51 protein-coding genes (2 of these 51 running past the window's edge) are annotated in these 57,303 nt (G+C 61.9%); 25 read left to right on the forward strand and 26 right to left on the reverse strand.

Translation table 11 applies throughout. The features are described 5' to 3' along the window. Window positions 1-291 carry the beginning of an efflux RND transporter permease subunit gene (locus P0D70_RS02045; protein ID WP_408182039.1) on the reverse strand. Its footprint begins 2,949 nt before the window's first position, so only the first 291 of its 3,240 coding nucleotides appear in the window; it begins with the start codon at window positions 289-291; its stop codon lies off the left edge, out of view. Between the two features lie 375 nt (window positions 292-666). Further along, the gene (locus P0D70_RS02050; protein WP_091802538.1) at window positions 667-1,101 is read right to left on the reverse strand and encodes a VOC family protein; all 435 of its coding nucleotides are present in this window, start codon (window positions 1,099-1,101) and stop codon (window positions 667-669) included. Window positions 1,102-1,244: 143 nt separating this feature from the next. Here P0D70_RS02050 and P0D70_RS02055 point away from each other — a divergent pair, with 143 nt between their 5' ends. The 3 genes from P0D70_RS02055 to P0D70_RS02065 all read left to right on the forward strand — a co-directional run bounded on the left by P0D70_RS02055 (window position 1,245) and on the right by P0D70_RS02065 (window position 3,350). After that, window positions 1,245-2,129 (forward strand): LysR family transcriptional regulator, encoded by an 885-nt coding sequence (locus P0D70_RS02055; protein WP_408182042.1) that lies wholly within the window; start codon window positions 1,245-1,247, stop codon window positions 2,127-2,129. A 155-nt stretch (window positions 2,130-2,284) separates the two neighbouring features. Continuing rightward, entirely contained in the window at window positions 2,285-2,923 is a 639-nt protein-coding gene (locus tag P0D70_RS02060; protein ID WP_408182044.1) for a LysE family translocator, read from the forward strand. Window positions 2,924-2,990: 67 nt separating this feature from the next. Further along, window positions 2,991-3,350 carry a hypothetical protein gene (locus P0D70_RS02065; protein WP_408182046.1) on the forward strand — a complete coding sequence of 120 codons (360 nt, stop codon included), beginning with the start codon at window positions 2,991-2,993 and terminating at the stop codon, window positions 3,348-3,350. 43 nt (window positions 3,351-3,393) lie between these two features. Here P0D70_RS02065 and P0D70_RS02070 read toward each other — a convergent pair whose 3' ends face one another. Further along, window positions 3,394-5,091 (reverse strand): SulP family inorganic anion transporter, encoded by a 1,698-nt coding sequence (locus P0D70_RS02070; protein ID WP_408182048.1) that lies wholly within the window; start codon window positions 5,089-5,091, stop codon window positions 3,394-3,396. Window positions 5,092-5,809: 718 nt separating this feature from the next. Here P0D70_RS02070 and P0D70_RS02075 point away from each other — a divergent pair. Then, the gene (locus P0D70_RS02075; RefSeq protein WP_408182050.1) at window positions 5,810-6,667 is read left to right on the forward strand and encodes a PA4780 family RIO1-like protein kinase; all 858 of its coding nucleotides are present in this window, start codon (window positions 5,810-5,812) and stop codon (window positions 6,665-6,667) included. An 85-nt stretch (window positions 6,668-6,752) separates the two neighbouring features. Here P0D70_RS02075 and P0D70_RS02080 read toward each other — a convergent pair whose 3' ends face one another. From P0D70_RS02080 to rpoD, 12 genes are all read right to left on the reverse strand, one after another. After that, the gene (locus tag P0D70_RS02080) at window positions 6,753-7,808 is read right to left on the reverse strand and encodes a LacI family DNA-binding transcriptional regulator (RefSeq protein ID WP_408182052.1); all 1,056 of its coding nucleotides are present in this window, start codon (window positions 7,806-7,808) and stop codon (window positions 6,753-6,755) included. 50 nt (window positions 7,809-7,858) lie between these two features. After that, on the reverse strand, window positions 7,859-9,046 hold the full coding sequence (locus P0D70_RS02085) for an ABC transporter ATP-binding protein (protein ID WP_408182055.1): 1,188 nt from the start codon (window positions 9,044-9,046) through the stop codon (window positions 7,859-7,861). Window positions 9,047-9,049: 3 nt separating this feature from the next. After that, a complete protein-coding gene (locus tag P0D70_RS02090; RefSeq protein WP_408182057.1) occupies window positions 9,050-9,970 on the reverse strand; it encodes a carbohydrate ABC transporter permease in 921 nt (306 codons plus the stop codon). Then, window positions 9,970-10,911: a carbohydrate ABC transporter permease gene (locus P0D70_RS02095; protein WP_408182059.1), complete on the reverse strand. Its 942-nt coding sequence runs from the start codon at window positions 10,909-10,911 to the stop codon at window positions 9,970-9,972. The genes P0D70_RS02090 and P0D70_RS02095 overlap by 1 nt, the downstream gene beginning before the upstream one ends. A 9-nt stretch (window positions 10,912-10,920) precedes the next feature. Next, window positions 10,921-12,159 carry an ABC transporter substrate-binding protein gene (locus P0D70_RS02100; RefSeq protein ID WP_408182061.1) on the reverse strand — a complete coding sequence of 413 codons (1,239 nt, stop codon included), beginning with the start codon at window positions 12,157-12,159 and terminating at the stop codon, window positions 10,921-10,923. A 52-nt stretch (window positions 12,160-12,211) separates the two neighbouring features. Beyond that, window positions 12,212-13,624 (reverse strand): GH1 family beta-glucosidase, encoded by a 1,413-nt coding sequence (locus P0D70_RS02105; protein WP_408182063.1) that lies wholly within the window; start codon window positions 13,622-13,624, stop codon window positions 12,212-12,214. A 278-nt stretch (window positions 13,625-13,902) separates the two neighbouring features. Beyond that, the gene (locus P0D70_RS02110; protein ID WP_408182068.1) at window positions 13,903-15,117 is read right to left on the reverse strand and encodes a DUF2252 domain-containing protein; all 1,215 of its coding nucleotides are present in this window, start codon (window positions 15,115-15,117) and stop codon (window positions 13,903-13,905) included. 43 nt (window positions 15,118-15,160) lie between these two features. Further along, window positions 15,161-15,928, reverse strand: coding sequence for a bestrophin-like domain (locus P0D70_RS02115; protein ID WP_408182070.1), 768 nt, complete (start codon window positions 15,926-15,928; stop codon window positions 15,161-15,163). A gap of 197 nt (window positions 15,929-16,125) precedes the next feature. Next, on the reverse strand, window positions 16,126-17,091 hold the full coding sequence (ftrA, locus tag P0D70_RS02120; protein ID WP_091802580.1) for a transcriptional regulator FtrA: 966 nt from the start codon (window positions 17,089-17,091) through the stop codon (window positions 16,126-16,128). 218 nt (window positions 17,092-17,309) lie between these two features. After that, window positions 17,310-18,347 carry an isocitrate/isopropylmalate dehydrogenase family protein gene (locus P0D70_RS02125; protein WP_408182077.1) on the reverse strand — a complete coding sequence of 346 codons (1,038 nt, stop codon included), beginning with the start codon at window positions 18,345-18,347 and terminating at the stop codon, window positions 17,310-17,312. A 139-nt stretch (window positions 18,348-18,486) separates the two neighbouring features. After that, window positions 18,487-18,942: a 3-hydroxyacyl-ACP dehydratase FabZ gene (gene fabZ, locus P0D70_RS02130; RefSeq protein WP_091802585.1), complete on the reverse strand. Its 456-nt coding sequence runs from the start codon at window positions 18,940-18,942 to the stop codon at window positions 18,487-18,489. A 79-nt stretch (window positions 18,943-19,021) separates the two neighbouring features. After that, complete coding sequence (gene rpoD / locus P0D70_RS02135; RefSeq protein WP_408182083.1) at window positions 19,022-20,899, reverse strand: RNA polymerase sigma factor RpoD; 1,878 nt, start codon at window positions 20,897-20,899, stop codon at window positions 19,022-19,024. A 550-nt stretch (window positions 20,900-21,449) separates the two neighbouring features. On the opposite strand from rpoD, the gene P0D70_RS02140 reads away from it, so the two are divergent. Next, window positions 21,450-22,274: a spermine/spermidine synthase domain-containing protein gene (locus P0D70_RS02140; RefSeq protein WP_091802591.1), complete on the forward strand. Its 825-nt coding sequence runs from the start codon at window positions 21,450-21,452 to the stop codon at window positions 22,272-22,274. An 87-nt stretch (window positions 22,275-22,361) separates the two neighbouring features. On the opposite strand, the gene P0D70_RS02145 is transcribed toward P0D70_RS02140, so the two are convergent. From P0D70_RS02145 to P0D70_RS02165, 5 genes are all read right to left on the reverse strand, one after another. Beyond that, complete coding sequence (locus P0D70_RS02145) at window positions 22,362-22,559, reverse strand: ribbon-helix-helix protein (protein WP_091802594.1); 198 nt, start codon at window positions 22,557-22,559, stop codon at window positions 22,362-22,364. A gap of 174 nt (window positions 22,560-22,733) precedes the next feature. Continuing rightward, entirely contained in the window at window positions 22,734-23,507 is a 774-nt protein-coding gene (locus tag P0D70_RS02150; protein ID WP_091802597.1) for a spermine/spermidine synthase domain-containing protein, read from the reverse strand. Between the two features lie 70 nt (window positions 23,508-23,577). Continuing rightward, on the reverse strand, window positions 23,578-23,841 hold the full coding sequence (locus tag P0D70_RS02155) for an HPr family phosphocarrier protein (protein WP_095422938.1): 264 nt from the start codon (window positions 23,839-23,841) through the stop codon (window positions 23,578-23,580). Between the two features lie 65 nt (window positions 23,842-23,906). Next, window positions 23,907-24,353: a hypothetical protein gene (locus tag P0D70_RS02160; RefSeq protein ID WP_408182093.1), complete on the reverse strand. Its 447-nt coding sequence runs from the start codon at window positions 24,351-24,353 to the stop codon at window positions 23,907-23,909. A 225-nt stretch (window positions 24,354-24,578) separates the two neighbouring features. Then, window positions 24,579-24,704, reverse strand: a complete 126-nt coding sequence (locus P0D70_RS02165; protein WP_286162082.1) for a hypothetical protein — start codon at window positions 24,702-24,704, stop codon at window positions 24,579-24,581. Window positions 24,705-24,972: 268 nt separating this feature from the next. On the opposite strand from P0D70_RS02165, the gene P0D70_RS02170 reads away from it, so the two are divergent. From P0D70_RS02170 to P0D70_RS02200, 7 genes are read left to right on the forward strand one after another with little or no spacing between them, the layout of a single operon-like run. Further along, window positions 24,973-25,806 (forward strand): fused MFS/spermidine synthase, encoded by an 834-nt coding sequence (locus P0D70_RS02170; protein ID WP_408182097.1) that lies wholly within the window; start codon window positions 24,973-24,975, stop codon window positions 25,804-25,806. 20 nt (window positions 25,807-25,826) lie between these two features. Next, complete coding sequence (gene hyfB / locus P0D70_RS02175; protein ID WP_408182100.1) at window positions 25,827-27,836, forward strand: hydrogenase 4 subunit B; 2,010 nt, start codon at window positions 25,827-25,829, stop codon at window positions 27,834-27,836. Beyond that, window positions 27,833-28,783, forward strand: coding sequence for a respiratory chain complex I subunit 1 family protein (locus P0D70_RS02180; protein ID WP_408182102.1), 951 nt, complete (start codon window positions 27,833-27,835; stop codon window positions 28,781-28,783). The genes hyfB and P0D70_RS02180 overlap by 4 nt, the downstream gene beginning before the upstream one ends. Continuing rightward, window positions 28,784-29,443 carry a formate hydrogenlyase gene (locus tag P0D70_RS02185; protein WP_091802611.1) on the forward strand — a complete coding sequence of 220 codons (660 nt, stop codon included), beginning with the start codon at window positions 28,784-28,786 and terminating at the stop codon, window positions 29,441-29,443. It abuts the gene before it with no gap. Further along, complete coding sequence (locus P0D70_RS02190; protein WP_408182105.1) at window positions 29,436-30,896, forward strand: hydrogenase 4 subunit F; 1,461 nt, start codon at window positions 29,436-29,438, stop codon at window positions 30,894-30,896. The genes P0D70_RS02185 and P0D70_RS02190 overlap by 8 nt, the downstream gene beginning before the upstream one ends. A 3-nt stretch (window positions 30,897-30,899) precedes the next feature. Continuing rightward, window positions 30,900-32,462, forward strand: a complete 1,563-nt coding sequence (locus P0D70_RS02195) for a hydrogenase large subunit (RefSeq protein WP_408182108.1) — start codon at window positions 30,900-30,902, stop codon at window positions 32,460-32,462. After that, complete coding sequence (locus P0D70_RS02200; RefSeq protein WP_408182111.1) at window positions 32,462-32,989, forward strand: NADH-quinone oxidoreductase subunit B family protein; 528 nt, start codon at window positions 32,462-32,464, stop codon at window positions 32,987-32,989. The genes P0D70_RS02195 and P0D70_RS02200 overlap by 1 nt, the downstream gene beginning before the upstream one ends. Window positions 32,990-33,446: 457 nt before the next feature. Here P0D70_RS02200 and P0D70_RS02205 read toward each other — a convergent pair whose 3' ends face one another. Continuing rightward, window positions 33,447-33,941: a universal stress protein gene (locus P0D70_RS02205; protein WP_408182371.1), complete on the reverse strand. Its 495-nt coding sequence runs from the start codon at window positions 33,939-33,941 to the stop codon at window positions 33,447-33,449. A gap of 347 nt (window positions 33,942-34,288) precedes the next feature. Here P0D70_RS02205 and P0D70_RS02210 point away from each other — a divergent pair, with 347 nt between their 5' ends. Then, window positions 34,289-34,621 (forward strand): hypothetical protein, encoded by a 333-nt coding sequence (locus P0D70_RS02210; RefSeq protein WP_091808781.1) that lies wholly within the window; start codon window positions 34,289-34,291, stop codon window positions 34,619-34,621. 148 nt (window positions 34,622-34,769) lie between these two features. Here P0D70_RS02210 and P0D70_RS02215 read toward each other — a convergent pair whose 3' ends face one another. Together P0D70_RS02215 and P0D70_RS02220 are read right to left on the reverse strand one after the other, a co-directional pair. Beyond that, a complete protein-coding gene (locus P0D70_RS02215; RefSeq protein ID WP_408182115.1) occupies window positions 34,770-36,131 on the reverse strand; it encodes an ATP-binding protein in 1,362 nt (453 codons plus the stop codon). Window positions 36,132-36,133: 2 nt separating this feature from the next. Then, window positions 36,134-36,793, reverse strand: coding sequence for a response regulator (locus P0D70_RS02220; protein WP_091802624.1), 660 nt, complete (start codon window positions 36,791-36,793; stop codon window positions 36,134-36,136). A gap of 142 nt (window positions 36,794-36,935) precedes the next feature. Here P0D70_RS02220 and P0D70_RS02225 point away from each other — a divergent pair, with 142 nt between their 5' ends. The 4 genes from P0D70_RS02225 (at window position 36,936) to P0D70_RS02240 (ending at window position 41,186) form a co-directional block, all read left to right on the forward strand. Beyond that, the gene (locus P0D70_RS02225) at window positions 36,936-37,403 is read left to right on the forward strand and encodes a PepSY domain-containing protein (protein WP_091802627.1); all 468 of its coding nucleotides are present in this window, start codon (window positions 36,936-36,938) and stop codon (window positions 37,401-37,403) included. A gap of 108 nt (window positions 37,404-37,511) precedes the next feature. Then, window positions 37,512-37,982 (forward strand): DUF2271 domain-containing protein, encoded by a 471-nt coding sequence (locus P0D70_RS02230; RefSeq protein ID WP_087670468.1) that lies wholly within the window; start codon window positions 37,512-37,514, stop codon window positions 37,980-37,982. An 8-nt stretch (window positions 37,983-37,990) separates the two neighbouring features. Next, window positions 37,991-40,207 (forward strand): PepSY domain-containing protein, encoded by a 2,217-nt coding sequence (locus P0D70_RS02235; protein WP_408182120.1) that lies wholly within the window; start codon window positions 37,991-37,993, stop codon window positions 40,205-40,207. Then, window positions 40,188-41,186 (forward strand): FAD:protein FMN transferase, encoded by a 999-nt coding sequence (locus tag P0D70_RS02240; protein ID WP_408182122.1) that lies wholly within the window; start codon window positions 40,188-40,190, stop codon window positions 41,184-41,186. Before P0D70_RS02235 ends, P0D70_RS02240 begins: the two co-directional genes overlap by 20 nt. Here P0D70_RS02240 and P0D70_RS02245 read toward each other — a convergent pair. Then, a complete protein-coding gene (locus tag P0D70_RS02245) occupies window positions 41,158-43,818 on the reverse strand; it encodes a cation-translocating P-type ATPase (protein ID WP_408182125.1) in 2,661 nt (886 codons plus the stop codon). The genes P0D70_RS02240 and P0D70_RS02245 overlap by 29 nt on opposite strands. A gap of 244 nt (window positions 43,819-44,062) precedes the next feature. Here P0D70_RS02245 and P0D70_RS02250 point away from each other — a divergent pair, with 244 nt between their 5' ends. After that, window positions 44,063-45,121, forward strand: coding sequence for an AI-2E family transporter (locus P0D70_RS02250; RefSeq protein ID WP_408182128.1), 1,059 nt, complete (start codon window positions 44,063-44,065; stop codon window positions 45,119-45,121). A gap of 89 nt (window positions 45,122-45,210) precedes the next feature. Here P0D70_RS02250 and P0D70_RS02255 read toward each other — a convergent pair whose 3' ends face one another. Next, on the reverse strand, window positions 45,211-46,161 hold the full coding sequence (locus tag P0D70_RS02255; RefSeq protein ID WP_091802637.1) for a universal stress protein: 951 nt from the start codon (window positions 46,159-46,161) through the stop codon (window positions 45,211-45,213). Window positions 46,162-46,733: 572 nt separating this feature from the next. Between P0D70_RS02255 and P0D70_RS02260 the strand changes: the two genes are divergently transcribed. Next, window positions 46,734-48,392 (forward strand): AMP-binding protein, encoded by a 1,659-nt coding sequence (locus tag P0D70_RS02260; RefSeq protein WP_408182132.1) that lies wholly within the window; start codon window positions 46,734-46,736, stop codon window positions 48,390-48,392. A 135-nt stretch (window positions 48,393-48,527) separates the two neighbouring features. Further along, window positions 48,528-51,371: an AMP-binding protein gene (locus P0D70_RS02265; protein WP_408182135.1), complete on the forward strand. Its 2,844-nt coding sequence runs from the start codon at window positions 48,528-48,530 to the stop codon at window positions 51,369-51,371. A 220-nt stretch (window positions 51,372-51,591) separates the two neighbouring features. On the opposite strand, the gene P0D70_RS02270 is transcribed toward P0D70_RS02265, so the two are convergent. Further along, window positions 51,592-52,629 carry a LysR substrate-binding domain-containing protein gene (locus P0D70_RS02270; RefSeq protein ID WP_408182137.1) on the reverse strand — a complete coding sequence of 346 codons (1,038 nt, stop codon included), beginning with the start codon at window positions 52,627-52,629 and terminating at the stop codon, window positions 51,592-51,594. 101 nt (window positions 52,630-52,730) lie between these two features. On the opposite strand from P0D70_RS02270, the gene P0D70_RS02275 reads away from it, so the two are divergent. The 5 genes from P0D70_RS02275 to P0D70_RS02295 form a co-directional block, all read left to right on the forward strand. Then, the gene (locus P0D70_RS02275; protein WP_408182139.1) at window positions 52,731-53,807 is read left to right on the forward strand and encodes an ABC transporter ATP-binding protein; all 1,077 of its coding nucleotides are present in this window, start codon (window positions 52,731-52,733) and stop codon (window positions 53,805-53,807) included. Window positions 53,808-53,883: 76 nt separating this feature from the next. Next, complete coding sequence (locus tag P0D70_RS02280) at window positions 53,884-54,597, forward strand: HAD-IA family hydrolase (RefSeq protein ID WP_408182142.1); 714 nt, start codon at window positions 53,884-53,886, stop codon at window positions 54,595-54,597. A gap of 4 nt (window positions 54,598-54,601) precedes the next feature. After that, window positions 54,602-55,939, forward strand: a complete 1,338-nt coding sequence (locus P0D70_RS02285; RefSeq protein ID WP_091802652.1) for an NAD(P)/FAD-dependent oxidoreductase — start codon at window positions 54,602-54,604, stop codon at window positions 55,937-55,939. Continuing rightward, a complete protein-coding gene (locus tag P0D70_RS02290) occupies window positions 55,936-56,844 on the forward strand; it encodes an ABC transporter permease (protein ID WP_408182145.1) in 909 nt (302 codons plus the stop codon). The genes P0D70_RS02285 and P0D70_RS02290 overlap by 4 nt, the downstream gene beginning before the upstream one ends. Next, on the forward strand, window positions 56,841-57,303 hold the 5' portion of the coding sequence (locus tag P0D70_RS02295) for an ABC transporter permease (protein ID WP_408182148.1). 332 nt of this gene lie beyond the right edge of the window; 463 of the gene's 795 nt are visible here — the first part of the coding sequence; its start codon is at window positions 56,841-56,843; its stop codon lies beyond the right edge, outside the window. The genes P0D70_RS02290 and P0D70_RS02295 overlap by 4 nt, the downstream gene beginning before the upstream one ends.

Raw genomic sequence — 57,303 nt, forward strand, 5'->3', positions numbered from 1 at the left:
CTGCAGGAAAACTTTCAGAATCGTAATGCCCGCGAGCGATTGCGATTCGATGTGTTCGATGTCGTTGACCGTGGTAGTCAGACTGCGCTCGTTCACCGACGTAATGCGGTTGGCCATGTCTTCGGCCGACAAGCCCGTGTAGGTCCAGATGATACTGACCACCGGAATATTGATTTCCGGCAGCACGTCGACCGGCGTGGTGAACAGCACGAATGGCGTCGCCAGCAAGATCAGAATGGCCATCACGATGAACGTGTATGGCCGTTTAAGCGCAACGTTGACGATCCACATTGAAACGTGCCCGAGAGAATGCAGGTAAGGGATGGGTGAATCTGCGCCTATGCTAGATCGATAGCACCAACGCCTGCATGGCGCGAAAATGGCGGAATTGTCAGGAAGGCTAATGTAAGAAAATGGGGCGCTTGAGACGGGACGCAGTTTGCTGACAAGCAAACGTTTGATACCCAAAGATAGGCGAGATTGATGCGCGCCTTGACGCGATGCTCCGCGCCGGCATCGCGGAACATCGCACAGATTGATTTGCGTAAAGCAAATACTTCACGCTTGTTGAAAGCTTAGTCGATCACTGTCCACTTGCCATTTCGCCGGCACTTTCAGCAGTGCCGGTTCTGGCGTTCAGTTCGGCTTCAGCGTGAATGGCCTGCATTACTTGGCGAACAACGACGACATATCCGCGAACGCCTTGAACTCCAGCGCATTGCCCGACGGATCGAGGAAGAACATGGTGGCCTGCTCGCCTACTTCGCCCTTGAAACGCACGTGCGGCTCGATGATGAAGTCGATGCCCGCTTTCTGCAGTTTGTCCGCCGCAGCCTGCCACTGCGCCATCGAGAGCACCGCGCCGAAGTGACGGACCGGCACGGCGTCGCCATCAACCTTGCTGGTCTGACGGTGGCCGACTTCTTCAGGCGCGAGATGAGCGACGATCTGATGGCCGTAGAAATTGAAATCGACCCATGCGTCCGAGCTGCGCCCTTCCGGACAGCCCAACAGGTCGCCGTAAAACTCGCGCGCGGCGGCAAGGCTATGAACAGGGAACGCCAGATGGAACGGCGGCAAGGCGGTGTCGGCAACGCTCATGATGGGGAAACTCGCTGATTGGAATTGGGTTGAACGTGCCGGCGCTCCACGCCACACGCGTAAGGCCAAGTTTAACCATGACTAAAAATGGTTAAAAACGATATATATTTGACCTGACCCACACCAAAATCGATTAATCGATCATGCTGAGCGAACTCAAGACCTTTATCGCCGTGAGCCAGTACGGCACGTTTTCCGGCGCCGGCGCGCGGATCGGCCTGACGCAATCCGCCGTGAGCGCGCAGATGCAGCGGCTCGAACAGGAACTCGGCTTTGCGCTATTCGACCGTACCGGCCGCTCCGCCACGCTCAACGACGCCGGCCGCGAAACGCTCGCGCTCGCCGAGGAAATGATGACGCTATACGCCCGGCTCTCCGAACGCGGCGCGGGCGCGGCGGAAAGCGGCATGCTACGGGTGGGCGCCATTGCTTCCGCGCAAGTGTCGTTTCTCGCCGATGCGCTAACGCGTTTTCGCGAAGACCGGCCCGGTTGGCGAATTCGCGTCGTGCCGGGCGTGTCGCTGGGCTTGCTGGGCCAAGTGGATTCCGGCGAACTGGATCTGGCCGTCATTATCAAACCGCCCTTCGCGCTGCCGTCCGAACTCGAATGGCGCACGCTCGTCACCGAACCGTTCGTGCTGCTCGTGCCCAAGGCGCTCGTGCGCGGCAAGGGCCACGCCCGGTCGTGGCGCGAGTTGTTGCGCAGCGAGCCGTTTATCCGCTACGACCGCACGTCGTTCGGCGGCAGACTCGTCGACCGGTTTCTGCGGCGCTCGCGGCTGAACGTGCACGATGTGATCGAACTGGATGAATTACAGGGGATCGTGCAACTGGTCGCGCGTGGCATCGGCGTGGCGCTGATTCCGGATAGCGCGGGACTCGGCAAGTGGCCCGCCAACGTCGCCGCGCTCGAACTCGGCGAGGCGACGTTTCACCGTGAGATCGGACTCGTGCAGCGTCCACGGCATAGCCGGCAGGCGGTGGCAGGCGCGCTCGCCGATTGCATCGGCATGGCGGCAAAAGCGTGAAGCGCTGCGCGTACGCATGATTGTGCCGTTGCGGGAGCGGTCAACTGTATCTGTGAGACTCGTGCGGCCGCATGCAGAATCCTCATTCGCGTGACGCTTCCCGCTTTCCGCCCGTGTGCGCGCCGCACGGTTTGCCCGCCACCGAGGTTCAGCCCATGACCGCCAGCCCCTTCCTCACCGCCGATGTCCTGATTGCCTACAGTGCGTACTTCGTCGGCACGGCAAGTCCCGGGCCGAGCAATCTCGCCATCATGTCGCTCGCCATGAGCGCGGGCCGCCGATCCGCCTTGACCTTCGCGCTCGGCGTGGTGTCGGGGTCGTTCTTCTGGGCGCTGCTGGCGTCACTGGGTTTGTCCGCGGTGCTCGCCACGTACTCGGAGTGCCTGGTGGCGATTAAGGTCGCTGGCGGACTGTATCTGCTGTGGCTCGGTTTCAAATCCGCACGCTCGGCCTTGCGCGCCGAGGCGTTGCCCAGCGCCACGGCGCGGCAGGACGCAACGCTCAAGCGCCTGTATCTGCGCGGGCTGCTGCTCCATCTCACCAATCCGAAAGCGATTCTCGTCTGGCTGTCGATCGTTTCGCTGGCCATGTCGCCCGCGAGCGGTACGTCGCACACCGCGCCGGTCGTGCTCGGTTGCATGTGCATCGGCGTATCGGTGTTCAGCAGTTATGCGGTGCTGTTTTCGACCGCTTCCGCGCGGCGCATCTATGTGGCGATCCGGCGCTGGCTCGACGGCTCGCTCGCGATCATGTTCGGAATCGCCGGCATCAAGATGCTGACTTCAAAAAGCTGAGCGCTTCGAGACGTCCACCGCTCTGCGATACTGTCGCCGTGACGACTGAAGCGGATAAGCGAACACGATGAGCGGCGGTAATGAAGTGAACCCGGCAGCGCAGCGCTCGCCGCGGCAGAAGCGGTTCTATCTCGCGGGCATGGTCGCGCTAGTGGCCGGCGTGATCGCGGCGGCGATCATCTATGCGACAGCACCAGCGCCGGACAGCGCCGTCTCCATGTACAGCATGGCCGATCCACGCTATCAGATCGAATTGCAGCGCATCGGCGGCAATGCGGCGGTGCTGATGGCGCAATTTCATCAATGGTTCGACGGGCTTTGGCACGGCACGGCGCTCGCTTATACGGTGGCCGTGCTGGGCATCGCCATCGCGGGCATGTGTTTCTTTATCGGCCATTTCTTCGCTGACGAAGAACCGCCACGCTAAAGCCATCACAGCTCGCCGCGAGCATGCGCTTGCGTGACCTCGTCTACCTGCCGGCCGGGCTCACTACGCCGGCCGCGCGCAGCGCCTCGTGCAAGGTGTTGAAAATACAGCTTGCATCGATAATCGGCGTAATGCCGTGCCGGTCCATATCCGAGCGCAAATATTGGTTCACGCGCGCGAAGAAAACCTCGATGCCCTGGCGCTTCAGCGTCGCGCACAACTCGCCGACCGAGCGCGCCGCCGAATAGTCGATGTCGGTGATCGCGCTCGCGTCGATCACGAAACAACGCACTTTGCTGGGCGCCTCGTCGATCAGGCGGCGGGCGTCGTCGACGAAAAAGTGGTCGTTCGCGTAAAACAGATCGGCGCCGAAGCGATAGACGATCAGGCCCGTCGCGGTCTGCATGCCGGGCACGGCAGGCTCCGGAACCCAGACGCCGTTGTCGCCGGGAACGAGAATCATCGTGTGCGGACGGTAGCTGTGCCGCACGTGACGAAGCAGCGAGAGCGCCACCGCGACCAGGATACCGTGCTCGACGCCGATCAGCACCACCGCCGCCGCCGTGAACACGGCCAGCGCGAATTCACCCGGGCTTTCGCGGCGAATCGCAAACAACGTCTTCAGATTGATCAGACCGATGGCGATCGTAAACACGATGCTGGCGAGAATGCAGTGCGGCAGATACTGCAGGAATCGGCTGAAAAATAGCAGCACCGCGACCACCACCGCCGCGAACACGAGCTGCGCGAACTGGCTGCGCGTGCCGGCGAGATCCGCCATGGCGGTTTGCGTCGGGCTGCCGTTCACCACGAACGCGCCTGAAAACGCTGCCGCCGCGTTGGCTGCGGCGATGCCCAGCAGATCGGCATTGGTGTCGACCGATTCGTGATAACGCTCGGCGAACACGCGACTCGCGGCAGCGCTTTGCGCGACGATCATCACGAAGCAGGACGCCGCGACGGGCAGAAGATCGAGCGCCTGCTGCCATGTCACCGACGGCATGCGCAGCGCCGGCAGCCCACCCGCCACCGGGCCGAGTACGGCGATACCGTGAGCCGAAAAACCGAAGAGATTGCTTGCGGCGATACCCGCCACCACCGCGATCAACGGTACCGGCACGCGTGGCTGAATGCGCTTGAACGTCAGAATGGCGCCGACCACCAGCAGCGAAATGGCGAGTGTCGGTGGATGGATTTGCGCTGCTCCGTGCACCACCAGCATCAGCTGATCGACGCTGCGCGAGGCGCGGCCGGGCACGCCGGACATGTCGCCCAGCATGCTGATACCGACCTGCACACCCACTCCGGCGAGAAACCCCACCAGCACGGTGCGCGACAGGAAGTCAGCCAGAAAGCCCAGTTTGAAAATGCGCGCGACGAACAGCAATGCCGCGGTCAGCAAGGCAACCATCGCGGCAAGCGCGGCATAGTCGGCGCTGGAGGGCGGCGCCATGGTGGAAAGCCGGCTCGCGAAAATGGTGGCGGTGGCGGAGTCGGCGGCCACGACGAGGTGCCGCGAAGCGCCGAAGAAGGCAAAGGCGATGAGTGGCAGAAAGACCGTGTAGAGGCCCGTCACGGCCGGCATGCCGGCAATGCGCGCGTAGCCCAGCACTTGCGGAATATCCATCGACGCAAGCTGCACACCGGCGAGCGCATCGCGCGCCGCCGCAGCACGGTTCAGGGGAAGGACGCCCTTCAGCACGCTAACGCGCGCCGTGACATTCGCCAGAAAATCTCGCATACGCGATACTGCCCTAATCTTGGGTTATCGCGCATCGTGCCGCGACTCGGCACTCAAAGGCAAGACTTGTCGCGAGATCGGCTCAACAAAACCGCACTCCCCAGCACGCTGCTCAGCGGTGCTGCAGGAAACATCCGACCAGCGGATTCAACGCTTGAATTGTCCCGTCACCGGATCGACGTGGCGCGCGAAACCAATTAACGCAGCGATGCCGATCGGGCAGGCAATGAAGAACACGGCCAACATCTCACACCCCGTAACAAAATGTTACCGGAAAGTCTACGTGATTGGCCTGCGAATTGAATGAGGGAAAACGGCAAATCAGTGTATCGGCAATTACAACAATCTCTTGAGTGTCCGACTTCGCGCGCGGCGAAAATGTCGGCAGAAAATGCGGCATAAAGCGCGGGAAATCGTACGTTACACGCGGCGTTCCTATACGCAAACGCTTGCGGATTTCTCCGCCATTCGACAACGATAGATTCCCTTTTCCGTGGCGACACCTCGCAATTAGAAGGACGCTTCTACAAGCTATAGCGGCGAACACGCGTTGGAGACTTTCGGGAGTGATGCGATCGCGTTCGCGCCCAAGTCGGGACCGCGCCCATGCTTTTTGCGGTCTCCCCGTATAATCCGGCATGAACCGAATCCCGCACCACCCGCCCTCGCAACCGGCCGCTGCTCGCCGCCGCGCTGCCCGCCACCCTTCGGCGGTCGCATGAAAACTCCGAAACGTCTGCTCCCGCTGGTCGAAGAAGGCCTGATCGACGAAGTCATCTCCCAGCTGATGAGCGGTAAGGAAGCCACCGTCTACGTGGTGCGCAGCGGCGACGCCACGCGCTGCGCTAAGGTGTACAAGGACGCCAAACAGCGCAGTTTCCGCCAGGCCGCCTCCTATCGCGAAGGCCGCAAGGTCAAGAACAGCCGCCAGCAGCGCGCCATGGAAAAAGGCAGCCGCTATGGCCGCGAAGTGCAGGAACAGGCCTGGCAGAACGCCGAGGTCGACGCCCTGTTCCAACTCGCGAATGCGGGCGTACGTGTGCCGCAGCCTTTTATCTGCACCGACGGCGTGCTGCTGATGGAGCTGGTGACCGACGCTGACGGCAATGTTGCACCGCGTCTGAACGACGTCGAGATGAGCGAGGAACGCGCGCTCGAATTGCACGCGCTGCTGTTGAACCAGGTGGTGCGCATGCTGTGCGCCGGCATGATTCACGGCGACCTGTCCGAGTACAACATTCTGCTAGCCGCCGACGGCCCGGTCATCATCGACCTGCCGCAAGCGGTGGACGCCGCCGGTAATCTGGAAGCGCCCGCCATGCTCGAGCGCGACGTCAACAACCTCGCCACGTATTTCGGCCGCTTCGCGCCGGGGCTGCTCGAGACGCACTACGGCAAGGAAATCTGGGCGCTCTACGAAGCGGGCGCGTTGCATGTCGACGCCGCATTGACCGGCCGCGTCGAAGCGGACACCACGCCGATCGATCTCGAAGCCGTGCTGCAAGAACTCGAAGATACGCGGCTCGACGAAGAAGCGCGCCTGCGCTACGAACAGTCGCTGCGCAGCGGCACCTGAGTGTGTGCCGCCAACGGCAGCGGCATGGAGCGGCGGTCGCGCTTAGCAGCAACGGCGTGCAGCAGTTCGCCGCTGCGCGATCCGGCTACCGCGTACGGCCCAAATGTGCAGCGTCGATGGCACCGGCCGCCACACCCGGCGCCGGCCCCACCGATTTGCGCATCGTCACCGTCACCGGAAACTCGCGGAAAATCTCCCACGTGGTCCGATAGCACTGGTTGACCAGCCAGCGCACGGCATTCTGCGTCAGCTCGGCCGTTGGAATATGCACCGATGTCAGCCCGGGCGCGGCGTAAGCAGCCGAGTAATCGTCGTCGTAGCCGATCACCGAGACCTCGTCGGGAACGGCAATGCCCGCCTGGTGAAAACGCGCCAACGCGCTCACGGCCATCGTATCGTTCGCGCAGAACACGCCCGTGAAGCGGCGTTTCGCGTCGAGCAATTTTTGCGCGGCCGCGTAGCCGCCTTCCGGTGAGAAATCCGATTCGATCAGCGTGACGTCGTCGCGCGCAATGCCCTCGCGCGCCAGTTCGGCAAAGAAGCCTTCCAGACGGGTCAGGTTGTCGGACGCGGAAAAAGGCCCGGATATCACCGCGATGTCACGGTGCCCATGATCGAGCAGGGTGCGCGCCGCCAGCTCGCCGCCACGGTGGTGGTCGGCGCAAAACGACGCCTCCGGCAACTGATCGAACGCGCGGTTCAGGAACACCATTTTCGGATGCATGCGGTGCAGCATGATCAGATCCTCGTCGTGCAGATCGTGACTGATCACCACCACGCCGTCGCAATCCCGACCGATCAGAAAACGCACCGCCTCGATGGCCTGTTCACGCGGCGACACTTCTCCGCAGCCGGTCGCCACCACCACGTGACGGCGTACCGCGCGCAGTTCGGTATCGGTCTGCTTGAGGATCGTGCCGTAGTAGGAGCCGAAGAAAGTCGGCACGAAAAGGCCGACCATGCCGAGCGACTGCGTAGCCATGGCGCGGCCGATGGAGGACGGCCGAAAGTTCAGCTGCTCGATGGCCGCTTTCACGCGAGCGGCGGCATCCGCCGAAATCGGCCCTTTACCGGAAATGGCGCGAGAGGCAGTCGACATGCCCACGCCGGCCAGTGCCGCGACATCTTTGAGTGTTGCCACGCGGTTCTCCGTCAAGCATGTTGTATTTGGAGCGACGCCGCGTGCCGGCGCTACAAACGCGCGCCGCCCGCTTCGTCGAACAGAGAGACATGTGTGCCGCCGAACGAGAACGCCACGGTGTCCCCCACCGCCACTGGCGTCTTCGTCTGGTCGATCGACGCGACCTGAACTCCATGATAGTCGAGCCAGATGACGCGGTGGTTGCCCATCGGCTCCACCAGCGAAACTTTTGCGCGTTCGCTCGCGCCCTCGCCCACTCTCACGTCTTCGGCCCGCACGCCAAGCACGCACGGCAATGCATTTGCCGGCGTGGACTTGAACGGGTACGCAGAGACGTCGAGCCGCCCATGCTCAGAAGAGAAGTGGACGCTGCCGTCGCGTGTTTCGAGCGTGCCCTTGAGCAGGTTCATCGCGGGCGTGCCGAGAAACGTGGCGACGAACAGGTTGTCGGGGCGCGCGTAGACTTCGGTGGGCGTGCCGAACTGCTGGATCACGCCGCCGCGCATCACCGCCATGCGGGTCGCGAGCGTCATCGCCTCGACCTGATCGTGCGTGACGTAGATCATCGTCGCGCCCAGACGCTGATGCAGTTGCTTGAGTTCGCGGCGCAGTTCGGTGCGCAATTTCGCGTCGAGGTTCGAGAGCGGTTCGTCGAACAGGAATACGTCGGCTTCGCGCACGATCGCCCGGCCAATCGCCACCCGCTGCCGTTGGCCACCTGAAAGCTGCGCCGGTTTGCGCTTGAGCAGCGGCCCGAGTTGCAACATCTCGGAGGCCCGCGCCACGCGCCGCGCAATCTCCGCCTTCGGCGTGCCGTTGATGCGCAAGGCAAACGACAGATTGCGCTCCACGCTCATGGTCGGATAGAGCGCGTACGACTGGAACACCAGTGCAATGCGCCGGTCTTTCGGGTCGGCCCAGGTCATGTCTTCGCCGGCAATCTCGATGCTGCCGTCGCTCACGTCGATCAATCCGGCGATGCTGTGCAGCAAGGTGGATTTGCCGCAGCCCGACGGCCCGAGCAGTACGACGAATTCGCCGGCCCGCACGTCGAGATCGAGGTTCTCGATCACCGTGTTCGCGCCCAGCCGGATGGTCAGATTGCGCACCGCCACGTTGGCCTGTGTCGCGAGACCCGCCGCGTCCGCCGCCTCGGGACGGGTCGCCACGCCCGCCGCGTCGGCCGCGCTTGCGACCGGATTGACCAGCGCGTTTGCCGCATTAGCCACGTTTGTCATTGCCTATCCCTTGACGGCGCCGGAGGCGATCCCGCGCACAAACCAGCGGCCCGAAACGAAGTACACCGCGAGCGGCACCATGGAGGTCAGAATGGTCGCGGCCATATTGACGTTATAGAGGCGCTCGCCGGTGGTCGTATTGATGATGTTGTTCAGTTGCACCGTCATCGGCAGATTCCTGGTGCCGGCAAACACGAGGCCGAGAATGAAGTCGTTCCAGATGCCCGTGACCTGCATGATGACCGCCACCACGATGATCGGCACGGACATGGGCAGCATCAGTTGCACGAAGATACGCCAGAAACCGCCGCCGTCGATGCGCGCCGCCTTGAACAGTTCCTGCGGAATCGACACGTAGTAGTTACGGAAAAGCAAGGTCATCACCGGCATGCCGAAGATGGTGTGAATCACCACGATGCCCGGCAGTGAACTGAACAGATGCACGCTCGCCAGCACCCGCACGAGCGGATAGACCATCACCTGCACGGGGATGAAAGCGCCCATCAGCAGCACGCCGAACAGCAGGCCCGCGCCGCGCGGACGCCAGAACGACAGTGCATAGCCGTTCACCGCGCCGATCGCGATCGACAGAACCGTGCTCGGCACGACAATGCGCACCGAGTTCCAGAAACCGACCTGAATGCCGTTGCAATCGAGCCCGGTACACGCGGACTGCCACGCGGCGCCCCACGCGCTGAGCGTGAAATGTGCGGGGAACGCCAGCAGATTGCCCAGACGAATCTCGCTCATCGGTTTGACCGAGGAGACGAGCATTACGTACAAGGGCAGCAGGAAGAATAGCGCCGCCGTCAGTAAAAACGCGTAGACCCCCAGACGCGCGGGGGTGAATATCGCACGGCGGCGGCGGCGCTGCGGAGCGCGGCGCGGCGTACCGTCTTTGAGCGGTGGACTGAGCGTGTTCATCACCTCTCCTCGTGCCTGGCGGCGCGGCTGCGGGCATAGAAGAACGGCGCGAGGATCGCCAGCACCGTCGCCAGCAAAACGATCGACGCCGCCGAAGCAAGCCCGATATTGGCGCGGCCGAATAGATAGTCCATGATGAACTTCGCCGGCACTTCGCTCGCCGTGCCGGGGCCGCCTTGGGTCATCGCGACCACCGCGTCGTAGAGCTTCACCACCATCACGAACAGCAGCACGAAAGCGGTGGAGAACGATGGTCCGAGCATCGGCACGACAATGCTCGCATACACCCGCCAGCGCGGAATGCCGTCGATGCGCGCCGCCTTCCACAATTCGTCGTCGATGCCGCGCAGGCCCGCGAGCAACAACGCCATCACGAGGCCCGAGGCCTGCCACACCGTGGCGATCACAATGGTGTAGATCACCCGGTCCTGATCGACGATCCAGTCGAAGCGCGCGTGCGCGAAACCGAGCTTGTGCAGCACGGCCTGCGCGCCGAGTTCCGGGTTCAGGATCCATTGCCACACGAGCCCCGTCGCCACGAACGACATTGCATACGGATAGAGAAACACCGTGCGCAACGCGCCTTCAGCGACCACGCGCTGATCGATAAAAATCGCCAGCAGCAAGCCGATCACCATGCACGCCAGGATAAAGCACGCGCCGTAGATCACGATGTTTTGCAGCGACAGCAGCCAGCGGTCGTTATTGAACAGCCGCGCGTATTGGGTGAAGCCCGCGAAGTCGCCGGAAGGAAACGTGCGCGAATTGCTGAGCGACACGCGCGCGGTCCACACCATCGTGCCGAGATATGCGAACACGACGGTCAGAACCATTGGCAGCAACGCGAGCCACACCGCGAACGGAAAACGCTTTTTGAGCGGCTTCTTCAGCCGCGCTTTTTGCGCCTTCGACCCGGCTGCCGGCAACTTGAGCGCGTGCATGCCGCGCACCTAGCTCTTCAGCGCACTGGCAAATGCCTTCTGCGCGTCGTCAACCGACTGGTTCTTGTTCCAGAAGTTGGTGACGACGTCGATCAACGCGCCCTGCGTGTCAGGCGAGAGCAGCATTTCCGGATTCGGCAACTGACGCGACTTGTCCTTCATGATCGCAATGCCCTCCTTCGCGCAGATGTCGAGACTGCTGGCGTCCACGTCGGGACGAATCGGAATCGAGCCTTTTTTCGCGCTGAATGCGACTTGCGCGGACGGCGAGGTCATCACCGTGGCAAGCAGATTTTGCGCCTTGATCGCAGTGGGATTGTCCGTTTTCGGGAACACGAACACGTCGCCCGCGACCAGATACGGCGAGTGCGGCCCGAAACCGGGGAAACAGCCGAAGTCTTTACCCGCGCTCTGATTCGCCGCCGAGAATTCGCCCTTGGCCCAGTCGCCCATGATCTGCACGCCCGCTTTGCCGGAGATCACCAGCGCGGTGGCGTCGTTCCAGTTGCGGCCGGGCGAACCGGCATCGACGAAATCGTGCAGACGCTTGAACGACGCCAGCACCTTCTTGAAGGCATCCGACTTCACGGCATTCATGTCGCGGTCGCGGTACACCTTCAGATACAGATCGGCACCGCCCACGTCAGCCAACACTGCGTCGAAGGTGATTTTCTCCTGCCAGGGCTGACCGCCGAGCGCGAGCGGAATCACGCCCGCGGCTTTCAGCTTGCCGAGATCGGCGATGAACTCGTCGTAGCTCTTCGGCTCGGCGGTAATGCCCGCTTTCTGGAACACCGGCTTCGAATAGAAGAACCAGGCAGGCATGTGGATATCGACAGGCGCGGCGTAGTAGTGGCCCTTCACCTTGATGCTGTCGAGGATCGACTGCGGAAATACGCCGTTCCAGTTCTCCTTCGCGGCGACGTCGTCGACATTGTTCAGCAGGCCCTGATCGATCAGGTCGTGAAACTGCCTGGACGTGTTGAACTGCGCGGCGGTGGGTGGATCGCCGCCGACGATCCGGTTGATCGCCGTGGAGCGCGCCTGATCCGCGCCCGCCACCGCGTTGTCGACCCATTGGCCGCCGGCCTTGTTATACGCGTCGGCAAACTGGCGAATCGCGGCTGACTCGCCGCCGGAGGTCCACCAGTGAATCACGTTGGCCTTCAAAGGCTCCGCATGCGCGACGACGCCATATAACGTCAGTGCCGCAACCACGCCTCGCAAGACCCATTTTCTGCTGTCCATTCCGTCTCCTTTGTCGGTGTTTCAGGTCGACATACAAACCAGCACCCGCCCGCTATTCGCTGCGTGCTTTGCGCTCCTTCAGGAATTTCGACACCAGTTCGGCACTGCGTTTGATCGTGCGCTGCTGGGTAGCGTAATCGACATGCACGACACCAAAGCGACGCTCGTACCCGAACGCCCACTCGAAGTTGTCCATCAGCGACCAGAGAAAATAGCCGCGAATCTCCACGCCGGCCTTGATGGCCTGATCGACCGCGGCGAGATGTCGCTTGAGGAACGAGATGCGCTGGGTGTCCTCCACGTGGCCGTCGATCACCTTGTCGTCCGAAGCCATGCCGTTTTCGGTGATGTAGATCGGCGGCAGGTTCGCATACGTGGCCTTGAAACCGGTCAGCAGATCGCGCAAGCCGTCCGGATACACTTCCCAGCCCATCTGCGTGCGCTCCACGCCTTCGAGCGGCACTTCCCTGAAACCGTGCACGCCGTCGCTCGCGACATTGGTGCGGAAATAATAGTTGATGCCGAGGAAGTCCAGCGGCGCGGCGATGGTTTGCATATCGCCGTCGAGCACCAGCGGCTCGGTGCCCGGCCACAGTTCGAACAGATCCCGCGGGTAGCGACCCTCCAATAGCGGATCGAGAATCCACGCGTTGTGCTGCACCTCGAACAGATGCGCCGCGCGCTGATCGGCCGCGCTCCCGCTGTTGGCCGTGCCGCGTCCGACATTGGCGACGATGCCCTTTTGCGAAGCCGGATCGTTGGCGCGCAAGACCGGCACCGCGAGACCATGCGCGAGCAGCAGATGATGCATGGCCTGCGAGGCATAGCGTCCGTCTGCGAGCCCCGGCGCGTGGTGGCCGTTGCCGTAGCCGAGATACGCCGAGCACCAGGGCTCGTTCAGCGTCATCCAGCCGTCCACGCTACCGGCCAGCTCGCGGCTCATCAGGTCGGCGTAGTCGGCGAAACGGTAAGCGGTGTCGCGATTGAGCCAGCCGCCGCGATCTTCCAGATGCTGCGGCAAGTCCCAGTGATACAGCGTGACGAAGGTCGTGACGCCCTTCTCCTTGAGCCGCGCGAGGAGCCGTTTATAGAACTCGATGCCTTTGCGGTTCGGCGCGCCGGCCGCGTCCATCACGCGCGGCCAGGCGATGGAGAGCCGGTAGCCTTCGAGGCCGAGCCCGGCCAGCATGTCCACGTCCGCTTCCCAGCGATGATAGTGATCGCAGGCCACGGCTCCGGTGTCGCCGGCGAGAACCTTACCGGGCGTCGCCGAGAACGTGTCCCAGATGGAAGGCAGGCGGCCGTCTTCGTTCACCGCGCCTTCGATCTGATACGAAGCCGTGGCCGCGCCCAGCAGAAAATTCTTGCGCCATAGCGACGAGTCCGCTGGCGGGGTGAAAGGATCGGCTGGCGATTGGGAATGGGGGGAGAGAGCGTCGGATACAGCAGAAGCGTCGTTTGCCACGGGGTCTCCATACATAGCAATTACCGCGCTGAGGCCATGAAACGGCGGCACAGCGAACGTCCACGCTCATCCACTCAGAAGCCCAAAGTGGAAGCGCTTCCACACGACCAGCGAACGATATCAGCGGCCGATTCAACGCAGCAATCAGGGTTTGTCTGGAGCGGTTCTGGCACGCGCGACGGCATGATGCGCCGCGCATTGAGAGACGCTTGCAAGCGGCGCACCGACCACGCCGGAAGCGCACAAGGCGCGATATAACGCGCCCAACGTATCGAAGCTCAGTGCCCGGCAGTCAGGTTGAACGCGCCGCTGTCGTAAGCGTCGCAATACGCTTTCCAATCCGCAGCCACCTGCGCTTCGCACTGCATCGCGACGTTCACCAACGGCACCTGCCAATCCTGCCGATTGCCGAACGCGATCAACTCGTCGGCGATCGACGACTTTTGACGCCCGCCGCTGCGCAGATGTGCCCACGCGCTCAATTGGGCCATGTTCTTCACCACCTCTTCGAGACGCGGCAGCTTGCCGTCCCAATCGCTCAACGCCACGCGGTCTTCCGAAGGCTGAAGACTACGCAACACATAGGATCGCTGATTGAATTCAACCGCGTGCAGGAATGCCTGCGAGACCGCCTGATTGCGCCGTTGAATTTCCACCACCCGCTGCGCTTCCGTCTGCCAGGCCGGTTGCGGCGTATTGATGTGTGGCGTGACCGAAGAAGGCAGCGCCTCTTTCAGATCAATCAGATAATTGCCGTCCGGCGAGCCTTTTCCTTCGACGAGGATCACGTAACGATCCACACCGAGACTCCCCGTTCCGGCAATGCGCCGCGCGACGTCGAGAATGCGGAAGAAGTCGGGATTGGGCTCGGTCGCGGCGAACTTTTGCATGAACTGCGTGACCGCGGCCCGCTGGGTATCGCTCACCGCCAGCGCTTTCTTGCCGTCCACTTTCAGCGCGCGGGTTTTGCCTTTGAGCGTGGTGCGCCGGTCCAGATGCGCAACCCGCGTACGGCTGGCGAGCGCGACGAACAGATCGCGCACCATCCCCGTCGCGGTTTCCTCTTCGATCCAGCGCGATTTGCCGTCCGCGAGCGCCGCGCCGTACGCTTCCACGGCGGTGTGGCACAGCGCCAGCGCCTGCGCGCGGCTCAGTTTCAGATCGCTCGCGCCGACCAGCACGCTCGTCAGCAACCGCACCAGCTCGTAGAGATTCGGCGCGAGACACGCTTCATCGAAATCGTTGTTGTCGAAGTAGATCAGACGATTGTCGGCCTTGTAGCTGCCGAAATTTTCCAGATGCATGTCGCCGCAGATCCACACCGGCGGTGCGTCGTCGAGCGCCTTGTCGCGCGGCAGGCGTTCGTAAAAGAGGTGGCACGTGCCGCGCAAAAACACGAACGGTGAAGTGCGCATCGCCTTGTATTTCATCGCAAGCCGCTCGGGATCACGACCTGTGTTAAAGCTGGCGATGGTCTTTGCGATATCGAGCATGAGTTTCCTTTGAATGAGCGACTCAGCGCCGCCCGGCCGTCGTTCAATGCGGGCGCATGGAATCCGCAAGCGCATGCAGATTGAGTGGCTTCACGCGTATCATGCCGCCGCGCGGACTGTCGATATCCGCGATCAACGTGAACGATAGCGACACCAACAGTGGCACGATCAGCAGCAATCCCGCCCCCGCTTTCAATCCGCGCGCGCCGTAGCCGACCAGCAGATTGGCCCCCATCGCTATTAGCATCATGAGCACCCACGCTGCGGCAGGAATGCGATTCCACCACGCGGCCTGGGTATAACCTTGCGCATTGAGCACATCGTTCATTCCCGAAACAGCCAGTGCGACGATCGGCGTGGGCTGCGCGGTGGCCGCCTGTTTCACAGTAGACCACATGGCGTCCTGCAGACGCTCGGTTTCCGCGTTGACCTTCGCCAACTCCTGCTCGTCGCGCGTGGTGTAGAAGAGCACGCGCTCCTCGATATAGGCTTTCAGCAGGCCGCGCACCATCGCCGCATCGGCCGCGGGCAGTAGTTCGGCGCGAATGTATTCGGTACCGATCGCGTTCGCCTCTTCCTCCTCGTAGTTCTTGCGCTGGTCGTAGCGTCCCACCGCCATCGAAAAAGTGAAACCGATGATCAGCGCAAGCAGTGTCAGCGTAGCGGCCTGAATCACGCTGAAGTCCTCTCGGGCTTCGTCCTCGATTTTTCTGAAGCGGCGCAGGAGTGTGGCGCCGAGACGCGCCGACAGCCACATCAGCACAAAGGATACGATGAATAGGCGTTCCGGGTGACGAAGGATATCTTGCATGGCGAGCGGTTGTCTCAGAGCGGGTGGGCAGGAAACGCTTTCTGATACGGAATCGACGTGTATGACCGCTGCATGATAAGCGCCGCAGCACATGCGCGGATAGGGCCGCGATGCTCGTTGGCAGGTACGGCCGGAAGATCGCCGAGCACGCTAACCCAACAAGCCGGCCCAATGCAGTGCTAAACCGCTTAAGCCGCTCAAGCCGTTTCGCGCGCCCCGAACTTCTTGCGATACGCAGCCGGGCTCGTCAACGCGATGCGCCGGAAATGCCGCCGCAACGATTCCTCGGAACCGAAGCCCGCGAGTTCCGCGATGCGCGCCATCGGCAGCAGCGCCTGCGCTTCGAGCAGTTCACGCGCGATCGCCACACGCTCACGCACGAGCCACTCATAGGGCGCCATGCCGGTGGCGTCGTGAAACTGACGCTGCAATGTGCGCGGACTCATTGCCGCGCGTTCAGCCAGCGAGCGCAACGTGTGCGGCAAGGCGGGATGGCTGCGCACCCAGTCCATCAGCTTCGACAGGCGCCCGCTTTCGTCCTGCGGCATGGGGCGCGGCACGAATTGCGCCTGGCCACCCTCGCGATGCGGCGGCACCACCAGCCGCTGCGCAACCCGGTTCGCCACCGCGCTGCCGTGATCGCGCCTCACCAGATGCAGCAGCATATCGAGCCCCGCCGCCGAGCCCGCCGACGTGATGATCTGCCCTTCGTCGACATAAAGAGAGTCCGGCTGCACATGCAATGACGGGTAGCGCTCCTGCAATTTGCCGGCATAGCGCCAATGGGTCGTGACGGTCTTGCCGTCGAGCACGCCCGCGGCCGCGAGGACGAACACGCCGGAGCAGATCGAACAGAGGCGTGCGCCGCGCGCGTAGGCGGCGCGAATTTTCTTCAGGAGCGGTTCGGGCGGCACTTCGTCGGCATCGCGCCAGCCGGGAATGACAATGGTGTCGGCGCGCTCAAGCAGCTTGAGCGTGTAGGGCGCGGCCAGGGTGATCCCGCCTGCCGCGCGAATCGGGCCCGGCTCGCTCGCGCAGACCGCGAAGCGATACCAGTCCACGCCGAGTTCGGGACGTTCGAGCGCGAACAGCTCGGTTACGCAGCCGAATTCGAACGTGCAGAGCCGGTCGTAAGCGAGGGCGACGACGAGATGATTGTGCATGGCGCGATGTTACCGGAGATTGACGATCACGCTACCCCATCCGCACGGCGCGCAACGCCTGAAGACGTATGTCCCGGCGCCCGGACAAAATGAACGCCATGATCGAGCCGTCCTTCGCCGCTGATCAATTCGATCTTCGATTTCGACAACGAACCATTGAAATCGAAGTACGTCGATCCGACGCGTCGTATCCGGTGCAAATCAACCGGCTCGGTGAACTAGGCGTTCTCGATCCGACGAACCACGGCACGAGCGAACTCGCTCGTCGACGCAGTCCCTTTCAGGTCACGCGTGCGGATATGGTCAGTGTTCAGGGTTTCAGTGATTGCAGCTCGCAATCGCTGGGCGAGATCACCTCTGCCGACATGGTCAAGCATCAAGCCAGACGCAAGGAGCAAGGATATGGGATTGGCCACGCCCTTGCCGGCAATGTCCGGCGCCGATCCGTGCACGGCTTCAAATATCGCAGTGTCATTGCCGTAGTTCGCGCCTGGAGCCATGCCGAGTCCGCCAACAAGACCCGCTAACTGGTCCGAGAGAATATCCCCGAACAGATTGGTACACAGCAGCATATCGAATTGCCACGGGTTCATCACCAGTTGCATGGCACACGCGTCGACGATCATGTCATTCATTTCCACACGGCCTGCGTACTCCCGCGCGACGTCTCTCGCGGCTTCCAGGAACAATCCCGTGAGTGCCTTCAGGATGTTGGCCTTGTGGACAACGGTGATCTTTTTCCGTCCGTGTTTCAAAGCATATTCAAACGCGAATCGGGTGATTCGCGTGCAGGCATCGCGTGTGTTGACTCCTGTCGCGACCGCAACCGCTTTCGGGTCATTGCCGACAGGCACATAGTACTCATGCGCAACATAGAACCCACCCAGGTTCTCGCGTACGAGCACGAGGTCGATGTTGTCGTAGCGACCGGGCACGATGGTACGCACGGGCCTGACATTGGCAAAAAGCTGAAACTCTTCCCGAAGCCGAACGTTGGAAGAACGGAACCCCTCACCGACCGGAGTCGTCAGTGGACCTTTGAGGGCAAGCCTGGTTCTGCGAACACTATCGAGTGTCGCGACTGGTAGCGGGTCGCCACTGTGGGTGACCCCGGCGACCCCGGCATGCTGCACGTCCCAAACAAATGGGGCCCCTAAAGCGTCAAGAATGTGGGTCGTGGCGTCAACCACTTCCGGCCCGATTCCGTCGCCGGGGATCAGCGTTGCGGGAATTTGTTGGCTCGTCGTACTTTCCATGACTTTTCTTCCTGATCTGGATGGCGGCGGGACGCCGGGAATGGCGATGATGGTGGCCACAACCAATGCGACAGCGTGAGTCGCGGGCATGGACCATTATCAGTATTTCACTAATGTAATACGCATGTGTCAGGCAACGTCAATCCGCATGCCTGACGGTGCACATAAGAGTGGCTTGCGCTGCCACTGCATCCTCCACTTCAGCGCGTGCCGTAAACTTCCAGATGCCGCGCATATGGCGCTGGAACGAGACCGTCAGGAGAAGCTGGTCACCCGGCTCGACCACCCGCTTGAAGCGCGCCTCGTCGATACCCACGAAAAGATACTGCGAGCTGGCCGGATCGTGCGGCTCTTCCGAGAACGTCAGCAGCGCCGCGGCCTGCGCGAGCGCTTCGAGGATCAGCACACCCGGCATCACAGGACGGCTCGGGAAATGACCCATGAAGTACGGCTCGTTGATCGAGACGTTCTTCAGCGCCTTGATGCGTTTATGCGGCTCGAGTTCGAGCACCCGATCTACGAGCAGAATCGGATAGCGATGCGGCAGCAGCGTGAGAATCTTGTGGATGTCGAGATTGGTTTTTTCGGTGCTCATGGTATTTCTGCTCACGCATTGGCCGTGCGCCGATGGGTCTGACTGCCGGCGCACGGGTTCGTCATTCTGCCGGTGCCGTCTAGCCTTCATCCAGAAACGACTTCAGGCGCTCGGATCGGGCCGGATGCCGCAGCTTGCGCAGCGCCTTCGCTTCAATCTGACGGATCCGCTCGCGCGTCAACTCAAACTGTTCTCCGAGTTCCTCCAATGTGTGATCCCTGCCGCTCTCAATACCGAAGCGCAGGCGCAAAATCTTCGCTTCGCGCGGCGTCAGCGTCATGAGCGCCTCGCCGATGGCGTCCCGCATGCTGGCGTGGAGCGCCGCGTCGTCGGGCAGAATGGCGGCGGAGTCTTCGATCAGGTCGCCTATCGACGTGTCGTCGTTTTCCCCGACGGACGCGTCGAGAGAAACCGGCTCCTTGACGATTCGCAGCATTGCCCGAACCTTCTGCTCCTGCATTTCCATCAACGGCGCAAGTACAGCGGCGTCGGGTTCACTTCCCGTCTCCTGCAGGATCTTGCGCGAAATCCGCTTGAGCTTGTTGAGCGACTCGATCATGTGGACGGGAACCCGGATGGTGCGCGCCTGATCCGCGATCGACCGGCTGACGGCCTGCCGGATCCACCAGGTCGCATACGTGGAGAACTTATATCCGCGGCGGTATTCGAATTTGTCCACGGCGCGCATCAGCCCGATGTTGCCTTCCTGGATCAGATCGAGAAACAGCAGTCCGCGATTTGTGTAGCGCTTGGCAATGGAGATCACCAGCCGCAGATTCGCCTCGATCATTTCGCCTTTCGCGCGCAGCGTTTTTGCCTCGCTTGCGCTCAGCGCGCGACAGACCTCGCGAAATTCGTCGAGCGGCAACACGACCCGCTTCTGCAGGGCAAGCAGTTTTTCCTGCTCTAGCTGGATCGCGGGGAGGTTTCGTTCCAGCACGCTGCTGAACGGTTGCCCTGCCGCAACGATCTGCCGCGCCCACGCAGGGTTGGTCTCATTACCGAGGAAATGCGCGACAAACGTTTCACGCGGCACGCCGCATCGCTCTACTACGATCCGCGTGATTTCGCGCTCGACGGTTCGGACTTCGTCGGCTGACAGCCGCAGTGCCCCGCACAAGCGGTCGATCGTGCGCGCGGTGAAGCGGATTGTCATCAGCTCGGCCTCGATCGCTGCCTGTGCGGCGCAATAGCGTGCGGAACCGTAGCCTTGTGTTTCATAGGCATCCCGCAATTGCCCGAACCCGTCAGCCACTTTCGCAAATTTCGCAAGCGCGTCGTGTTTCAGCGTCTCGATGTACTGATCGGCGGGTTCGGTTCCAGCGTCGTCGTCTTCGTCGCCCTGGTCGTCGTCGAACACAGGGGCCGAATCGAGTGAGTCTTCAGGCACTGCGGTCATATCGTCCGTCCCGGTTTCGTCCGGATCGACCAGACCGTCGACGAACTCGTCGATGGCCGTTTCGCCGCAGGCGACGCCGTCAGCAATCGTGAGGATCTCCGCTATCGTTGCGGGACACGAAGATATGGCCCGGATCATGCCGTTGCGGCCCTCTTCGATTCGTCGCGCAAGGGCAATCTCGCCCTGACGGGTGAGCAGCTCCGTGGCGCCCATTTCACGCATGTACATGCGCACGGGATCGGTAGTACGGCCGAACTCCGCGTCCACGCTCGAGATAGCCGTGACGGCCTCTTCCTCCATCTGCTCGTCGCTCGCAACCGCGGCCGGATAATCGCTCATGATCATCGACTCCGCGTCCGGCGCCTGCTCGAACACGGCAATGCCCATTTCTCTGAACGCTCTGATCACGTTCTCGATCGCATCCGGTTGCGCGAGGCGCTCGGGCAGACAATCGCTGATTTCCCCACGAATGATGAAGCCACGCTCGCTTCCGAGCTTGATCAGTGCTTTCAGGTCTGCGCGGCCGCTTTCATTTTCTCCGCTGGACTCATCGGGCATCGAGGTGATCGCAGCATGCACAAGTGTGCTCGCTTTCGTGCGACGTGACGCCGCCCGCGTCGGGACCGTTCCGTCCGGGACCCCGGTGCGCGGCGTCACGTCCTGCGCCGGGGCGTTCGCCGGTTGCGTCGTGATTGCAGGCGTCTGACCTGCAACCGTTATGCGGACGCGTTCGTCCTGCATGTCGATATCTTCCGCTGCCACATCCAGTGCCCGCCTTTTCACCGCCCTCTTCGTCACGCCGTCGCTCCTTTGAGTATCACGTTCGGATCAGCACGCAGCCCGTGCCCCGCCGATATTCGGTGGGAATGCAATGTCAAGGGCACGCGCCGCGCGTCCGATCGACTGGCTCCGCTCAGATGCCAAGTCCCTTGCCCACGCCCCGTCACACAGTGGCGGCCGAAATGACTGACGTGATAATATCATTATCATAATCTGCAAATCTGGTTAGCCGTGTGACATGATTGCCGGCCGAGCGGAAGCGGAGCGAAGGCGCTCCCGGTTATCACGAGGCTGAAGAGCCAGACTTACACGCTGCCCAGGCAACTGCATGGATCATTCGCACGCGTCCTTCAACGCCTACATGAAATTTCTTGCCGAGCCGCCAGCGGACGGTACGCCCGTTGTACTGGAAACAGCCAATGCGCTGTCGCTGCACTTCGACTTGCTGGCCACGCAGAGCTTCATGTCCCGGCGCGATCCGCACAAGCTGGTGCTCGGCTATACCCGGACAATGATGGGATTTCTTTTGCTGAAGCCCACGCCCAGCAGAATCTCGATGGTCGGCCTGGGCGGAGGGTCGCTGGCCAAGTTCTGTTACCGGCACCTTCCGGACACACGAATAGTGGCCATCGAAATCGACCCCGCAGTGATCGCGCTGCGCGACACATTCCATATTCCGCCGGATGACGAGCGATTCGAGGTGATCTGTGCGGACGGGGCGGGATACGTCAAAGGCGGCGACGCGCGCCCTGAGGTGATTCTCGTAGATGGCTTTCTGGCACACGGCATGCCCGCGCAGTTGGGTAACGCGGCGTTTTACTCGGCGTGCCACGCGCGACTTACGGACGATGGAGTGCTCGTCGCCAATTTCGTCGAGGACGATCCGCTTATTCCCCATTATCTGGAAGAGGCGCGCTCGGCGTTTGGTGACTCGCTCTCCATTTTTATGGCAGAGGACAGTTGCAACTACACGATGTTTGCATGGAAAGGCGCGTCGAAGCTTCCGTCCCGGGATGCGCTACTCGCACGTGCACGCACCCTTGCAACGATACATCCGCTGAACCTGCTCGCGACCGCGCGTCGACTGAAGCAAGGCACGAGCCTCGCCATGAATTGGAGATCTGAACAGAATCGGGAGTTGGGCGAGCGCTGACAGCAATTGTGGTGCAGCCGCCACCCGCTTGCAACGAAGCGCAGCGACGCTGAAGGATCGGGATGGGGACTTGAAAACCGCCTTGATTCAGGCAGTTTTGCGGCGCGGACGCGCACCAATAGCGCTCTTTGTCTTGTAGCTGACGCCGTGCTGCTCAAGGTAATCGCGGATCAATTGCCGAACCACCTGTGAGGGCGTCAGGTCCTGCGCTGAGCACAGTTTCTCGAACGCTTCCTTCTTCACAGGATCGATTAAAATCGTGAGCCGAGCGCTTTTCGTTTCCATGACGGGCAGAGTCCAGATATGTTAATTTGATTATAATACATGGCTGCTCCCGAGTCATCCTGGCGCCGCCCTCGCTGGCGCGTCCTCCCGTCGCCTTCCTGCCGCGAGCGCACACTTGCTCGATCTGTCCGGTCCGTAGAGATGAAACCGTCCGCAGATAGCGGACACCTTCACTCAAGCCGTCCGTCCATATCGGCTCCAGTTAAATTTTTTGCCGTATTCAATGCGCGTGGCCGTGGCGTGGAGATTGACCGCGTGCCGCGCCTGAAGCGCGCGCGCCCGCTCAAGCATTGCTGTGAATGATGGAAGTCCGCCCGCTCCTTTCCACGCAAAAACGGTGACGTTGTGCTCACTACCTTCAGACGGCGCCAGAGCAACCGCGCCGGCAAACACCTCCCAGAGCGCGCGGAGGTAGCGGTGGAAGTCGGGTTCGTCCGTCACCAGATTGGCCACCAGCACGCCATCGTCGCTCAGTCTGCGCCGACAGGCCTCGTAGAACGCGCTACTGCCCAACCTGGCCGGCAGGCCGTCGGCATTGAAGCCATCGACCAACAGCACGTCGGGCCGGTGACCCGGCACGGCGACGTACTGCGCACCATCTGCGCAGACCACTGTGAAACGCCCATCGTCGCGCGGCACGTGAAAATGGTCACGCAGCGCGATGACATCCGGATTGATTTCGATCGCGGTGATGGCGGTGTCCGGCAAATGGCGATAGCAGTATTTCGCCAGTGAACCGCCTCCCAGACCGATCATTGAAATACGGCATGGAGACGGCCGGAACAACAGAAAGCCCATCATGGTCCGCGTATAGCCCAGTGCGAGAGCATAGGGATCGTGCCGCAACATCGTGCTCTGGACGCCGCGCGCGTCGAAGTACAACGACACCACCTGGTCGTTTTCAATCACCAATGGCTTGTTCGGGTTTCTCTTTCCTGTCTTGAGCATGATCGGGGGCGAATCGTGGCGTGGTCGGTTGGCGAGTGCGTGTCGAGTGGGGTGCCCTGCCTGAAGCGGGTCAGGAAGACACCTGCGCATGCAGAACCGCCGACAGGGCATCCATCGCGGCGCTTTCGTCGGGCCCCGTAATCAGGATGCGTACGAGCGTGCCTCGCCTCACCCGAAGGGACATGACGGACATGACGTCCTTGGCGTTAACGGACCGGCCGTTCGCCATGCAGACGATATCGCTGCCAAACCGGGCAGCACTCACCGCGAGCCTCGCCGATTCGTGCCCGTTCAGCCCCCACCGGCCATTTATCTGAATCAATGCCTCGACCAACCCACTCCCCTTTGCACGTAAATCGTCACAGCCGACGCCCCCGCCCGGACATAGCCACACAGCACTCAATGCATGGAACTTGCGGCCCTCTGCGCAAGGAAAGCGCGTAATTCCCGGTCCCATTCGTCATCCCGCACCGCAATGTCGACCGTGCCGAGTCGCTTCATATCCCGATCCAGATGAACCGCCCGAAGCGATTTTGGACGCAGTGGAGCACGAAAGAACTTCCCGTCGTCGTCCAGAAACAGACAGGGCCGCTGCCGGTATCGCGCCCCGAAAAGCGAGGTTGTGTCGTGGACATGGCGGGCCGATTCCTTCTGATAGACGAAGATGACATTGATCCCGCAGTCTTCCAGGCTGTCGCAGATGTCGGAGAACCGGTACAGCATCTGAAATCCCCGCTCGCCCGCCCTGCCTACACCAATGACAATCAGTCCGTGACGGCCCATCAGGTCTCGCAAGAACCGGTGCGTGTAGTCATGGGACAAAAGCGAAATACTCGTGTCAATCACGTCGATCTCCCCTCAAACGCAGCGCCCCGTCCGCACGATCCCCGCATTCAGGCTCGCAAACACAAAGGGCGTGCCGGTCAATAACCAGCATTATCATTGTAGCGCACTCTAATGATGATCTTATTATCATAATATGTGCGTCCGCGTCAGGCAGACCGTTTCCATCCTGATGGCGGCTTCGGGCGCGGCGAGCGGGGCGTCACGAAGCCGCAGCCAGCTATTGCGCTAGCGGTCGAGCCAATAGATCCGTCCGCGCAGATCGTCGATCAGCGGCACGATCGCCAGCGCGATCAACAGTGCCGCGAGTGGAAATAGTCTGCTGGCATCAGGTATCGACTCCTGTGTTTGCATGCATCGAGCCGCGCCGGCGTATGCAGGAGCCGGTGCGGCAAGCTGCTTCTGAAATTCCATGCGTTATGTGAGGCTCGCGCCGTCAATGCCCCGGAAGGACGCGGCGCCGCTTTTCCGCGGATGTCGCCGGAGCGGCATCGGTGGAACCATCTCAACAAAGCTGCTACGATGATAATGACATTATCATAAACTGGTAACCCGATGCACCTTACGGCCTGGCAGATTCAACGCACGCACCCGGCCCGGGCAGTTTCCGGAGACGATTGATTTGTCGGCCAATCACCATCACTTCAGGCAGGCGCTGGCGGAACTGTTGAATGGCCCGCCCGGAAATCCCGTGCCCGTGGTAAGCGACGGGTTGCGCACACGGTCGCTGCGCTTCGGTCCATTGGGCATACAAAGCTCGATGGAGAAGCGCGACCCGTTCGAGCTCGACCTCCCGTACACACGGGCCATGATGACCTTCGGGCTCTTCCACCACGCCCCACGAGACATCCTGATCGTGGGGCTGGGCGGAGGATCGTTGTCGAAATACTGCTTCCAGAAGTTTCCGTCGGCGCGGGTCACTACGGTCGAAATCGACGCGAATGTGATCGCGTTGCGTGAATTTTTTTTCGTCCCGCCCGATTCGGAAAGATTCCACATCGTGCATGCCGACGCGGCCGCGTATCTTTCACACCGGACGGGCATTGCCGACGTGATCCTGCTCGACGGCTTCGACGCAACGGGTCTGCCCGCTGCCCTGTCCAGCCAGTCGTTTTACGATTCCTGCCGTGCGGCGCTGCGCGACAATGGAGTTCTCGTGTCAAACCTGCTGAACAATGACGCCCGGCTCGCCACGCACCTCGCCCGGATGCGCCGGGCGTGCGACGCAAACCTGCTCCGCACCACGGCGCAGTGCGGGGCAAACGTCATCGCCGTCGGCTTCAAGCGGAGAACCGTGCCGGGGTGGGACGACCTCCATGCCCGCGCGAAGGTCTTGACGACATCGCTGGGTCTCGACCTGTGTCGCCACGTCAAACGAATGGAACATCATCACCGGGCGGAGTCTGATTCGGAGTACCCTTCGTCCGGCGAGCCTGCCGTCGAACACGACATCTGACAGCCCCGGAGACAACGGCGATGGAACACCTGCTGGTCATCCACTACGTGCTGCTGGTCGTCGCGGGCTGGCTGATCGTCAGCGTTCTGGGACTCGCCAGCCTGCGACGGACACGGGTGGTTGCGCACGGGCTGTTTCCGGTCGGCGCAGTGTTTGGCCTGGCTCTGTTCGGGCTGGGCCTGACCGGCGTTTTCGCCGGTCCTCAGGAAATCATCCTGCCGCTCGGGTTGCCCGACCTCCCCTTTCATCTTCGGCTCGATGGACTGTCGGCGTATTTCCTGGCTGTGCTCGGCGTGGTAAGCACGGGCGTCAGCGCGTTCTCCGCCGGTTATTTCCGCAAGGGTGAAGGCACACCGCCCGGCTTACTCTGCTTCGAATATCACGTGTGCCTCGCGAGCATGGCGACACTGTTACTCGCGGACGACGCGTACAGCTTCATGGTCGCATGGGAAACGATGACCGTGTCGGCAGTCTTTCTTGTCATGACCAATCACCGCATCGCGGAGATCCGTCGAGCCGCTTACCTCTACTTCCTGATCTCCCATGTCGGCGCGCTGGCGCTCCTGTTGTGTTTCGGCCTGCTGCAAGCCAATACCGGCGACTATACGTTTGCCAACATGCGCGAACAGCACCTCGACGTATTCTGGGCCTCCGCCGCATTCCTGCTGGCGCTATTCGGCTTCGGCGCAAAGGCGGGTGTCTTCCCCTTGCATGTGTGGCTACCCGAAGCCCATCCGGCTGCGCCGTCACCCGTGTCCGCCCTCATGAGCGGCTTTATCCTGAAGGCGGGTCTGTACGGCATTCTGCGCACGGTGTTCGACTTGCTGCATGTCCAGTTGTGGTGGTGGGGAGTCTTCGTGCTGGCGCTCGGACTCTTCACCGCCCTGTTCGGCGTCGTGTTCAGCGCGATCCAGACAGACATGAAACGGCTGCTCGCGTATTCGTCGATCGACAACATCGGGCTGATGTTCGTCAGCATGGGACTGGCGATCCTGTTTCGCGCGTACGGCATGAACAGTCTCGCCGCGCTCTCGTTGACTGCGCTGTTCTACCAGATCGCCAGCCACGCAACGTTCAAAAGCCTGCTGTTTCTCGGCACGGGTTCCGTGCTGCATGCCACCGGCGAACGCAATCTCGGCCGTCTGGGCGGATTGATCCGCGTGATGCCGTGGACCGCATGGGCGGCGCTCGTGGGCGCATTTGCGAGCGCCGGACTGCCGCCGTTGGGCGGGTTCGTCTCCGAATGGCTGTTGCTGCAGAGCTTTCTGTTCACGCCGGGCTTGCCGAACCCGTTCCTGAATATGGTGGTGCCGCTGGTCGCGGCGCTGATCGCGCTCGTGGCCGCGCTGGCAGGCTATACGATGGTGAAGTTCTTCGGCATCGTCTTTCTGGGTCAACCGAGAGAGGCGAAGCTGGCGCAAGCGCGCGACGCGAGCCGTTGGGAGCGCATCGGCTTCGTCTGGCTGGCGGCGATATGTGTATTGCTCGGGCTGCTGCCGGTGCAGTTCGTGGCCGTGCTGGACCGCGTCACCCGGACGCTGGTGGGAACCGGCATCGGCGAGGCCGTCGCGCGCAATGGCTGGCTGCTGCTCGCGCCCACCAGCGTAGACCGGGCCAGCTATATGCCGGCTGTTTTTCTGCTGTTCTTCTGCGCGTGCTGCGCGCTCGCCTGGTTACTGGTCCGCCGTCTCTACCACGGACGCCTGAGGCGCGCGGCGCCGTGGGCCTGCGGCTATCCGTTCGTGACCGCGCGGATGCAGGACACCGCGGAAGGGTTCGGGCAACCCATCCGCGAAATTTTCACGCCGCTATTCAAGATCGAGCGTCGGCTTCCTTCGCCGTTCGACCAACACCCGGAGTACAGCGTCACCGTGACGGATCGCGCGTGGAGCCTGATCTATGCTCCGCTGGAACGGCTGATCATGCGCATCGCGGCATTGGCCGGACGGCTTCAGACCGGCCGCATTGCCATGTATCTGATGCATAGCTTCATTGTGCTGATCGTGCTGCTGATGCTGGTGAGACGATGATCACGCTTTCCGGACTGATTTCGCAGGGGCTCGAAATCCTGCTCGCACTCGCGGCCGCTCCGCTGCTCACGGGCTGGGTCAACATGTGCCGCGCCCGCTTACAAAACCGCCGCGCGCCGAGCATCTGGCAGCCTTACCGGATGCTTCACAAGCTGTTCAACAAGGAGTCAGTGGTCGCTAGCCATGCAAGCCCGATATTCCGTGGCGCGCCTTATGTTGTCTGGGCGTGCATGACGCTCGCCTGCGCGATCGTGCCGACGCTCTCGACCGACCTGCCGCTCTCGCCTGCCGCGGACGCAATCGCGCTGGTCGGCCTCTTCGCGCTGGCACGTGTGACGCTTTCGCTGGCCGCTATGGATATCGGCACCGCGTTCGGCACGCTCGGCGCGCGCCGCGAGATGCTGGTGGGTTTCCTCGCCGAGCCCGCCTTGCTGATGGTCCTGTTCTCGGCATCGCTCATCACGCAGTCCACCTTGCTGACCAGCATCGTCGCCACGCTCAGTCACCGCGAACTGGCAATCTATCCGAGCCTTGCTTTCGCGGGCATCGCGTTCACGATGGTGTCGCTCGCCGAGAACGCGCGTCTGCCGGTCGATAACCCGACTACCCATCTCGAACTCACGATGATCCACGAGGCGTTGATCCTCGAATATTCGGGCCGGCATCTCGCTCTGATGGAATGGGCCGCGAGTCTCAAGCTGTTCGCGTACTCCTGCATCGGCGTTGCCCTGTTCATTCCGTGGGGCATTGCCGAAGCCGGCAATCCGACTGCGCTGCTGTTCGCCATCCCCGCGCTCTTCGTCAAGCTTCTGGTGGGCGGCGCTGTGCTCGCGATAGTCGAGACGAGCAACGCGAAGATGCGCATTTTCCGCGTCCCTGAGTTTCTCGCCACGGCCTTCCTGCTGGCCGTCATCGGGATGCTCGTTCATTTTCTGCTGGGGGCATGAATGCACGGATTCGCCACGCAGATCATCAACTTTCTGGCCGCCATCCTGCTGCTATTGTCGTTTGCGATGTTGAGCCAGCGCCGGATCCTGTCACTGATCCACCTCTACACGCTGCAGGGCCTGACGCTCGTATCCGCCAACCTGGTGCTCGGATACGTGACCGCCGACTCGCACCTCTACATTTCCGCGATGCTGACCCTCGTGCTCAAGGTCGGCCTGATCCCCTGGATTCTCTACAAGCTCGTGCAGCGGCTCAATGTCAGGACGGATGTCGAACCGCTCCTCAATATTCCCGCCACACTGCTGGTGGGCATCGTGCTCGTGATCATCGCGTTCAATGTCGCCTCGCCGATCAGCCAGCTCGCCTCGTCGGTCGCCCGCGGCACGCTCGGCATTGCGCTCGCCTGCGTGCTGCTGTCGTTCATGATGATGATCACGCGTGCCAAGGCGATTCCTCAGGTGATCGGCTTCCTGTCGATGGAAAACGGCCTGTTTTTCGCCGCGGCCGCAGCCACTAACGGTATGCCGATGATCGTCGAACTCGGCATTGGACTCGATGTGCTGGTGGGCAGCCTGATCCTCGGCGTGTTCATGTTCCAGATCCGGGAGCAGTTCGACAGTCTGGACATTCATCACCTGGAAAAACTCAAGGATGACTGAAGCCTGGGTACTGCTGCTGGTTTTCGGGATCCCGCTTTTCGCGGGCGCATGTCTGGCGCTCGTGGGACAACACCGTGTCGCGGCGGAACTCAACGTCGGGTTCAGTTTCCTCACATTCGCGGCCGCCGCGCTGCTTGCCGTGCAAACCGTGGCACACGGGCCTGCGTTCGCGCTGGGCAAACTGTTCTTCGTCGATCCGCTCAATGTGTTCCTCGTCGCCCTGACGGCTTTTGTCGGCTGGACCACTTCGATCTTTTCGAGGCCGTACATGCGCATCGAGCGGGACCGGGGCAAGATGACCGGCCCTCGCATGCGCCTCTACCACAGCATGTACCAGCTGTTCATCTTTGCGATGCTGCTCGCACTGCTCACCAACAACATGGGCATTCTGTGGGTCGCCATGGAAGCCGCCACGCTCGCGACCGTGCTGCTGGTCAGCGTATATCGCACCGCGGCCAGCCTCGAAGCCGCGTGGAAGTACTTCATCCTGTGCGGTGTCGGCATCGCACAGGCGCTGTTCGGCACGATCCTGCTCTATCTTGCCGCGAGCCGGCAACTCGGCGGCGACGAGGCACTGCTCTGGACCAGTCTGAATGCGGTCAAGGGCAGTCTCGACCCGACCATCATTTCGCTCGCGTTCGTGTTCCTGCTGATCGGCTACGGCACCAAGGTCGGCCTCGTGCCGATGCACAACTGGCTGCCCGACGCGCATGCCGAAGGCCCCACGCCGATTTCCGCCGTGCTGTCCGGCCTGCTGCTCAATGTTGCACTCTATGCCGTGCTGCGCTGCAAGGTGCTGGCCGATGGCGCACTCCATAATGGCCTGCCGGGAAACCTGCTGGTTGGCTTCGGATTGGTCTCGGTGCTGGTCGCCACCTTTTCGCTGTTCCGGCAAAAGGACGTCAAGCGGCTTTTTTCGTATTCGTCGATCGAGCACATGGGTCTGATGACGTTCGCCTTCGGACTCGGCGGCCCCGTTGCGACCTTTGCGGGTCTGCTCCACATGACGGTGCATTCGTTGGTGAAGTCGGCCATCTTCTTTACCGTGGGGCATGCGGCCCAGAAGGCTGGTACCCAGGCGATCGACGACATCCGAGGTTTGTTGCGTGTGAGCCCAACCGTCGGCTGGGGCATGATGCTCGGCGCGCTCGCGATCCTCGGCATGCCGCCATTCGGCGTCTTCGCGAGTGAGTTCCTGATCCTGACCACCGCGATGAGCAAGCTGCCGTGGGCCACGCCCTTCCTGTTGCTCGCGCTTGCTGTAGCCTTCGCGGCTATCTTCGTGCGCGTGCAAGGCATGGTGTTCGGCGACACGACGGCCAAAGTTCTTGAACACCCACCGGCGTTGCTGCCCGTGTTCGTCCATCTCGGCGTCGGGTTGATGCTGGGAGTCTACATTCCGCCCTATCTTGCAACGTGGTATCGGCAGGCGGCGGCCATGATCGTGGGGTGACACATGCGCATTGAGGCATTCGGGTTTTCCGACCTGGTTCGCCTGTCCGTGTTTGCGGGCAGGTCCTCGGCTTTTCTCGCACGTGTCGATTTTGATGCGTGGACCCGCACCGCCGGCACCGTGCGCGAGACGGGTGGCCGTCTGATCTCCCTGTGGGGTGCAGAAGAGACTCCGGGCACATTCACGATCTCTGTCGCATACGCGCTGGAAGACGGCATCTTGTGGCTTAAGTTGCCGGTAGGCGACGGGCATGGGGGCAGCGACGGATACCCGGATATATCGGCGCTCTTTCCGTGCGCGACACGCATGCAACGGGCCGTCTACGATCTGGTCGGGCTGCGCGCGATCGGCGCCGACGATACGCGGCCGTGGCTGAATCACGGCAACTGGCCTGCCGATTACTTCCCGTTGCAGAAATTGTCTTCCGGGACCGAGCAGTTTCAGATCCAGGAAGCGGACTATCCGTTCGTCCATGTCGATGGTGACGGTGTCCACGAGATTGCCGTCGGTCCGATTCACGCCGGCGTCATCGAGCCCGGACACTTCCGCTTCTCGGTCGTCGGCGAAAAGGTGTTGCGCCTCGAGGAACGGCTGGGCTATGCGCACCGGGGAATCGAGCGGCTATTCGAACACATGCCCGCGCTCGACGGACACCGTCTCGCAGGACGCATCGCCGGAGACACCACGGTCGCCTTTACGTGGGCCTATTGTATGGCGGTCGAGCGCGCGTTGAATGGACGGATTCCGCCACGCGCGCAGTGGCTGCGTGCGCTATTGCTCGAGCGCGAGCGCATTGCCAATCACCTAGGCGATCTTGGCGCGCTCGGCAACGACGCGGGGTTCGCGTATGGTCTCTCGCTGTTCTCCCGTCTGAAGGAGGACTGGTTACGCCTGAACAATCTGGCTTTCGGGCATCGCTATCTGATGGACCGGATCGTTCCCGGGGGCTTGTCAACGGACCTCGATGCGCGCTTCGTCAGCTCGATGCTGACGCAGTGCGATCAGATCGACACACAAGTCCGCGTCATGCAGCGCATCTACGAGGATCAATCGGGACTGCAGGATCGCTTTGCAGGTACGGGCATACTTTCCGCAAAATTGGCGGAGCACTTCGGTGTGTGCGGGCCGGTCGGACGTGCGAGCGGCCGGAAAATCGACGTGCGTATTGATCACCCTTACGCGCCCTACCACGAGGTTCAGGTGCGGATGGTCAGCGATGACCGGGGCGATGTGGCAGCCCGGACCGCCGTCAGGTTCAACGAAATCTACGAGTCCACTCGGTTGATCCGGACCCTCCTCGCCGATCTGCCTGGTGGCGACATCATTTCCCGGGTCGAATACAGTGGCTCGCCATCCTGCGGGGTCGGTTGGATCGAAGGCTGGCGGGGTGATGTATTCATCGCACTCGCGACCGGGGCAGACGGAACCATTTCGCGCTGTCACTGCCATGACCCGTCGTGGCAGAACTGGCCGGCCCTGGAGCACGCGATCATCGGCAATATCGTTCCGGATTTCCCGCTGATCAACAAGTCGTTCAATCTGAACTACGCGGGACACGACCTGTAATGTGGCAACTTCTCAAACAGATCGCGACAACCGGCACACCGACTCAACGCCTGCCCGAGGGCGATGACGCATGGCGGTCCGAAGGCCACCGTATCCAGCAGGAAATACTCGACGTGCTGGGTCGGGCGCTATGCATTCGCGAGATTGATGCGGGCTCCTGCAACGGCTGCGAACTGGAAATCCATGCGCTCAACAATCCGTACTACAACATCGAAGGTCTGGGTATCAAGTTCGTCGCGAGTCCCCGTCACGCCGACTTGCTGCTCGTCACTGGCCCGCTGACACTGAACATGAAGGAAGCAGTGCTGCGGGCCTACGAGGCAACGCCGCATCCGAAGCTGGTCGTCGCAGTTGGCGAGTGCGCCTGCACCGGAGGCATGTTCAAGGAAAGCTACGCCGTGTGCGGACCGCTCTCGAAGCTTTTTCCTGTCGACGTCACGGTGCCGGGTTGTCCGCCGCCCCCCATCGATATCCTGAGAGGCATTCTCGCCGCGCTTCGTGTGAAACGTACGATGCTCAAGCCATGATCACCAGCCGTGACATACGCCGCAGACAGTGTTCCTGGTTGAGGGTTCCGCGCGGGAACCAAGTGTGATGACGACTCCAGTACGCCACACTGATGTTTATAAGGACCGTGGAACGGCAGTCGAAGCTCGCACCCGGTGCGCTCTTGCGTAGGGCCGGCCATACCGAAGAAGTAACTTCAGATCCAGCGTTGGCATGGTCAAGCGTCTTGACCCAGTGGGGCTCCTGCGCGATCTTTCTGGTAATTGTCGCGGTGTGGGGGCTGGGCAGCGCACGTGCCGACTGAATCCCGAACCTGCGCAGCGCGTCAGTCGACGTTTCCCGCGCATGGGTGAAAACCTGAAGTCCACAGTCACCGTAACCGGCCATTGCAGCGGTTCAGGCTATGGGGAAAACACGCACCGGGAAGGCTGCGACCAAGGCACGGGCTACGATGTTCGTCCGGAGCGGAGAAGGCTTTTATTCAGACGGCTGCCTGCTGGATTCCACAACATGGCCCGCACCGGTCTGCGTCGGCTCCCGGACGACGAGGACCGGGATCCGACAGTGCGTCAGCACCTTCAGGGTCTCACTGCCGAGCAATAAGGCACGCATGCCGCCTCGGCCGTGGGATGCCATGACAATGAGATCACAGCTTCGTTGCGCTGCCACGCTGATAATCGCCTCATACGGGTGAGCGTGGTTTCTGGTAACTGTATCGCACTCGACACCGGCCTGGGTAGCCGCTTTTGTGACGGCCAGCAGATAGTTATCCGCATGCTGTCGGGTAACCTGAATGACCCGATCCTCCGTGTCGGCGATCATTTCGGTGCCATACGCGAGGACATGGAATTCCGGAATGACATGGAGCCCGGTGATCTTTGCGCCGCTTTCCGTGGCAAGCGTCACCGCCATCTGGATAGCAGCGTCAGAAAGTGTCGAACCATCGGTTGGCACCAGCACATGCTTGAACATACGTTTCTCCCAGCGGCCAGGTCTGCTCGTCCTGAAGTCCTGCCCGGAGCCCACCGCTTGAGCCAGGCACACCTGAAACAAGGCGACTTCTTTCAGTATAGTCAGCTTTATGAAGCCTGCCAGGTCGACTGATTCTGTGGCAAAGTGCCGCGCGTCAACCTCACCGAAGTCAGATACATTCGACAGGCATCCGGCGTCGTTCCGGGTTCGCTCAGAGCGCACCAGACGCTTGGCCTGCGGCTTGTCGCAGATCGTCCCGCCACTCGGCTGCTTCCTGCCGATGCGATGCACCAGATCAAACGTTGGATCAGCCCGGTCGTGGCTCAAGCACTTCCCGAAAATCTGCAATGACGCCCATCAAGTTCATACTCCGCTACACGGCTGTGCCGTTCATGGCAATCGTCGCCGTCGTATCTTGGGCCTCACTTCACTCGTCTGCCGAAATCGATGCCCGACAGTACGCGGCATTATCGGGCGCCTATGCAAGCTTCCCGGTGGATCTCCGACGAGATATCAGACAGGCGCTGCAATCGGGGAAGCTGAGCAAGTGGGATTATTCGTCGCTGGTACGGGAATCCCTCAACGATGGAGTTGTTCTCGACTGGCCGTCCGACGATAAGGAGGACGTCGCTACCGAGCGGGAAAAGCTGGCTGCGCTCGTCAAGGCGGACCGACCCTGAACCGCGCCACCCACTGACTTATCAGTATAGATACACCACGCTCGTTGTCTGGGATGGCACCCCGTTTTATTGATAAGGCATCCATATTTATAGAAAGTGGCTTGGCCAGACCTGCTGTTTGCAGCAGTGGCCTTGATTTCAGCCCTGGCTAGCGGACTCTCTCGCGAAAGACTGGTGGCGAATCAGGTATTGCCAGTCCCTCCACGACGGCTTCAAAGCCGTCCGGCATGCCTGCGGCCGGCGAACCTAGCGTGAGTCGTGCGCCGGCCGCCTGGGCGATCGCATTGACGATTGCCAGCCCCAGGCCGCTTCCCTTCGCTGTTGTGCCCCCGCGTTCGAACGGCTGGCTCAGGCGCGCGAGCGTCTCCGAGGGTACGACAGGCCCCCGGTTCCGGACGCTCAAGGTGCCGCAGCTCGTGAGCATGATACGAACGGCCGTTGCGTCCGTACCGTGCTTGACGGCGTTTTCAATAAGGTTGCGCGCAAGAATGGCGAAAGCGTCCTGGTCGATTCGCGACAATACGGGTTCATCGGGCAGGCTCAGTGCGAGTTCATTAGATCGTGCAATGCGCCGGACATCGTCGACCACGAGTTGAAGGACGGGCCGCAAGTCTTGCGCGATATCAGAGAGGACGCGGGCGCCTTCTGCCCGGGCCAGTTGCATGAGCTTTTCGCTGAGTCGCACGAGCGTCTGCAAAGTGATCTCGACGTTTCGCGCACGTTGCTCGATTGGCGTGCCTTGTGCCTCGGCTATCAGGCGTTGCGTTTGCGCAAGTGCTGCGGCAATCGGCGTGCGAAGCTCGTGTGCGCTGTTGGCCGTGAAGCTGCGCTCGGCGCTCAGTGCCCGGTCAAGCCGCTGCATCAGGTCGTTGACCGCGTCAGCTATTGGCTCGATTTCCGTAGGCATGCCGGCCTTGGCGAGCGGAGTGAGATCGTCGCGACCTCTAGAGGCAACACCCTCGCAAAACCGGCTGATCGGACGCAATCCTGTCTTCACGATCAGCCACGTGCCGACGAGGCCAAGCAAGATGAGAACAAGGAGCGGCTCGATCACCGCAAGTGCCGCCCGGGTGCTGACGTGACGGCGCTCAACCAGGGGTTCCGCAATCGCGAGCAGGACCGTTCCTTGCAGGACCGTTTCCGTATAAATCCGGTGGCTGGCTGTCGACGTGAAGCCTGCCTTCAGATCAGCCGGGAAGACCCCAGGGTCCGCATCATGAGACTGCAGGACGGTCTTGCCGGTTTGGTCGCGCACGATATAGGTGAGCAACTCGTCGTGCGCGCGTACGGCCGCTACGCGCTGTCCGGTGCTGCCTTGCGTACTTAGATCAAGAATATCCGTGACGGCCAGCGGCACGAGCCGCTGCGCCGTCTCCTGCAAGGCGCTATCCGAGATCCGGTCGATTTCGTCTTGCAGGACATGAAACGCCGCTGCTCCTACAAGGAGCGACAGTGCGGCCAGGCCAACGGCAAGCGCTACTGCGAGGCGCGCCTGGAGGCTGTGCAGCATCGCTAGCACTGCCTGAGTTTGTAGCCGAGGCCACGCGCCGTCTCGATCAGGTCGCCCCCCAGCTTCTTGCGCAGCCGGCTCATGTGCACCTCGATGGTGTTGCTGCCGATTTCGGCGTTAAACGAGTAAAGGCGCTCTTCCAGCTGCGCCTTTGAAAGAATCATGCCCTGTCGCTGAATGAACGCCTCGAGCAATGCCCATTCGCTGGCGGTAAGGGAAATGGAACGGCCTTCTCGACGGATGCTGTGGGCGGCCAGATCGATCTGCAAATTGCCCAGTGTGACAAATGGGTTGGGATTGCCTGAATACCGGCGCGCAACGGCGTTGACGCGCGCGGTGAGCTCGGATAGATCGAATGGCTTGACAAGGTAGTCGTCGGCGCCAGCGTTTAATCCGGCGATGCGGTTGGCGACCTGGTCGAGCGCAGTCAGGATCACCACGGGTACCGAAGAGCCGGATACACGCAATTCACGCAGAAAATCGATTCCCTTGCCGTCCGGCAGCAGCAGGTCCAGCAGGATCAGGTCGTAGTTCGCGGCTTGCACGTAGCGCCGGGCGTCGCCCAGGGTCGTGACGTAGTCGGTGGAATGTCCGTCCCGCGTGATCTGGTCCCGAACGGCTTGGCCGAGCAGCGGATCGTCCTCGACAAGCAGTACTCTCATGCGATAGTCCCGGCGGTTGTTATCGCAAACTGTGCTACGCCAAGCTTACGCCAGGCTGAAGAAAAATCTTTTCGTTCGCAAGGCTGGCTTCAGGTATGGGCCGCATTGTAGAGCCTGTCAGGACAAAACCACACTCCCCGTCATGAAACGACCACCGCTCCGAAGAAGCATTGCCATCGTATCCCTTGTCGCGCTATGCGCTGGCGTCGCCCAACTGGCGCAGGCGGACGACGACTGCACCGCACCGCTCACGAACTGGAAACCGGTCAGCGAGATCGATGCGCTAGCCAGAAAACAAGGCTGGAACGTGAGTCGGGTCAGAACGGATGACGGTTGCTACGAGATCCGTGGACTCGACGCGCAGGGGCGGCACTTCAAAGCCAAAGTCGATCCGGCCACGCTCGCGATCATCCGGCTGAAAACCGATGGCGACGCCCAGGACGAGCGCCACGGTGAAGACGGCGGTGAGCACGAGGACCGGAGCGGCCCGCGACCGGCTGCGGCAGGACCGCGCGCGCCCAACGATAAACCGGGTAACGCGGCAAGCGGCGCGCAGCCATCCAATGGGCTATTGACCCCGGGGAGCCGGCCGCAGGTTCAGATCCGCTGACCTGCGAAAACCGTCGTCGCAACACACTTTCGTCATACGCAAATCAACGCTGACGCAGGGTAAGTGCGTCGTCTCGCCCGGCGTAGCCACTATTGAAGAGGACAGGTCATGAAATACACATTCCCTATTGCAGCGCTTGCCGGTGCACTCGCGATTCCCTCGCTGGCGTTCGCCCGCCCCGTCACGATTGAAGCGCAATTAACCAATTACGGCGGTGACGGTGCGTACGTGGTGATGTACGTCACCGACCGGGCTGGCCGCTATCAGGGCACGCTGTGGATGGCAGGCGAGAAGGCGAAGTACTACAGGCACCTGAGCGCCTGGTACCGGATGACGGGAAATGGCGCGGCAAGGATCGACGGCATTACGGGTGCGAGCGTTGGTGCCGGCAGGACGCTGAAGGCAACGCTCGATCTTGCCGATACGCTAATCGACGCCGGCTACGAAATTCACGTGGATACCGCAGTGGAGAACATGAACGAGAACCCGTCCGAGGTGGTCGTTCCATTGACGACATCGGGAACCGGAAAGTCCGTCAGAGGGCGCGGCTATGTGAAAGCGTTTCGCTACACGTTGTGAGGAATGACATGCTTCGCAAGCTTCATTCGTTGCCCGGACTGATCGCCGCCCTCGTCCTGATGGTCACGGCGATCTCCGGTGCGATGCTGTCTCTGAACCCTGTGATCGAACGCGCAGGCGTAGTTCAGGTTAGCCAGCATTCGCTCGACGCAGCGACGCTCGCCGCACGTGTGAAGGCCCATTACCCCGGCCTCGAGAAAATCGTGCGAAAGCCCTCGGGCGCCGTCATTGCCTATTACTCTTCAGGCGGCGAGTCTGGCGCCGCCAGCATCGATCCCGTGACAGGTGACGGTATCGAACCTTATACGCCATCGACCACCATGCGCTGGCTGACCAATCTGCACCGCAAGCTGCTCATAGGCGATGCCGGGCGCGTCGCAACCGGCCTCGGGGCAGGTTTGATGCTGCTGCTGGCCGCATCCGGCCTTGCGCTACTCGAACGCCGTATGGGCGGATGGGCGAAGCTGTTCGGCCGCATTCGGGGTAGCGGTCTGCAGCGAATCCACAATGAGGTTGCCCGCGTCGCCATTCTCGGGCTGACGCTCTCGGCTGCAACAGGGCTCGTCCTGTCGTTGACGACCTTCGAGGTGATCCCCGAACGAGCCACGGCGCAACTTCCGTTTCCGGCCTCCGTGAGCACCGGCGCCCCGCTTGCAGTGAATCGCGTTGCTGCGCTCAGGAACGTCGATGTAACCGACCTGCGTGAACTGATGTCGCCCTCCCCCCAGAACCCGGGCGATGTCTACGCGTTGCGGACATCGAGCGGCACCGGCTACATCGACCCGTCGTCAGGGAAATGGCTCGCGTGGCAGCCCAATGACGCTTGGCAGCGTTTTCACGAGGTCGTGTTCATGCTGCATACGGGCGAGGGACTGTGGTGGCTCGCGCTGATCCTCGGGCTTGCGAGCGCGTCGGTGCCGGTTTTGGCGATTACTGGAGTATGGCTATGGGTGCGGCGTCGCCGCGCGACGGTAAAAGTTCCAGACAACGTGAGCGCGGGTCAGGCCGATACGGTCATTCTCGTGGGAAGCGAAGGAAACAGCACCTGGGCGTTCGCTGCCGCAATTCATCAGGCGCTGACGCGCGCGAATTTTCGCGTGCATATAGCGCCGATGAACGATCTTTCATCACGCCACTGCAAGGCGCAACGCCTGATCGTACTGACTTCGACGTATGGCGATGGTGAGGCACCGTCCAACGCCACGCAGTATTTGAGCAAGCTCGCGAGCATGAACGACTATGTTCCACCAACGTTTGCCGTCCTCGGTTTTGGGGATCGCCAGTTCCCCCATTTCTGTGGTTATGCGCAAACCGTGCACGATGCGTTGATCGCCAAAGGCGGCCAGGCGCTCATCGAGTGCAGCAGCGTTGACCGGCAGTCGGAGAGCACGTTCAGGACGTGGAGCGAGCGACTGGGTATCGCACTCGACATGCAACTCGACGTGCGCTACCAGCCGTCGCTACCGCGCACCGTCTCCCTGACGCTTGTGGAGCGCAAGGACTATGGACTCGACTCTGGAAGTGTCACGTCGGTGTTGCGCTTTGTCCGCAGCACACCGCGCAATCGGCGGTGGCACACCCCGCTGCAAAGGGCTCTGCCGTCATTCGACGCGGGCGACCTGCTCGGGGTGATCCCGCCCGGCGACACCGTGCCGAGGTTCTACTCGCTCGCGAGCGCTTCGCGAGATGGTTTTATCGAAATCTGCGTGCGCAGGCATGCGCATGGGGCCTGCTCTGGCTATCTGACAGCTTTGCAGCCCGGCAACGCGATTCAGGCGTTCATTCGCCGGAACCCTGCGTTCAGACCCGCGGCGGGAGAGGCGCCAATCATTCTTATCGGCGCCGGGACGGGCATCAGCCCATTCGTCGGCTTCATCCGGCAAAACTCGGCGGGGCGGCCCATGCATCTGTATTTTGGTGCCAGACGCTCAGGCGAGGCGTTCCTGTACGACGAAGAGTTGCAGAACCTGGTCGGCAACCGCCGGCTGACGACTTTCAAGACCGCCTTCTCGTGCCCCGTACGGAAGACCTACGTGCAGGAGCGACTCATGGCCGACGCGCCAACGCTTCGTGAACTCGTCGCCAGCGGAGCGCAGATCATGGTGTGCGGAGGCAGAGACATGGCCAACTGTGTGGCCCGAGCGTGGGAACACATTCTGGATGGCTCCGGCCTTTCCGTGAACGAGATGAGATTGAAGGGAAGATATGTCGAAGATGTCTATTGAAGGACCGATGGCCGGTTGTCCCGAGCGCTATACGTTCAACGGACCGACGATGGGCACCCGATACAGCGTGCAATGCTACGCGCCGGCGGGGTTGGACCGCGCCCTGATCGCTTCTGAACTGGATGCGGCGGTACGAGCGGTAGACGAGGAAATGTCGAACTGGAAGGACAGTTCCGATTTGACACGGTTGAATAGAGCCGAGCCCGACGTCTGGGTGCCGATATCCCGCAATCTTGCGACGGTGCTGGTGCGCGCGACGGAGATGGGGCGCGAGACAGACAATGCGTTCAACGCAGGTGTCGGCGATGTGGTGGATCAGTGGGGCTTCGGCCCATCCAACGCGCCGCGGCCAACCATGCGGGAAGCCTCGCGCGAACGACCCCGACGCCCGCTGGTCGAACTGCTCGACGTCGACGTCGAGCAGTGTCGCGCTCGCAAGCAGGCGCATGTGAGCCTCGACTTGTGCGGTATCGCCAAAGGCTTCGGCGTAGACGAATTGGCGCGTGTGCTGGACAGTCATGACGTTCGGTCGTGGCTTGTCGGAATCGACGGTGAGATGCGTGCGCGAGGCACAAAGACTGGCCAGGCACTGTGGGCAATCGCAATCGAGCGTCCCGACTATGAACGCCGGGAGGCGCTCGGCGTGATCGAACTCACGGATATCGCGGTCGCAACTTCGGGGGACTATCGTCACTGGAGCGAATGCGAGGGCAAGCGCATCTCGCATGTCGTGGATCCGCGCACAGGTGAGCCCTTATGCAACGGGGTCGCGTCGGTCACAGTGCTGGCGAGGTCCTGCATGGACGCGGATGCTTATGCAACCGCTCTCATGGTGTTGGGGCCTCAGAAAGGCCTGGATTTCGCACGCCGCAAGCAGCTGGACGCACTTTTTCTGCTGCGCGATGGCGCACAAATACTGTCGATCGGCACGGGTTTGTTTGATGCGGGTTTCAACGGTATAGAAGTCCCCGGCGGATAAGGTGTTTCTCGAGCTCGACCAGAACGAACACCACACTGGAGGGCAGAACACACATTGCCAGCTCAGTCATATTAAGCGCGGTCGTCCGGAAAACGGTGTTCAACATGGGTACATAGATCGTCGCCAGTTGAAGCGCAAAGGTGAGCAGCACCGCGCCCACAAGGGGCATGTTTGAACGCGCTCCCCGCGCGAAAAACGACGCTTGCTCCGATCGGATGGCAAGTACGTGCCCCATCTGGGAGAGCGTGAGCACCGTAAAGGTCATGGTCTGCCAATGTGCCGAAGCGACATGAATGGCGTATGCCTGCGTGAGCAGCGTGACACCAGCCATTGCGAGCCCAACCCATACGATGTGCTGCCACATGCCGCGGGCAAAGACGCTTTCCCCTGGGGGCCGTGGTGGCCGTAGCATGACGCCCTTCTCCGCCGGTTCGGCCGCCAGTGCCAGCCCCGGCAGTCCATCGGTGACCAGGTTAATCCACAGGATGTGTATGGGAAGCAAGGGAATCGGCAGGCCGAGAAAAGGCGCGAGAAAAATAGTCCATATCTCGGCCGAATTGCACGTCAAGGCGTAGCGAATGAACTTGCGTACATTATCGAAGATTCGCCGCCCCTCTTCGACGGCACCGACGATGGTGGCGAAGTTGTCGTCCAGCAGCACGATACTGGCCGCATCCCGCGCAACATCGGTGCCCTTTTTCCCCATCGCAATGCCGATATCCGCGCCGGCGAGCGCCGGCGCGTCGTTCACGCCATCACCGGTCATCGCGACGAACTGGCCATGCGCCCGAACTGCCTCGACGATCCTGATTTTTTGCGCCGGGTCCACCCGGGCAAACACGCGGGTATGCACAACCTGCGCGACTAGCGCTTCATCCGTGAGTCGACTGAGTTCCTGGCCGGTCAACACGGTGTCCCCGGGGGCGAGAATGCCAAGTTCGCGGGCGATAGCACACGCGGTTACAGGGTGATCCCCCGTGACCATTACGGGTGTGATCCCTGCCGATCTGCAAGCCTTGACTGCCTGCCGTACGTCGGGCCGCGGCGGATCACGCATGCCAGCCAGGCCAAGCAAAGTGAGGCCGCATTCGATTTCTTCTATATCGTGACCGGCAGGCAGACTGTCCCGTTTCCGGCTCGCGACGGCGAGTACACGAAGACCACTATCCGCCATCGCCTCCGCCGCCGCCAGCACGCGTTCGTGGTCCACAGCGACCATCCCATGATCTGACAGGGACGCGTTACAACGTTCAATGACCGTCTCCGGTGCGCCCTTCGTGTAAGCAATAAATCCGGTTCCGCTGCGGTGAATCGTTGTCATCCGCTTGCGATCGGAGTCAAACGGGAACTCCAAAAAGCGCGGGCTCGTGACTTCGAGCGCGCTCTTGTCGAAGCCAGCGTCAGCGGCCACTCTCCACAACGCAACCTCGGTCGGATCGCCTGCGACCTCCCCGCCCGCAGCGCGGCTAACGTTGTTGCATAACGCCAATGCCTCCAGCAAGCATCTCGTAGCGGGCCTTTTTGTATCGAACGATGCGATGGGTAACCGCACGCCATCAGCGTAGAGCTCAGTTGTGCACATCTCGTTCAGGGTCAATGTGCCAGTCTTGTCGGTACAGATCCAGCTCACGGACCCCAAGGTTTCGACCGCAGGCAAACGTCGCACCAGGGCATTGTGTCGTGCCATATTGCGCGCACCAAGGGCAAGCATCACGGTCACCACTGCGGGTAAAGCTTCAGGGATAGCGGCGACGGCAAGACTCAGGCTCGTGAGAAGCATGAGCAGCACTGGCTCGCCCCGCAGCACACCTGTCGCAAAGATGATCGCGCAGATCACAAGAATCATCATGGCCAACCGGCGCCCAAACGCTGCAAGACGCTTTTGCAGCGGCGTCTGGACCACAGGTGCCGCTTCGATCATGCCGGCGATCTTGCCGAGTTCGGTGGCCATGCCGGTAGCAACGGCAATACCTCGTGCTCGACCGTAGGTGACAACAGTGCCCTTGAAAGCCATATTTGTCCGGTCGGCGAGTTGTAGCGAAGCGTCGTCAAGCGACGCGGTGCCCTTCTCTACCGGCACCGACTCCCCAGTGAGAACTGCTTCGGCGATCTTCAGCCCGGACGCCTCGGCAAGACGAAGATCGACGGGAACGGTAGAACCGGTATCCAGCAAAACGACGTCGCCCTGCACAATGCCCGATGCCGGAACCGTTTGACATTCGCCTTCGCGAATGACTGTCGCCTGCAACCTGGCGAGTTGTGCGAGCGACGCCATCACACGCTCGGCGCGATAGTCCTGGATGAAGCCGACTGTGCCGTTAAGCAACACGATCGCGACGATCACGAGCGCGTCCGCAGCCTCGCCGATCAGGCCCGACACGAGAGCCGCCGCCAACAGAGCGACGATCATGAAGTCCTTGAACTGACAGATCAGCATGTCAAGGACGCCCCGGCGCCGCTGCTCACGAATCTCGTTCGGCCCGTCTTTGGCGAGGCGCCGGTGCGCCTCTGCCAGTGTCAGGCCATCCTCGCAATCGGTGCCCAGTTGCATGGCGATGGCCGCGACCTGCATTGCGTGCCATGTGTTGGAACCCTCTGCCCCAGGGCAAATCGTGCGCGTCGGAGTCAACATGGACCGATCCTTCTGTACGAGAGTCGACGAACGTCGCATTGAAGCGGTACGCGGCAAGTGCCAGTATCGGTGCGGGTCAGACTCGCTGATTGACCTTTATCAAGCAGTAACGTGCGGGTAGCGACAGATCATATGGTCTCCGGTCTCGCATCTGGATGCATTGTTTCGGCCTGCGATGACTGCCCGGATACAGAAACGCCGAATCCACGAACGGGAGCGCTCAATGCGATCGGGAAAGCATGTCGTGCTAGCACTGCTTCTGGCTGGTCTGGTAGCTTTGGGGTTCATGGTTCTGCGCCCTTTTCTAGTTCCGGTCGCGTGGGCGCTGATTATTTCGTATGTCACCTGGCCCGCCTACAACCGTTTGCGACGCCTGCTCCGCGAAAGCGCGGGTACTAGCGCGCTGCTGATGACCCTTCTCCTGACATGTGCGTGCATACTGCCAGTCGTCTGGCTGATGAAGCCGTTGACAGAAGATCTAAGGGACGCCAGCCGGGCTATCGTCGCCTACTTCTCCGATCGTCCTCGCGACTTACCCGATTTTCTGGCGCGCATCCCCTGGATCGGGTCCTCGTTGCAGGCGTTTCTCGATCATGTGGAGATTGATCCCCCTGCCATCCGCTCCCAACTCTCAGGATGGGCGAATCGCTGGACAAGCGAAATTGGTGACCTCCTCGGAAGTGCGGCCCGGAACGCCACAAAGCTGGGGTTTGCTCTCGTGACGCTGTTTTTTGCGTATCGCGATGGAGAAAGTCTCCTGAATCAGATACGGCAGGCTTTGCGGCCTTTCCTTGGCGAGCGCCTTGACGACTATCTCACCGCGATCGGCAGCATGACCCGATCCGTCGTCTACGGCATTGTGCTGACAGCAATCGCGCAGGCAGTGTTGGCCGGGCTGGGTTACTGGGCCGCAGGCGTAACTGCGCCCGTCACGCTGGCAGGGATCACTGCTCTCGTAGCATTGATTCCTTTTGGCACGCCATTGGTATGGGTGCCGGTGGCGGTCGGCCTTCTATTTGCGGGCCGCACGGTGGCCGGAGTCGGGTTATTGCTCTGGGGAATGCTGGTCATTAGCTGGGTAGACAATCTGATAAGGCCGTTTGTGATTAGCAGCAGCGCACGCATTCCATTTCTGCTCGTCATGTTTGGTGTGCTTGGTGGACTCGCCGCATTCGGTCTGATCGGATTGTTCCTTGGGCCCGCCATACTGGCTGTTCTGATGGCGCTGTGGCGCGAATGGCAGACAGAGGCGACACGGCAACAGGTGCGGCAACCGGTTCAGCGGAATGACATACCTAAGTAGTGGATCGCCAGCGGTGCTGGCACGAGCTTATCCAATCGGAACACAAGTAAATCATTTCGCCCAAGCTTTCACCGCGACCGGAGCCTGTTTCAGGCTTCGATCGGGCGGACGAGCAACACCGGCACGTGGGTGATACGCAGTACGCGGCTCGCCACGCTACCCAGCAGCCAGCGCGAGATACCACGCCGGCCGTGTGTGCCCATGACGACCAGATCGGCGTTCCAATGATCTGCCTCCCTCACGATGGCGTGGGGCACATCGTCGCCGGTTCTTTCCGTGCTGATCATCGCGGATTCCGCCTCGATTCGTAATCCGGCCAGCAACTCCGCTGCCGCCGCAAGTGCTGCATTGCCCTCTTTGACAAGTGCATCTTCAAGCAGAGGAAGTGGCACAAAATCGCTCATCCTCACCGCCTGATCAAGAATATTTACGATACGCAAGGACGTCTGCTTCGTGGCGAGTTTTAATCCGTATCGAAGCGCATGCCGCGATGGTGAGCTACCGTCGACGGCGAAGAGCATTCGCTTCGGACCGCCGCAGGTATCTCTTTCATAAGAAGCTGGAACAACTAGAATCGAGCACGGGCAGATTCGCGCCAGAGGTTCAGAGACTGTTCCTTCCAGCCAGCGTAGCAGCCGACGGTTCTGTCGGGTGCCAACCACGAGGAGATCGGCTCGCCACGTCCGCGCTGCTTCAAGCAGTGCGTAGGCTAGATCCCGACCCTGCATGGAAAGATCGATCACCTCCGTGTCGACAACCGTCTCGCCGCTCGAAAATATGCTCTGTGCCTGAGTGACCGCATCCGCGGCACCGCGCAGCAACTCGTCGCGCACCGGGCTGAGATCCACTCCGACAAGTGGATCCAACGGAATCAGCCTGCGTGGATCTTCAGCCACACTGATGATTCGCACGTGTGCCCCTGGCGCCGCAATGCCTTGAACATAGGCCGCAGCGCGCAAAGAGGCGGGCGAAGCGTCTACAGCAATGAGAATGCGACCGACTTCGTCGTGATCGTGGAGGGTTGAACTGGTAGTGCTCATGACGAAGTCTCCGAGGTGTCCGCATGGTGGGTCCGATATGTTTCCTCAGACGGTTTGTCGAGCCTTCGCGCGCGACGATACTCTCATGCGCCCTGCCCACGGGCTGTCCGGATAACAACGCCCCAGTACACTCTATTCGCCGGCTCATCCCCCAGATTGACCTGAATCAACCCATCCGCCCACGGGCTATCACTGTTGTTCGCAGCCGTCTGAACGGGACACTTCATGCCTCGCATTGCGGTTCGAACTCCAATAGCGAATGATTGCGCGCCCCGACGGACCATTCAATACGACCAATGCATTGCTCTGGCTGCGAACAGACATGATGAGCCTCCATCGCATTCGATCCGTTGGGCACACCGGTCGTCTTGACGCACGTCAATCTCTCATGGCGAACGAGTCCTATGCTCGATCCATAGCGACACAAATCAGGCGCTGAAGTGAATATGTCGATGAATACCGTACTCGTTGACCTTTTAACGCCTGCCAAGCCGGCTACGCACACGTAGTCCTTAGGTGCGCAGACCTGACTGTCATCGCGTCTCCTCTATACGACAAAGGCCCGATCGACCATGAAGTGCCCGAAAGCGATGGACGCTCCCTCGTCCGAGCCGCCTGTCGCAGCGATCGATGCCAGAAGCGTTAGAACGTTGCCTGAAATGTTCGAGGCTGCCTGTACGCGTTACGCAGGACGCCCCGCGTTCAGTTCGTTCAATCACACGCTCGAATATCGGGACGTTGCGCTATACGCGCACCGCTTTTCCGAGTTTCTTGTCAACGAATTCAAACTTGCGCCGCTCGAGCGTGTCGCACTCATCTTGCCGAATGGCTTACCCTATGTCGTCGCCTTTTATGGCGTCCTCGACGCCGGGCTTGTCGTCGTTAATATCAATCCGCTGGCTACGCCTCGTGAGATTCAGATCCAGCTCGCCACGGCAGCTGTTTCAGCGATCATCGTACTGGAAAACTTTGCCTGCAAACTGGACGAAATCCTGGATGAGAATCAGGCGAAGGCTGTTATATCCGTCGCGGTGGGCGATCTGCTTCCGCTGCCCAGACGCGCCGCGATGGATTTTGTACAGCGCGTCGTGCGTGACTCGATTCCGCCTGCAAAGAGGGAATACTGGACATTCAGTGCGGCCTTGTCGTGCCGGCATTCGATCGAGCGAGATCACATCCGCCCCAGTCTCGACGATGTCGCGCTGCTGCAATACACGGGAGGAACCACAGGCACTCCCAAGTGCGCGATGCTCACGCATCGCAACCTTAGCTCGAACGTCGCACAGATTCGTGCATGGCTGGGTTCGGCGTTCTGTTCTACGCCTCAGACCATTCTCACACCGCTGCCACTCTTTCATATATTCGCGCTGACCGCCAGTCTGCTGACTTTCTTTGAAATCGGCGGGCACAATGTGCTGGTGACGGATCCCCACGACCTTGCCGCGCTCGTCAGAACCATGCGCCACGCACGGCCCACCGCGCTGCTAGGTGTGAATACACTGTTCAATGCCCTTCTCGCCGCACCGCATTTCGACGCTGTGGACTGGTCACGCCTGCGTCTCGTGATCGGCGGCGGCGCAGCGATTCAGGCTTCGGTTGCCGCGCGATGGCAGTCAGCAACGGGAGTGCCGATTATCGAAGGGTACGGGCTGACCGAAGCGTCGCCAGTAGTCTGCGTGAATCCGATGGATGCAAAGCACTTTTCCGGATCGGTCGGTCATCCGTTGCCTTCAACCGAGGTTAGCATCCGTGACGACAACGACGCAGCTGTCGCCGCGGGTGTCATCGGAGAAGTCTGGGTCCGGGGCCCGCAGGTCATGCGCGGCTACTGGATGAACCCCGTCGAGACTGCGGAAGTGATCTCGCCCGAGGGCTGGCTTCGCACGGGGGACGTTGGTTATCTCACGCCCGCGCAGATGCTCGTCCTGGTGGACCGCAAGAAAGACGTGATCGTCGTGTCCGGTTTCAAGGTTTACCCCTCGGACGTCGAAGCCGTGGTCTCCGCGCTTGCGGGCGTAAGCGCCGCAGCGGTAGTCGGCGTGCCGGATGAACGGACCGGACACGCCGTCAAACTATTCGTCGTCCGGTCCTCGGCGGATCTTACGGCCGCCGCCTTGCTGGAGCACTGCCGCGCTAATCTAAGCGCCTACAAGGTTCCCCGCTCAATTGAATTCCGTGACACCTTGCCTCTGAACCAGCTCGGCAAGGTCCTCCGCCGAACGTTAACCTGACCGAGGCAGGGATGCGATTGCAGGGTAACGGCGCGTGATTGCGCGCGAGGCGCAATTCAGCAATTGACGACGATCAAGCGCCCTCCTCCCCGTCGCGCCTATGCTGAAATCCCGACACGGAAGCGGTCGTGCGATATGAACGAAGACGTCACCCGCCGCCGATCGAGCGACGCCCAACGGTTGCTCGATATAGCCGATGCTTTCGCCGCTGAAGTCGGCCCACGGGGATACAGGCCACATGGCGTCACGCTGAACAGCGAGTTCGAACGTGACCTTGGCCTCGACAGTCTCGCGCGCACCGAACTGCTGGCTCGCATCGAGAAAACGCTCGGCGTGCATTTTCCGGTTGCGTTGTTCGAGCAGGCGAAGACGCCCGGCGATTTACTGCGCGCACTTGAAGGAGAAACATCGGTGCAACCCGGGTGCGCAATCGGCACCGCTGAGCTTCCAGCGCCGACCGACACCCTTGACCCGCCGATCGCCGCACAAACGCTGGTCGAGGCATTGCAGTGGCACGTATCCCGGCGACCTGAACACACGCACATCGTATTTCTCGACGAGGAAGCGTCGTCACACACAATGACCTACTCGGCGCTGTACGAGGCGGCCCTACGGGTATCGAGCGGGTTGCACAGACTCGGCGTGAACCCCGGCGACACCGTCGCACTGATGTTGCCGACCGGTAACGACTATTTCGCCTGCTTTGCGGGAATCCTGCTTGCCGGCGCAGTAGTCGTGCCGGTGTATCCGCCTGTGCAATCGGCACGGATCGACGATCACCTGAAGCGACACGCGGCCATTCTGCTGGATGCGCGCTCACGCGTCATGATCGTGCCGTCATACGCACTCGTAGCAAGCCTTCTGGCAAAGGCGCGGATACCGACGTTGCGTGAGATCGTGACGACGCATCAGCTCATGGGCGAAACGGACAATGAGCGGTATATCCCTCGAGCACAAGACGTCGCGTTGCTTCAGTACACTTCCGGTAGCACAGGTGCGCCAAAAGGCGTGGTGCTCACACACGCCAATCTGCTCGCCAATATCCGGGCAATGGGAGAGACTGCCCGGATCGAGGAACACGACATCTTCGCAAGCTGGCTCCCTCTGTACCACGACATGGGCCTGATTGGAGCCTGGTTCGGGCCGCTTTACTTTGGTATCCCGTTGATTCTGATGTCCCCGCTGACGTTCCTCGCACGTCCAGCGCACTGGTTGCAGGCGATCGGCCACTACCGCGCCACCATTACGGCGGCACCCAACTTTGCCTACGAGCGATGCACGCGCCGGATCGACGACGCCGATCTCGAAGGCGTCGATCTGTCTTCATTGCGCCTCGCATTCTGCGGCGCAGAACCCGTCAGCGCGCCGACCATGCGAGCATTCGCCTCACGCTTTGCCGATCATGGGTTCAGGGAGACCGCCCTGACCCCCGTCTACGGTCTGGCGGAAAACACGCTTGGACTGGCGTTTTCGGAGCCGGGCCGCGGGGTGCGAACAGACTGTATCAGTCGCATCCGACTGGCTGAGTCACAGCGTGCAGCAAAAGCGGAATCACCTGATCACGTACTCGAGCTGGTCTCGTGCGGACGCGCATTACCCCGCAACCAGATCCGCATCGTTGACGTCGACGGCAATGACGTATCCGAGAGAACGGTCGGGAGAATTGAATTTCGAAGCCCATCCGCGACGCGTGGGTATTTTCAGAATGCGGAGCTAACCGCGCGGCTAATTCATGATGGCTGGCTCGATACCGGCGATCTGGGATATATGGCCGATGAAGAACTGTTCATCACGGGCCGCGTAAAGGATCTGGTGATTCGGGCCGGGCGTCACTTCTTCCCCTATGAACTGGAGGCGGCTGTCGGGCATCTGCCTGGCGTGCGCAACGGTTGTGTCGCAGTGTGTGGAACGCCCGACATTGAGACCGGTACCGATCGCCTGATCGTCATTGCGGAGACTCGCGAAACGGCACCTGAGGCACTCGCGGCGATGCGCACTGGCATTAACGAAGCCTCCGTGGCTCTGCTGGGCGCTCCGCCGGAAGAAATCGCTCTGGTCCCGCCGCATAGCATTCTGAAGACATCGAGCGGCAAGATTCGTCACGCGGCTACGATGGAGATGTACCTGCGTAGTCGCGGGAATCTCCTGCCACGCCCTGCGTGGCTTCAGTGGCTCGACATCGGAACGAACACCGTATGGCCAATCGGCCGGCGGGTTCGAGCCGCCGCCAGGCAGATCGCCTACGGCGCATGGTGCTGGCTGGTCGTAACGCTGATCGCCATACCGACATGGTTGATGACCGTATCGCATCCGGATGTCAGGCGAAACTGGGCGATTGCATCGCGCGCGGCACAGCTAGCCCTCATGCTTGCAGGCATTCGTGTGACGGTACGCGGCGCCGAACTCATCGACATGGCGCGGCCGGCGATCTTCGTTGCAAATCACGCGAGCTACCTTGACGGGCTGGTGTTGCTGGCGGCCATCCGCATGCCGCTTGCCATCGTCGCCAAGCGTGAGTTGGCCGGCGGATTGCTGATGGGTGCCTTCCTTCGGGCAATCGGCACCCGCTTTGTCGAGCGCATCGACTATGCGCGCATGACCGAAGACGAACGCGAACTGGTGAAGCAGGCGACGGCTGGAACCTCGCTGCTCCTCTTTCCTGAAGGAACATTCGTCCGATCCGCGGGACTGCGGCAGTTTCGTCTCGGCGCCTTTGTGGCCGCCTGCGCATCGCACCGGCCTGTCGTACCGGTCGCAATCGCGGGCGCACGCGTTGTGCTTCCGGATGGACAGTGGTTGCCAACGCGAGCCGACGTAACAGTTACCGTGCTCCCCGCCCTGGAGCCAACAGGAGACGACATGAAGGCCGCCGCGGCCCTGCGTGACACCGCACGCGATGCAATAGCAGGCCATTGCGGGGAACGCATTCTGAGTGAAATTTCCCCGCTGGAAACCCCCACTCGTCACACCGAGATCTAAGCCTGCGTTATTCGAGGGTTCACCCGGTTCGACACTAGCATGCCCATGCCAGGACAGACACTAACTGCGCCGCTCCGACATCTGCCCGGGTGCCATGGGCGGGGACGCCGGAATGGCGACGATCTGATTGGCCTTGACATGGTCCGGAGCACTGGTCTGGGCTGAAAACGAGTTTCGAACAGCCGCCAACTTGACAGCGCCCATGGGCACGGCACGGTGCTTATCTCACCGTGGCCGACGGGTTGACTGACTGGACCGCCGCCTCGCCTCGCGCCTCACCGCGGGCCGGGCCGATCACCAACCCCGCTTGCGCCAGCAGGCGCCGCAGCCCCAGCTTCGGATATTTACGGTCCACCGCGCGCACATCGGCGCGCGTCTCCTCGATGATCCAGTCGCGCACTTCCGCGGCAACCGGCCGCAACGGCCGATTTTCCGGCCACACCAGACAGCAGCGCCGGTCCGTCATGACCAGTTCCTCCTCGGCGGGCAGCAGCGCGCCCTGGAGAAGCCAATGCGACACCACGTTGAGCCAGCCGAGCGCGACACCCTGCCCAAGCAATGCCGCCTGCACGACGATCGCGTAGTCGTTGAAGCTCAGCATGCTCGCGGCGTGCCGCCCCTGTGCCGCGAACGCGGCGAACCTGTCATGCCAGCCGCGCTCGCCGTCGTCCATCACGATCAACGTATCGCCGTGCTTGCGGCCCGCCTCGGTCGCGGCTGTCTCGTGATAGCGCCGGTTGCATACCGGCAGCAGCGTCTCCGGCATCACGAGCACGCTGTTCTCGCCGATCTGGTCCTCGCGCAGGAAGCGCATGCCGAGATCCACATCGACGAGTGGCCCGCCGATTCGCCCCGAGATGAGCTGAAACCGCAAGTCGACATTCGGAAACGCCTCGTTCAGGCGACTCATGCGCGGCATCAGCCAGTGTGTGGTGAACGCGGTGGACACTGACAGCGTGACCGACTCGACACCGGTTGCGCGCGCTTCGATCTCGCGTATCGCGCTTTCTATGCCGTCGAAGCCTTCGGAGATCTTCCGGTAAAGGATCCTGCCGCTCTCGGTCAGCTCGATTCCGCCTCGCACGCGCTCGAACAGGCGCACGCCGAGATGGTCTTCCATACGCGAGAGCATGCGGCTCACCGCCGGCTGGCTGACATATAACTCCTGCGCCGCACGCGTGAAGTTGCCGCAGCGCGCAGCCGCCTCGAAGACGAACAGCGCGTTGGCGCTCGGCAGTTTTTTGCGAAGGTTGGGCATGACCTGATGTTATGCCCTATCCAACAATTTGGGAATTGCCGCCAAAAATGGCTCGGCCTATATTTTCCCTAACGCAGGCTTCTACAGCGAGACAGGACGCAATGGACGCACGAGCGAAAACAGGTGTTTCGATCCGATCGGCAGCGAAACGTTATGGCCACGTAGTGGCCCTCGACGACGTTTCACTCGACATCGCCCCCGGCGAATTCGTGTCGCTGCTCGGCCCCTCGGGTTCCGGCAAGACCACCCTGCTCGGCATTCTCGGCGGCTTCGTGCAACCGAGTTCGGGAGCGGTCTGGGTCGGCGAGCGCGACATTACATTTGCGCCGCCGCACAAGCGCGACATCGGCATCGTCTTTCAGAACTACGCGCTCTTTCCGCACATGAGCGTGGGGGACAACGTCGCCTTTCCGCTGCGCGCCAGGCGTCAGCCAAAAGCCACGTGGGCGAGGAAAGTCGCCGACGCGCTCGCGATGGTCGAACTCTCGGGCTACGAGAGCCGCGGCATCGGCCAGCTGTCGGGCGGCCAGCGCCAGCGCGTGGCGCTCGCTCGCGCCATGGTGTTCGAGCCGCAACTGATCCTGATGGACGAACCGCTCTCCGCGCTCGACAAGCAACTGCGCGAAACCATGCAGATCGAGCTACGGCGGCTGCATCGCAAGCTCGGCGCGACGATCGTGTATGTGACGCACGACCAGCGCGAGGCACTCACCATGAGCGACCGCGTAGCCGTGCTGAAGAACGGCCGCCTCGTGCAGATCGACACGCCCGAGCGGCTCTACGACCGTCCGTGCGACGCGTTTGTCGCGAGCTTCATTGGTGAGGCGACACTGCTTGCCGTGACGCGCGCCGGCGACAACGCCGTGCGGCTCGGCGACACGGTGCTGCGCACCGCGCACCCGCTGCCACGCGGCGACAAACTGCTGCTCGCGGTGCAGACCGAAAAACTCGTGATCGATAGCGGCGACAGCCGCGACGGCGTCAATCGGCTGGCATGCCGCGTCACCGAGGTGTTGTATCAGGGCGAAAGCTTGCGCGTGTTCGCGACCCTCGCCGACGGCACCGCCATCAGCCTCAGGCAACCCGGCGGGCACGACTCGCGCCGCCGCATTCCCGAGCCGGGCGCGCCGATGAGCGTCGTACTCGATCCGCAGGACACGATCGTCGTGCCCGCCTGATTTCACTTTGCTATTTCCCGCCCTCGCCAGGGCAAACCCTCTCCCGATTCACAGCACACTGCAAAAGGATGATTTCATGAAGCTCACCGATTTCAAGGTCCTGACGTTCGACGTCGTCGGCACGCTCATCGACTTCGAGCGCGGCGTACTCGCCTCAGTGCGCCGCCTCGGCGGCCCGGCCGCGAAAGACCTGACCGACGACCAGATTTTCGAGCCGTACATGCGCGGCCGTGCGGCCTATCCGGGCCGTTCGAGCCATGAAATGGCGAACGTCTACCTGTCGCTGGCAAAGGAACTCGGTCTGCCCGACGACGCGCAATCGGCCGCTGCCTTCCAGCGCGACGTGCTCGAATGGCCGGCGTTCGCGGATTCGGTCGCGGCGCTCAAGCGTCTGCGCAAACACTTTCGCCTTGTGGCCATGACCAATGCGGACCGTGTCGCGCTGTCGGCCTACGCACACACGCTCGGCGACCCGTTCGACGACACCGTCTGCTGCGACGAAACCGGCGTCGCCAAGCCCGATCCGCAATTCTTCGCGTACAACCGCGGCCGTCAGGCGGCGTTCGGCTACAAGTTCGGCGAAATCCTGCACACCGCGCAGAGCCAGTATCACGACATCGGCGTCGCCACCCGCCTCGGCTACGCGACCTGCTGGATCGAACGCCGTCAGGGCGCGAAAGGCTTCGGCGCCACGCCCGTGCCGGAAGCCGTCACCACGCCGACCTTCAAGTTCGCGACGCTCGGCGCGCTCGCCGACGCTGTCGAAGCCCAAGCGCGTCTCGCCGCCTGAGCCGATGCTCGCGCCGACGACACCCCACACACCCGCGCCTGATTCGCTGTGGCGGGCGCTCCTCGCCGCCTCGCCCGGCGCCGGTGCGACGCTGAGCACCGGCGTGCCGCTCACGCGCGATCTCGAGGTCGAGGTCGCCGTGATCGGCGCGGGCTACTCGGGCCTCGCCGCCGCGTATGCACTGCAAAAGCGCGGCGTCGACTGCGTAGTGCTCGATGCGAATCCGGTGGGCTGGGGCGCGAGCGGCCGCAATGGCGGCGTGGTGTCGTCCAAATTCAGACTGTCGTTTCCCACGATCGACAAGCTGCACGGCCTCGATACCGCGAAACGCATGCACCGGCTCGCGCACGAGGGCGTGCGGGTCGTCGAGACGCTGGTCGACGAATTCCAGCTCACGCGCGCCCGCTTCGAGGCGACCGGCAGCCTGCGCTGCGCCCACACGGAGGCCGCCTTCGCCGCGATTCGCGCGGAGGCGGATTGGGTCCGCACGCAACTCGGCGATACCACGATGACCGTGCAATCGCGCGCCGAGATCGAACACGAGACGGGCTCGAAAGGTTTTGTCGGCGGCGTGCTGAGCGCGGACGCCGGCACGATCCTGCCGCTCGAATACGTGTGCGGGCTCGCGCGCGGCCTGACGCTGCGCAGCGTGCCGATCTACGAATCGACGCCGGTGCAGCAGATGCACCGCGCGCCCGGCGAGACGCGCGTGACGCTGCGCACGCCCGCCGGCACGGTGCGCGCGAAGCAGGTGATCGTCGCGACCAATGCCTACTCCGATCTCACGCCGGCCACCGCGGCGTATCAGCGTGAACTCGTGCCGTTTCGCAGCGCGATGATCGCCACCGAGCGGCTTCCCGCCGAGCTCGACGCGCGCCTGATGGTCGAGCGCCGCAGCTACACCGAAACGCGGCGCATGATGAAGTGGTTCCGCAAGGTGGACGGCCGCATGCTGTTCGGCGGACGCGACGCGTTCGGCAAGGAGGGGCAAACGACCGGCTTCGACGCGCTGCAGCGCGCCATGGTCGCGCTCTTTCCGGATCTTGCGGACGTGCGCGTGGACTATCGCTGGTCGGGGTATGTGGGCATGACGTTCAATTCGTTGCCGCATGTCGGACGCAGCGACGACGCCACGACCTTTTGTCTGGGGTATAACGGAGCAGGCGTCGCGATGGCGAGTCTGCTCGGCCAGCATGCCGCCGCGCTCGCGCTCGGCGAGACGCCGGAGCTCTCGCTGCTCGGCGCGCCCGGCTTGCGGCCCGTGCCCTTTCATTCGCTGCGCGCGCCGGGTGTGAGACTCGTCGCGGCGTGGTATCAGTTTCTCGACGCCGTAGGTGCATGATGACAACCGCCAAGCGGATGCTCCAGGGAACCACCTTGATGCAAGCCACCGAGTCCGATCCCGCCACGCGCTATCAGCGCCGCGAGGATCGCACCATGCTGCTGCTAATGACGCCTGCGCTCCTCGTGATCGTCGTGCTGCTGGTCGTGCCGCTCGCGTGGCTGTCGTGGCAGTCCATCTATCACGACGGCTTCACGCTCGAAAACTACCGGCGCATGTTCACGGGCGCTTACCTCGAAACGTTCTTGCTGACCTTCAAGCTCAGTATCATCGTGACCGTCATCACGCTGCTGCTCGGCTATCCGGTGGCCTACTTCGCCGCCTCGTTGCCGCCGAAGCTGAGCGCGCTCGTGCTCGGCATGGTGATTCTGCCGTTCTGGACCAGCGTGCTGGTGCGCACCTACGCGTGGCTCGTCCTGCTGCAGCGCACGGGGCTGGTCAACAAGGCGCTGATCGCGTCGGGCCTCGTCGACCGGCCGGTGCAACTCGCCTATAACCAGTTCGGCACGGTGATCGCGATGGTTCACATCCTGCTGCCGTTCATGGTGCTGCCGCTCTATTCGGCAATGCAGAAAATCCCGTCGAATCTTTCGCAAGCCGGCGCGAGCCTGGGCGGCTCGCCGCTGCACGTGTTCCTGCGCGTGTTCCTGCCGCTGTCGATGAGCGGCGTGTTCGCGGGCGTGACGCTCGTGTTCGTGCTCTGCCTCGGCTTCTACATCACGCCTGAACTGATGGGCGGCGGCAAGTCGATCATGGTGTCGATGGTCGTGAGCCGCAACATCGAGATCTACAACAGCTGGGGGGCGGCGAGCGCGGTGAGCGTCGTGCTGCTGATCTGCGTGTTCGCGATTTTCTATGCCGCGAGCCGCGTGGTGCCACTCGAAAAGACCCTGGGCGCGAAATGAGCAAACTCCCGTTCGGACGGATCGTCCTCGGCGCGATCGTCGTACTGATCCTGCTGTTCCTGATGGTGCCGGTGCTGATCGTCGTGCCGCTGTCGTTCTCCGATACGCGCTTCATGACGTTCCCGCCGCCGGCCTACTCGCTGCGCTGGTATCACTCGTTCTTCGACAATCCCGCATGGATCGACGCCGCGCGCGTGACGCTCACCGCGTCGATTTGCGCCGCGCTGATCGCCACGCCGCTCGGCGTGGCCGCCGCCTACGCGATCCAGAACGGCACGCACTGGATCATGCGCTATCTGCGCACACTGCTGATGTTGCCGCTGATGGTGCCGATCATCATTGTCGCGGTGGGCGTGTTCTTCGTGTACTCTCAGGCCGGCTACGTGAACACGCTCGGCGGCCTGATTCTGGCCGATACGATGCTCGGCCTGCCTTATGTGCTGATTTCGGTCGGCGCCG

It is taken from the genome of Paraburkholderia sp. RL17-381-BIF-C (genome assembly GCF_046026435.1).
In the GTDB taxonomy this organism is placed as follows: domain Bacteria; phylum Pseudomonadota; class Gammaproteobacteria; order Burkholderiales; family Burkholderiaceae; genus Paraburkholderia.

What these genes read in the sequence shown, in the direction of transcription:
- P0D70_RS02050 (WP_091802538.1), bottom strand. Translation starts at nt 1,101, where the DNA reads ATGAGCGTTGCCGACACCGCCTTGCCGCCGTTCCATCTGGCGTTCCCT.
- P0D70_RS02055 (WP_408182042.1), top strand. Translation starts at nt 1,245, where the DNA reads ATGCTGAGCGAACTCAAGACCTTTATCGCCGTGAGCCAGTACGGCACG.
- P0D70_RS02060 (WP_408182044.1), top strand. Translation starts at nt 2,285, where the DNA reads ATGACCGCCAGCCCCTTCCTCACCGCCGATGTCCTGATTGCCTACAGT.
- P0D70_RS02065 (WP_408182046.1), top strand. Translation starts at nt 2,991, where the DNA reads ATGAGCGGCGGTAATGAAGTGAACCCGGCAGCGCAGCGCTCGCCGCGG.
- P0D70_RS02070 (WP_408182048.1), bottom strand. Translation starts at nt 5,091, where the DNA reads ATGCGAGATTTTCTGGCGAATGTCACGGCGCGCGTTAGCGTGCTGAAG.
- P0D70_RS02075 (WP_408182050.1), top strand. Translation starts at nt 5,810, where the DNA reads ATGAAAACTCCGAAACGTCTGCTCCCGCTGGTCGAAGAAGGCCTGATC.
- P0D70_RS02085 (WP_408182055.1), bottom strand. Translation starts at nt 9,046, where the DNA reads ATGACAAACGTGGCTAATGCGGCAAACGCGCTGGTCAATCCGGTCGCA.
- P0D70_RS02090 (WP_408182057.1), bottom strand. Translation starts at nt 9,970, where the DNA reads ATGAACACGCTCAGTCCACCGCTCAAAGACGGTACGCCGCGCCGCGCT.
- P0D70_RS02095 (WP_408182059.1), bottom strand. Translation starts at nt 10,911, where the DNA reads ATGCACGCGCTCAAGTTGCCGGCAGCCGGGTCGAAGGCGCAAAAAGCG.
- P0D70_RS02100 (WP_408182061.1), bottom strand. Translation starts at nt 12,159, where the DNA reads ATGGACAGCAGAAAATGGGTCTTGCGAGGCGTGGTTGCGGCACTGACG.
- P0D70_RS02110 (WP_408182068.1), bottom strand. Translation starts at nt 15,117, where the DNA reads ATGCTCGATATCGCAAAGACCATCGCCAGCTTTAACACAGGTCGTGAT.
- P0D70_RS02115 (WP_408182070.1), bottom strand. Translation starts at nt 15,928, where the DNA reads ATGCAAGATATCCTTCGTCACCCGGAACGCCTATTCATCGTATCCTTT.
- ftrA (WP_091802580.1), bottom strand. Translation starts at nt 17,091, where the DNA reads ATGCACAATCATCTCGTCGTCGCCCTCGCTTACGACCGGCTCTGCACG.
- P0D70_RS02125 (WP_408182077.1), bottom strand. Translation starts at nt 18,347, where the DNA reads ATGGAAAGTACGACGAGCCAACAAATTCCCGCAACGCTGATCCCCGGC.
- fabZ (WP_091802585.1), bottom strand. Translation starts at nt 18,942, where the DNA reads ATGAGCACCGAAAAAACCAATCTCGACATCCACAAGATTCTCACGCTG.
- rpoD (WP_408182083.1), bottom strand. Translation starts at nt 20,899, where the DNA reads ATGCCCGATGAGTCCAGCGGAGAAAATGAAAGCGGCCGCGCAGACCTG.
- P0D70_RS02140 (WP_091802591.1), top strand. Translation starts at nt 21,450, where the DNA reads ATGGATCATTCGCACGCGTCCTTCAACGCCTACATGAAATTTCTTGCC.
- P0D70_RS02145 (WP_091802594.1), bottom strand. Translation starts at nt 22,559, where the DNA reads ATGGAAACGAAAAGCGCTCGGCTCACGATTTTAATCGATCCTGTGAAG.
- P0D70_RS02150 (WP_091802597.1), bottom strand. Translation starts at nt 23,507, where the DNA reads ATGCTCAAGACAGGAAAGAGAAACCCGAACAAGCCATTGGTGATTGAA.
- P0D70_RS02165 (WP_286162082.1), bottom strand. Translation starts at nt 24,704, where the DNA reads ATGCAAACACAGGAGTCGATACCTGATGCCAGCAGACTATTTCCACTC.
- hyfB (WP_408182100.1), top strand. Translation starts at nt 25,827, where the DNA reads ATGGAACACCTGCTGGTCATCCACTACGTGCTGCTGGTCGTCGCGGGC.
- P0D70_RS02180 (WP_408182102.1), top strand. Translation starts at nt 27,833, where the DNA reads ATGATCACGCTTTCCGGACTGATTTCGCAGGGGCTCGAAATCCTGCTC.
- P0D70_RS02185 (WP_091802611.1), top strand. Translation starts at nt 28,784, where the DNA reads ATGCACGGATTCGCCACGCAGATCATCAACTTTCTGGCCGCCATCCTG.
- P0D70_RS02190 (WP_408182105.1), top strand. Translation starts at nt 29,436, where the DNA reads ATGACTGAAGCCTGGGTACTGCTGCTGGTTTTCGGGATCCCGCTTTTC.
- P0D70_RS02195 (WP_408182108.1), top strand. Translation starts at nt 30,900, where the DNA reads ATGCGCATTGAGGCATTCGGGTTTTCCGACCTGGTTCGCCTGTCCGTG.
- P0D70_RS02200 (WP_408182111.1), top strand. Translation starts at nt 32,462, where the DNA reads ATGTGGCAACTTCTCAAACAGATCGCGACAACCGGCACACCGACTCAA.
- P0D70_RS02205 (WP_408182371.1), bottom strand. Translation starts at nt 33,941, where the DNA reads ATGTTCAAGCATGTGCTGGTGCCAACCGATGGTTCGACACTTTCTGAC.
- P0D70_RS02210 (WP_091808781.1), top strand. Translation starts at nt 34,289, where the DNA reads ATGACGCCCATCAAGTTCATACTCCGCTACACGGCTGTGCCGTTCATG.
- P0D70_RS02215 (WP_408182115.1), bottom strand. Translation starts at nt 36,131, where the DNA reads ATGCTGCACAGCCTCCAGGCGCGCCTCGCAGTAGCGCTTGCCGTTGGC.
- P0D70_RS02220 (WP_091802624.1), bottom strand. Translation starts at nt 36,793, where the DNA reads ATGAGAGTACTGCTTGTCGAGGACGATCCGCTGCTCGGCCAAGCCGTT.
- P0D70_RS02225 (WP_091802627.1), top strand. Translation starts at nt 36,936, where the DNA reads ATGAAACGACCACCGCTCCGAAGAAGCATTGCCATCGTATCCCTTGTC.
- P0D70_RS02230 (WP_087670468.1), top strand. Translation starts at nt 37,512, where the DNA reads ATGAAATACACATTCCCTATTGCAGCGCTTGCCGGTGCACTCGCGATT.
- P0D70_RS02235 (WP_408182120.1), top strand. Translation starts at nt 37,991, where the DNA reads ATGCTTCGCAAGCTTCATTCGTTGCCCGGACTGATCGCCGCCCTCGTC.
- P0D70_RS02240 (WP_408182122.1), top strand. Translation starts at nt 40,188, where the DNA reads ATGTCGAAGATGTCTATTGAAGGACCGATGGCCGGTTGTCCCGAGCGC.
- P0D70_RS02245 (WP_408182125.1), bottom strand. Translation starts at nt 43,818, where the DNA reads ATGTTGACTCCGACGCGCACGATTTGCCCTGGGGCAGAGGGTTCCAAC.
- P0D70_RS02255 (WP_091802637.1), bottom strand. Translation starts at nt 46,161, where the DNA reads ATGAGCACTACCAGTTCAACCCTCCACGATCACGACGAAGTCGGTCGC.
- P0D70_RS02260 (WP_408182132.1), top strand. Translation starts at nt 46,734, where the DNA reads ATGAAGTGCCCGAAAGCGATGGACGCTCCCTCGTCCGAGCCGCCTGTC.
- P0D70_RS02265 (WP_408182135.1), top strand. Translation starts at nt 48,528, where the DNA reads ATGAACGAAGACGTCACCCGCCGCCGATCGAGCGACGCCCAACGGTTG.
- P0D70_RS02270 (WP_408182137.1), bottom strand. Translation starts at nt 52,629, where the DNA reads ATGCCCAACCTTCGCAAAAAACTGCCGAGCGCCAACGCGCTGTTCGTC.
- P0D70_RS02275 (WP_408182139.1), top strand. Translation starts at nt 52,731, where the DNA reads ATGGACGCACGAGCGAAAACAGGTGTTTCGATCCGATCGGCAGCGAAA.
- P0D70_RS02280 (WP_408182142.1), top strand. Translation starts at nt 53,884, where the DNA reads ATGAAGCTCACCGATTTCAAGGTCCTGACGTTCGACGTCGTCGGCACG.
- P0D70_RS02285 (WP_091802652.1), top strand. Translation starts at nt 54,602, where the DNA reads ATGCTCGCGCCGACGACACCCCACACACCCGCGCCTGATTCGCTGTGG.
- P0D70_RS02290 (WP_408182145.1), top strand. Translation starts at nt 55,936, where the DNA reads ATGATGACAACCGCCAAGCGGATGCTCCAGGGAACCACCTTGATGCAA.